Annotated in this window: 62 protein-coding genes and 5 tRNA genes (1 of these 67 cut by a window edge); 28 read left to right on the top strand and 39 right to left on the bottom strand. The window is 67.5% G+C overall.

What is annotated here, in order from left to right:
- The first annotated feature begins 143 nt into the window (after positions 1-143).
- On the top strand, positions 144-791 hold the full coding sequence (locus A5705_RS10240; RefSeq protein ID WP_067882299.1) for a TetR/AcrR family transcriptional regulator: 648 nt from the start codon (positions 144-146) through the stop codon (positions 789-791).
- Here the strand turns inward: A5705_RS10240 and A5705_RS10245 are convergent.
- From A5705_RS10245 to A5705_RS10265, 5 genes are all read right to left on the bottom strand, one after another.
- Positions 778-2,004: a lyase family protein gene (locus tag A5705_RS10245; protein ID WP_067882302.1), complete on the bottom strand. Its 1,227-nt coding sequence runs from the start codon at positions 2,002-2,004 to the stop codon at positions 778-780. The genes A5705_RS10240 and A5705_RS10245 overlap by 14 nt on opposite strands.
- A complete protein-coding gene (gene pcaG / locus A5705_RS10250) occupies positions 2,001-2,528 on the bottom strand; it encodes a protocatechuate 3,4-dioxygenase subunit alpha (protein ID WP_067882306.1) in 528 nt (175 codons plus the stop codon). Before pcaG ends, A5705_RS10245 begins: the two co-directional genes overlap by 4 nt.
- A complete protein-coding gene (gene pcaH, locus A5705_RS10255) occupies positions 2,521-3,276 on the bottom strand; it encodes a protocatechuate 3,4-dioxygenase subunit beta (RefSeq protein ID WP_067882309.1) in 756 nt (251 codons plus the stop codon). Before pcaH ends, pcaG begins: the two co-directional genes overlap by 8 nt.
- Positions 3,277-3,337: 61 nt before the next feature.
- Entirely contained in the window at positions 3,338-3,823 is a 486-nt protein-coding gene (locus A5705_RS10260) for a hemerythrin domain-containing protein (RefSeq protein ID WP_067882311.1), read from the bottom strand.
- Complete coding sequence (locus A5705_RS10265; protein WP_067882659.1) at positions 3,820-4,758, bottom strand: Rieske 2Fe-2S domain-containing protein; 939 nt, start codon at positions 4,756-4,758, stop codon at positions 3,820-3,822. Before A5705_RS10265 ends, A5705_RS10260 begins: the two co-directional genes overlap by 4 nt.
- Positions 4,759-5,060: 302 nt before the next feature.
- Between A5705_RS10265 and A5705_RS10270 the strand changes: the two genes are divergently transcribed.
- From A5705_RS10270 to A5705_RS10295, 6 genes are all read left to right on the top strand, one after another.
- Positions 5,061-6,341 (top strand): Rieske 2Fe-2S domain-containing protein, encoded by a 1,281-nt coding sequence (locus tag A5705_RS10270; protein ID WP_231964510.1) that lies wholly within the window; start codon positions 5,061-5,063, stop codon positions 6,339-6,341.
- Positions 6,338-6,865: a 3-phenylpropionate/cinnamic acid dioxygenase subunit beta gene (locus A5705_RS10275; RefSeq protein WP_067882317.1), complete on the top strand. Its 528-nt coding sequence runs from the start codon at positions 6,338-6,340 to the stop codon at positions 6,863-6,865. Before A5705_RS10270 ends, A5705_RS10275 begins: the two co-directional genes overlap by 4 nt.
- Positions 6,862-7,104 carry a dihydrodiol dehydrogenase gene (locus A5705_RS10280; RefSeq protein WP_067882320.1) on the top strand — a complete coding sequence of 81 codons (243 nt, stop codon included), beginning with the start codon at positions 6,862-6,864 and terminating at the stop codon, positions 7,102-7,104. The genes A5705_RS10275 and A5705_RS10280 overlap by 4 nt, the downstream gene beginning before the upstream one ends.
- On the top strand, positions 7,088-7,885 hold the full coding sequence (gene hcaB, locus A5705_RS10285; RefSeq protein WP_068277253.1) for a 3-(cis-5,6-dihydroxycyclohexa-1,3-dien-1-yl)propanoate dehydrogenase: 798 nt from the start codon (positions 7,088-7,090) through the stop codon (positions 7,883-7,885). The genes A5705_RS10280 and hcaB overlap by 17 nt, the downstream gene beginning before the upstream one ends.
- On the top strand, positions 7,869-8,591 hold the full coding sequence (locus A5705_RS10290) for a class II aldolase/adducin family protein (protein WP_067882326.1): 723 nt from the start codon (positions 7,869-7,871) through the stop codon (positions 8,589-8,591). The genes hcaB and A5705_RS10290 overlap by 17 nt, the downstream gene beginning before the upstream one ends.
- Before the next feature lie 84 nt (positions 8,592-8,675).
- Positions 8,676-9,506 carry a polysaccharide deacetylase family protein gene (locus A5705_RS10295; protein WP_068277392.1) on the top strand — a complete coding sequence of 277 codons (831 nt, stop codon included), beginning with the start codon at positions 8,676-8,678 and terminating at the stop codon, positions 9,504-9,506.
- Here the strand turns inward: A5705_RS10295 and A5705_RS10300 are convergent.
- The 3 genes from A5705_RS10300 to A5705_RS10310 form a co-directional block, all read right to left on the bottom strand.
- On the bottom strand, positions 9,494-10,285 hold the full coding sequence (locus A5705_RS10300; RefSeq protein ID WP_067882329.1) for an IclR family transcriptional regulator: 792 nt from the start codon (positions 10,283-10,285) through the stop codon (positions 9,494-9,496). The genes A5705_RS10295 and A5705_RS10300 overlap by 13 nt on opposite strands.
- Positions 10,286-10,306: 21 nt before the next feature.
- Positions 10,307-11,368: a permease gene (locus A5705_RS10305; RefSeq protein ID WP_082956410.1), complete on the bottom strand. Its 1,062-nt coding sequence runs from the start codon at positions 11,366-11,368 to the stop codon at positions 10,307-10,309.
- Positions 11,369-11,473: 105 nt separating this feature from the next.
- Positions 11,474-13,111: an acyl-CoA synthetase gene (locus A5705_RS10310; RefSeq protein WP_068277256.1), complete on the bottom strand. Its 1,638-nt coding sequence runs from the start codon at positions 13,109-13,111 to the stop codon at positions 11,474-11,476.
- Positions 13,112-13,182: 71 nt separating this feature from the next.
- Between A5705_RS10310 and A5705_RS10315 the strand changes: the two genes are divergently transcribed.
- Positions 13,183-14,022 (top strand): SGNH/GDSL hydrolase family protein, encoded by an 840-nt coding sequence (locus A5705_RS10315; protein ID WP_068277258.1) that lies wholly within the window; start codon positions 13,183-13,185, stop codon positions 14,020-14,022.
- Positions 14,019-14,684, top strand: a complete 666-nt coding sequence (locus A5705_RS10320) for a DedA family protein (RefSeq protein WP_067882342.1) — start codon at positions 14,019-14,021, stop codon at positions 14,682-14,684. Before A5705_RS10315 ends, A5705_RS10320 begins: the two co-directional genes overlap by 4 nt.
- 8 nt (positions 14,685-14,692) lie before the next feature.
- Here A5705_RS10320 and A5705_RS10325 read toward each other — a convergent pair whose 3' ends face one another.
- On the bottom strand, positions 14,693-15,313 hold the full coding sequence (locus tag A5705_RS10325; RefSeq protein ID WP_067882344.1) for a TetR/AcrR family transcriptional regulator: 621 nt from the start codon (positions 15,311-15,313) through the stop codon (positions 14,693-14,695).
- A gap of 152 nt (positions 15,314-15,465) precedes the next feature.
- On the opposite strand from A5705_RS10325, the gene A5705_RS10330 reads away from it, so the two are divergent.
- Together A5705_RS10330 and A5705_RS10335 are read left to right on the top strand one after the other, a co-directional pair.
- A complete protein-coding gene (locus A5705_RS10330) occupies positions 15,466-15,909 on the top strand; it encodes an anti-sigma factor antagonist (protein WP_067882346.1) in 444 nt (147 codons plus the stop codon).
- A 31-nt stretch (positions 15,910-15,940) separates the two neighbouring features.
- A complete protein-coding gene (locus A5705_RS10335; RefSeq protein WP_068277264.1) occupies positions 15,941-17,038 on the top strand; it encodes a glutamate--cysteine ligase in 1,098 nt (365 codons plus the stop codon).
- On the opposite strand, the gene A5705_RS10340 is transcribed toward A5705_RS10335, so the two are convergent.
- From A5705_RS10340 to A5705_RS10350, 3 genes are read right to left on the bottom strand one after another with little or no spacing between them, the layout of a single operon-like run.
- Complete coding sequence (locus tag A5705_RS10340; protein ID WP_068277267.1) at positions 17,025-17,795, bottom strand: sulfite exporter TauE/SafE family protein; 771 nt, start codon at positions 17,793-17,795, stop codon at positions 17,025-17,027. The two genes, A5705_RS10335 and A5705_RS10340, sit on opposite strands and share 14 nt — an antisense overlap.
- Before the next feature lie 58 nt (positions 17,796-17,853).
- A complete protein-coding gene (locus tag A5705_RS10345; protein ID WP_068277269.1) occupies positions 17,854-18,786 on the bottom strand; it encodes a catalase family peroxidase in 933 nt (310 codons plus the stop codon).
- Between the two features lie 17 nt (positions 18,787-18,803).
- The gene (locus A5705_RS10350) at positions 18,804-19,592 is read right to left on the bottom strand and encodes an SDR family NAD(P)-dependent oxidoreductase (RefSeq protein ID WP_068277270.1); all 789 of its coding nucleotides are present in this window, start codon (positions 19,590-19,592) and stop codon (positions 18,804-18,806) included.
- A 123-nt stretch (positions 19,593-19,715) separates the two neighbouring features.
- Here A5705_RS10350 and A5705_RS10355 point away from each other — a divergent pair, with 123 nt between their 5' ends.
- A complete protein-coding gene (locus tag A5705_RS10355) occupies positions 19,716-21,251 on the top strand; it encodes a long-chain-fatty-acid--CoA ligase (protein ID WP_067882361.1) in 1,536 nt (511 codons plus the stop codon).
- A complete protein-coding gene (locus A5705_RS10360) occupies positions 21,244-22,032 on the top strand; it encodes an MBL fold metallo-hydrolase (RefSeq protein ID WP_067882364.1) in 789 nt (262 codons plus the stop codon). The genes A5705_RS10355 and A5705_RS10360 overlap by 8 nt, the downstream gene beginning before the upstream one ends.
- On the opposite strand, the gene A5705_RS10365 is transcribed toward A5705_RS10360, so the two are convergent.
- Both A5705_RS10365 and A5705_RS10370 read right to left on the bottom strand, forming a co-directional pair.
- Positions 22,027-22,854 (bottom strand): enoyl-CoA hydratase/isomerase family protein, encoded by an 828-nt coding sequence (locus A5705_RS10365; protein ID WP_067882366.1) that lies wholly within the window; start codon positions 22,852-22,854, stop codon positions 22,027-22,029. The genes A5705_RS10360 and A5705_RS10365 overlap by 6 nt on opposite strands.
- Before the next feature lie 49 nt (positions 22,855-22,903).
- Positions 22,904-23,197: a hypothetical protein gene (locus A5705_RS10370; RefSeq protein WP_067882661.1), complete on the bottom strand. Its 294-nt coding sequence runs from the start codon at positions 23,195-23,197 to the stop codon at positions 22,904-22,906.
- Positions 23,198-23,685: 488 nt separating this feature from the next.
- On the opposite strand from A5705_RS10370, the gene A5705_RS10375 reads away from it, so the two are divergent.
- The gene (locus tag A5705_RS10375) at positions 23,686-23,991 is read left to right on the top strand and encodes a WhiB family transcriptional regulator (protein ID WP_255382361.1); all 306 of its coding nucleotides are present in this window, start codon (positions 23,686-23,688) and stop codon (positions 23,989-23,991) included.
- 180 nt (positions 23,992-24,171) lie between these two features.
- Here the strand turns inward: A5705_RS10375 and A5705_RS10380 are convergent, their stop codons facing one another.
- The 6 genes from A5705_RS10380 to A5705_RS27745 form a co-directional block, all read right to left on the bottom strand.
- Entirely contained in the window at positions 24,172-25,725 is a 1,554-nt protein-coding gene (locus A5705_RS10380) for a GMC family oxidoreductase (RefSeq protein ID WP_082956398.1), read from the bottom strand.
- 126 nt (positions 25,726-25,851) lie between these two features.
- Positions 25,852-26,172, bottom strand: coding sequence for an amidase family protein (locus A5705_RS10385; protein ID WP_067882375.1), 321 nt, complete (start codon positions 26,170-26,172; stop codon positions 25,852-25,854).
- A 4-nt stretch (positions 26,173-26,176) separates the two neighbouring features.
- Entirely contained in the window at positions 26,177-27,100 is a 924-nt protein-coding gene (locus A5705_RS28485; protein WP_067882378.1) for an alpha/beta hydrolase fold domain-containing protein, read from the bottom strand.
- 305 nt (positions 27,101-27,405) lie between these two features.
- Entirely contained in the window at positions 27,406-27,849 is a 444-nt protein-coding gene (locus tag A5705_RS10395) for a nuclear transport factor 2 family protein (RefSeq protein WP_067882381.1), read from the bottom strand.
- A 62-nt stretch (positions 27,850-27,911) separates the two neighbouring features.
- Positions 27,912-28,496: a TetR/AcrR family transcriptional regulator gene (locus A5705_RS10400; RefSeq protein WP_067882384.1), complete on the bottom strand. Its 585-nt coding sequence runs from the start codon at positions 28,494-28,496 to the stop codon at positions 27,912-27,914.
- Positions 28,497-28,720: 224 nt separating this feature from the next.
- Positions 28,721-28,810: transfer RNA gene (locus tag A5705_RS27745), tRNA-Val, on the bottom strand.
- A gap of 331 nt (positions 28,811-29,141) precedes the next feature.
- On the opposite strand from A5705_RS27745, the gene A5705_RS10405 reads away from it, so the two are divergent.
- Positions 29,142-29,594, top strand: coding sequence for a DUF1931 family protein (locus A5705_RS10405; protein WP_067882387.1), 453 nt, complete (start codon positions 29,142-29,144; stop codon positions 29,592-29,594).
- A gap of 311 nt (positions 29,595-29,905) precedes the next feature.
- On the opposite strand, the gene A5705_RS10410 is transcribed toward A5705_RS10405, so the two are convergent.
- On the bottom strand, positions 29,906-31,513 hold the full coding sequence (locus tag A5705_RS10410; protein ID WP_231964379.1) for a CdaR family transcriptional regulator: 1,608 nt from the start codon (positions 31,511-31,513) through the stop codon (positions 29,906-29,908).
- A 496-nt stretch (positions 31,514-32,009) separates the two neighbouring features.
- On the opposite strand from A5705_RS10410, the gene dnaK reads away from it, so the two are divergent.
- From dnaK to A5705_RS10450, 9 genes are all read left to right on the top strand, one after another.
- Positions 32,010-33,893 carry a molecular chaperone DnaK gene (gene dnaK, locus A5705_RS10415; RefSeq protein WP_067882393.1) on the top strand — a complete coding sequence of 628 codons (1,884 nt, stop codon included), beginning with the start codon at positions 32,010-32,012 and terminating at the stop codon, positions 33,891-33,893.
- A 6-nt stretch (positions 33,894-33,899) separates the two neighbouring features.
- Positions 33,900-34,424 (top strand): nucleotide exchange factor GrpE, encoded by a 525-nt coding sequence (locus tag A5705_RS10420; protein ID WP_067882396.1) that lies wholly within the window; start codon positions 33,900-33,902, stop codon positions 34,422-34,424.
- A gap of 6 nt (positions 34,425-34,430) precedes the next feature.
- Positions 34,431-35,345 carry a DnaJ C-terminal domain-containing protein gene (locus tag A5705_RS10425; protein WP_067882399.1) on the top strand — a complete coding sequence of 305 codons (915 nt, stop codon included), beginning with the start codon at positions 34,431-34,433 and terminating at the stop codon, positions 35,343-35,345.
- On the top strand, positions 35,342-35,659 hold the full coding sequence (locus tag A5705_RS10430; RefSeq protein WP_067882402.1) for a chaperone modulator CbpM: 318 nt from the start codon (positions 35,342-35,344) through the stop codon (positions 35,657-35,659). The genes A5705_RS10425 and A5705_RS10430 overlap by 4 nt, the downstream gene beginning before the upstream one ends.
- Positions 35,641-38,265, top strand: coding sequence for an ATP-dependent chaperone ClpB (gene clpB, locus A5705_RS10435; RefSeq protein ID WP_067882405.1), 2,625 nt, complete (start codon positions 35,641-35,643; stop codon positions 38,263-38,265). Before A5705_RS10430 ends, clpB begins: the two co-directional genes overlap by 19 nt.
- Positions 38,266-38,278: 13 nt before the next feature.
- Positions 38,279-38,728, top strand: a complete 450-nt coding sequence (trxA, locus tag A5705_RS10440; protein WP_067882408.1) for a thioredoxin — start codon at positions 38,279-38,281, stop codon at positions 38,726-38,728.
- Positions 38,725-38,991 (top strand): UBP-type zinc finger domain-containing protein, encoded by a 267-nt coding sequence (locus tag A5705_RS27095; RefSeq protein ID WP_082956400.1) that lies wholly within the window; start codon positions 38,725-38,727, stop codon positions 38,989-38,991. Before trxA ends, A5705_RS27095 begins: the two co-directional genes overlap by 4 nt.
- A gap of 26 nt (positions 38,992-39,017) precedes the next feature.
- On the top strand, positions 39,018-40,697 hold the full coding sequence (locus A5705_RS10445; protein ID WP_231982401.1) for a cyclic nucleotide-binding domain-containing thioredoxin-disulfide reductase: 1,680 nt from the start codon (positions 39,018-39,020) through the stop codon (positions 40,695-40,697).
- A 157-nt stretch (positions 40,698-40,854) separates the two neighbouring features.
- Positions 40,855-41,889: a hypothetical protein gene (locus A5705_RS10450; protein WP_067882415.1), complete on the top strand. Its 1,035-nt coding sequence runs from the start codon at positions 40,855-40,857 to the stop codon at positions 41,887-41,889.
- Between the two features lie 592 nt (positions 41,890-42,481).
- Here the strand turns inward: A5705_RS10450 and A5705_RS10455 are convergent.
- Positions 42,482-42,553: transfer RNA gene (locus A5705_RS10455), tRNA-Val, on the bottom strand.
- Between the two features lie 176 nt (positions 42,554-42,729).
- Between A5705_RS10455 and A5705_RS10460 the strand changes: the two genes are divergently transcribed.
- The 3 genes from A5705_RS10460 to A5705_RS10470 all read left to right on the top strand — a co-directional run bounded on the left by A5705_RS10460 (position 42,730) and on the right by A5705_RS10470 (position 42,993).
- Positions 42,730-42,802: transfer RNA gene (locus A5705_RS10460), tRNA-Gly, on the top strand.
- Between the two features lie 29 nt (positions 42,803-42,831).
- A tRNA-Cys gene (locus tag A5705_RS10465) sits at positions 42,832-42,905 on the top strand.
- A gap of 13 nt (positions 42,906-42,918) precedes the next feature.
- A tRNA-Val gene (locus A5705_RS10470) sits at positions 42,919-42,993 on the top strand.
- 111 nt (positions 42,994-43,104) lie between these two features.
- Here A5705_RS10470 and A5705_RS10475 read toward each other — a convergent pair.
- The 13 genes from A5705_RS10475 to A5705_RS10530 all read right to left on the bottom strand — a co-directional run bounded on the left by A5705_RS10475 (position 43,105) and on the right by A5705_RS10530 (position 51,575).
- A complete protein-coding gene (locus tag A5705_RS10475; RefSeq protein WP_068277283.1) occupies positions 43,105-43,719 on the bottom strand; it encodes a hypothetical protein in 615 nt (204 codons plus the stop codon).
- 142 nt (positions 43,720-43,861) lie between these two features.
- Complete coding sequence (locus A5705_RS27750; RefSeq protein ID WP_156763084.1) at positions 43,862-44,167, bottom strand: hypothetical protein; 306 nt, start codon at positions 44,165-44,167, stop codon at positions 43,862-43,864.
- Between the two features lie 869 nt (positions 44,168-45,036).
- Positions 45,037-45,633, bottom strand: coding sequence for a hypothetical protein (locus A5705_RS10485; protein ID WP_068277293.1), 597 nt, complete (start codon positions 45,631-45,633; stop codon positions 45,037-45,039).
- Positions 45,630-45,884, bottom strand: a complete 255-nt coding sequence (locus A5705_RS10490; protein WP_068277296.1) for a hypothetical protein — start codon at positions 45,882-45,884, stop codon at positions 45,630-45,632. The genes A5705_RS10485 and A5705_RS10490 overlap by 4 nt, the downstream gene beginning before the upstream one ends.
- On the bottom strand, positions 45,881-46,288 hold the full coding sequence (locus A5705_RS10495) for a hypothetical protein (RefSeq protein ID WP_068277299.1): 408 nt from the start codon (positions 46,286-46,288) through the stop codon (positions 45,881-45,883). Before A5705_RS10495 ends, A5705_RS10490 begins: the two co-directional genes overlap by 4 nt.
- 151 nt (positions 46,289-46,439) lie before the next feature.
- Entirely contained in the window at positions 46,440-47,687 is a 1,248-nt protein-coding gene (locus tag A5705_RS27105; RefSeq protein ID WP_156763085.1) for a phage major capsid protein, read from the bottom strand.
- Between the two features lie 395 nt (positions 47,688-48,082).
- Complete coding sequence (locus A5705_RS10505) at positions 48,083-48,418, bottom strand: hypothetical protein (RefSeq protein ID WP_068277305.1); 336 nt, start codon at positions 48,416-48,418, stop codon at positions 48,083-48,085.
- On the bottom strand, positions 48,415-48,819 hold the full coding sequence (locus tag A5705_RS10510; RefSeq protein ID WP_156763086.1) for a hypothetical protein: 405 nt from the start codon (positions 48,817-48,819) through the stop codon (positions 48,415-48,417). The genes A5705_RS10505 and A5705_RS10510 overlap by 4 nt, the downstream gene beginning before the upstream one ends.
- Positions 48,816-49,220 carry a hypothetical protein gene (locus A5705_RS10515; protein ID WP_068277309.1) on the bottom strand — a complete coding sequence of 135 codons (405 nt, stop codon included), beginning with the start codon at positions 49,218-49,220 and terminating at the stop codon, positions 48,816-48,818. The genes A5705_RS10510 and A5705_RS10515 overlap by 4 nt, the downstream gene beginning before the upstream one ends.
- Positions 49,217-49,417, bottom strand: a complete 201-nt coding sequence (locus A5705_RS10520; protein ID WP_068277315.1) for a hypothetical protein — start codon at positions 49,415-49,417, stop codon at positions 49,217-49,219. Before A5705_RS10520 ends, A5705_RS10515 begins: the two co-directional genes overlap by 4 nt.
- The gene (locus A5705_RS27110) at positions 49,414-49,965 is read right to left on the bottom strand and encodes a hypothetical protein (RefSeq protein ID WP_082956402.1); all 552 of its coding nucleotides are present in this window, start codon (positions 49,963-49,965) and stop codon (positions 49,414-49,416) included. Before A5705_RS27110 ends, A5705_RS10520 begins: the two co-directional genes overlap by 4 nt.
- Before the next feature lie 118 nt (positions 49,966-50,083).
- The gene (locus A5705_RS10525) at positions 50,084-50,305 is read right to left on the bottom strand and encodes an excisionase family DNA-binding protein (protein ID WP_068277318.1); all 222 of its coding nucleotides are present in this window, start codon (positions 50,303-50,305) and stop codon (positions 50,084-50,086) included.
- A 151-nt stretch (positions 50,306-50,456) separates the two neighbouring features.
- Positions 50,457-51,575, bottom strand: a complete 1,119-nt coding sequence (locus A5705_RS10530) for a site-specific integrase (RefSeq protein WP_068277320.1) — start codon at positions 51,573-51,575, stop codon at positions 50,457-50,459.
- A gap of 313 nt (positions 51,576-51,888) precedes the next feature.
- Between A5705_RS10530 and A5705_RS27755 the strand changes: the two genes are divergently transcribed.
- Positions 51,889-52,056 (top strand): hypothetical protein, encoded by a 168-nt coding sequence (locus A5705_RS27755; protein WP_156738480.1) that lies wholly within the window; start codon positions 51,889-51,891, stop codon positions 52,054-52,056.
- 26 nt (positions 52,057-52,082) lie between these two features.
- Here A5705_RS27755 and A5705_RS10535 read toward each other — a convergent pair whose 3' ends face one another.
- From A5705_RS10535 to A5705_RS10550, 4 genes are all read right to left on the bottom strand, one after another.
- On the bottom strand, positions 52,083-53,540 hold the full coding sequence (locus A5705_RS10535) for a PecA family PE domain-processing aspartic protease (RefSeq protein WP_067882662.1): 1,458 nt from the start codon (positions 53,538-53,540) through the stop codon (positions 52,083-52,085).
- A 223-nt stretch (positions 53,541-53,763) separates the two neighbouring features.
- On the bottom strand, positions 53,764-54,057 hold the full coding sequence (locus tag A5705_RS10540) for a hypothetical protein (protein WP_067882420.1): 294 nt from the start codon (positions 54,055-54,057) through the stop codon (positions 53,764-53,766).
- Positions 54,058-54,208: 151 nt separating this feature from the next.
- Positions 54,209-54,709: a hypothetical protein gene (locus A5705_RS10545; protein ID WP_067882423.1), complete on the bottom strand. Its 501-nt coding sequence runs from the start codon at positions 54,707-54,709 to the stop codon at positions 54,209-54,211.
- Positions 54,710-54,863: 154 nt separating this feature from the next.
- Positions 54,864-54,890 carry the 3' end of a glycosyltransferase gene (locus A5705_RS10550; RefSeq protein ID WP_068277398.1) on the bottom strand. It continues 1,149 nt past the right edge of the window, so only the last 27 of its 1,176 coding nucleotides appear in the window; the start codon falls outside the window, past its right edge — the gene reads right to left on this strand; it ends in the stop codon at positions 54,864-54,866.

A 54,890-nucleotide genomic window follows, 5' to 3' on the forward strand; every position in this document is an offset into this window, starting at 1 on the left:
TAAAGAAATCCCGAATTAGTCGACGATTAAAGAACCACCGATATTAATCGATAATATTGCTGGTTTTAATCAATAATTTCGTTGACATATATCGACGCGTCCATAAAGTAACTGACGTGTCCTACCCCAGGCAGGGCGAGTAGATGCACGCCTCTCGAGGCCGCCGTGCGTCGCACCATTCGGGTGACGATCGCGAACAAGCCATCCTGGCCACCGCCGAGCGCCTCCTGCAGGAACGACCGCTGGCCGACTTCTCCGTCGACGACCTGGCGAAAGGTGCGGGCATCTCCCGTCCCACCTTCTACTTCTACTTCCAATCCAAAAATGCGGTGTTGCTGTCGCTGCTGGACCAGATGAACGGCAAGGCGCACGCGGCGCTGACCGCGCTGGGCGGCAAGCTGTTCGGCGACCCCGCGACGCATTGGCGGGCGCGCATCGAGGCCTTCTTCGAGGTGTCGGGATCGCATCGGGCGGTCGCGGTGGCCGGGGCCGCGGCGAAGGCCACCAACCCCGAAGTCCGGCAGCTGTGGTCGACGCTCATGCAGAAGTGGATCTCCCACACCACGGCGGCGATCAAGGCCGAACGCCGGCGCGGCGCCGCCCCGGAGACCTACCCGGCCGAGGATCTGTCCGTCGCGCTGAACATGCTGAGCGAGCGGGTGATGGCCGCGACGTTCACCACCGAGGAGCCGGCGATCCCCGAAGACCGCGTGATCGACACGCTGGTGCACATCTGGCTGGCCAGCATCTACGAAGCCGACGGCACGGCGCTGGCCACTAGCGGCCCCTGAGTATCCGCCGCGCGCGGTCGATGCTCTCGTCGACCAAGCGGTCCGTTTCGCCGAGATAGCCGGCCGACGGGGCCCTGCCCGCCAGCTCGGCGATCGCCCGTTGCTCGCCGAGAACGTCGGCGCTGCTGAGGTTTTCGGCCATCCGCGCGGCGTCGACCCGCAGTCCGGCCAGCAGCTCTGCGCACTGGGAACCCGCAACGAGCGTGCGCCGGCCCAGGGTGCGCAGCGTGTCCCACTCGGCATGCCAGGGACCGTCGGGCCGTTCGTCGTTGGCCAGCGCCGCGGCGGTGTGCAGGGTGGCCGCCAGTTGCGGCGCCGCGAGCGCGGCCCGCCGGATCAGGATCGACAGGACCGGGTTGCGCTTGTGCGGCATCGACGACGATCCCCCGCGGTTCTCGCCTGCCGGCTCGGCGAGTTCGCCGATCTCGGGACGGGCCAGGGTCACCACGTCCGAGGCGACGCGGCCCCAGGCGTCGGTGCAGCCGACGAAGGCGTCCGCGGCCGCGGTGACCGGCGTGCGCGTCGTGTGCCACGGCGGGCGGACGGGCAGCGCCAAAGCGATTGCCGCGCTTGCCACCAGCCGATCGGAGAGTTCACCCGGATCGTTGGCCGCGCCCATCAGCGTCGCCAGCTCGGTGGCGGCGGCCCGGGTCCCGGCCGCACCGCCGACCTGAATCGGGGTGACCAGCCCCTGCAGCCGCTCGAACGCGTCGGCGACCCCGTTCAGCCAGACGGCCGCCTTGGCGCCGAAGGTGGTGGGCGCCGCGTGCTGGGTGAGGGTGCGGGCCACCATCGGGGTGCCCCGGTGGGCCGCGGCGAGGGCGGACAGCGCCGAAAGTTGTTGTGTCAGTTGCGCGGTGAGCTCGTCCGCGACGGCGCGCACGCCCAGCATGAGGGCGGTGTCGAGGACGTCCTGGCTGGTGAGTCCGCGGTGGATCCACGGCGCGACGGCCGGGGCGGCGCGACCGCGCAGCAGTTCGACCAGCCCGATGACCGGGTTGCCGCCGCCCTCCGCGGCGACGGCGAGCGACTCGCGGTCGTCGTCACCCACCAGGGTGGACAGGTCTGCGCCGGAGCCTGCGCCGGGCGCCAGGCCGGCGGCGGCCAGCGCGCCCAGCCACGCGGATTCCACCGCGACCATCGCGGTCAGCAGCGACCGGTCCGTCATGTGCTCGCCGGCCCGCTGGTCGCCGGGCCACAGGAGATTGGTCATCGGCGGTACTCCAGGAACACGGTCTCGTCTGGCCCCTGCAGGTGGATATCGAAACGGTATGCCGCGCCGCCGCTTTCGGGGATGCACACCAGAGGTGCGAGCGCCGGGTCGGCGTTCACGGCGTCGTGGGGCAGGTAGGCGCGGGTGAACAACCGGTCCAGCAACCCGCGCGCGAAGACGGCGATGGCGAAAAACGGGGCTCGCCCGCGGTCCGAGCCGGGCGCGACGGTGGTGAAGCCGTAGTACCCGGCCGCGTCTGTCGCGCACCGGCCCCAGCCGGTGAACGCCGTATCGTCGCGGCGCAGCGACCCGGGCTGCGCCGGGATGCGCCCGTCGCCGTCGCGCTGCCAGAGTTCGACCAGCGCGTCCGGGACCGGCTCCCCTGCGCCGTCGTACACCGTGCCGTGCAACCGGACGGCCCGCGGATGCTCGGCGCCGACCAGCTCGCCGTCACCGGGATATGGCAATCCGAGGCTCAAGAAGGGGCCCACCGTTTGCCCCGGGGTGCAAGGCAATTCAGCCATCTTCGTCAGTCCAGGTTCGACGGGCGCCGCACAGCACGATGTCCCAGCGGTAGCCTGTCGCGTACTCGGGCTGGGTGACGCCGTGGTCGTAGCGGGCGATCAGCCGTTGCCGGGCGGCCGGATCGGGGATCGATTGGAAAATGGGATCCAGGTCGAACAGCGGATCGCCCGGGAAGTACATCTGGGTGACCAGCCGCTGCGTGAAAGCCGTTCCGAAGACCGAGAAGTGGATATGGGCCGGGCGCCAGGCGTTGTGGTGATTGCGCCACGGATAGGGGCCGGGCTTGATCGTCAGGAAGCGGTAGGACCCGTCGGCTCCGGTGAGGCAGCGGCCGGCGCCGACGAAGTTCGGGTCCAGCGGGGCCGGGTGCTGGTCGCGCTGGTGACGATAACGGCCGCCCGCGTTGGCCTGCCAGATCTCGACCAGCTGCCCCGCCACCGCAGCGCCGGCGTCGTCGAGCACCCGCCCGGTCACGATGATCCGCTCCCCGAGCGGCTCACCCGGATGGCCGGCCGTCAGGTCGGCGTCGAGCGGGCCGACGTCTCCAGGGCCGAAGCACGGTGCCCCGCGTTCGAGCTCGTCGGGGTCGACGACGAGTGGGGGCCGGTTGGGGTGGCGCAGGACGGTGCTGCGATAGGGCGGGTAGTCGAGCCGCGGCAGCGTCGGATCCCCGGCGGCCTCACCGCGGCTCAGGGCGGCAATCTCCGCCGTGATGTCCTCCTGGGACGCGACAGCCTCGGCGCTCATCAGCCGTGAGGCTACTCCCGATCGCGCGGCTGACCCCCCGTCAGCCGCGTGATGTCGTCCGTTAGAGACCCCGGACCAACGCGGCCCGGCCCTTGGTGCGCATCCGGTGCAGCGCGGAGCTGCGGTACTGCTCCATCTTGGCGGCCATCTGGTTGCCCAGCTCCTCGAGCTCGGCGTCGGTGATCTTCACCTCGGGCGGAGCCGGAATCAGGTCGCGCTCCTCCTCGTCGGCGTGCGCCTCCAGCACGGTCTTGAAGGAGTTCCACTCGACCTCGTAGTCCGGCGCGCTCTGCGGCGTCTTGAGCAGCACGGAAAGCTGGTCCACCACCTGACGATGCTCGGCGTGCGCGACGGCGATCAACTTGCTGGCATCCTTGAGCGCCGGGTAGTACAGGTCGTCCTCGATGCGGAAGTGGATGTCGAGTTCGACGAGGAAGTCATCGAAAAGGGCATGCCTCTCTTCGCTGTTCACCGGCGCCTCGCTGATCTTGCGGCCGAGGCCCTTGATCACGATGTGGTGTTCCTTCAACACGTCATAGGCGTTCACTTCGCTACCTCCTCGGCACGCACCTCAACCATTCCGTCGACCAACCTGGCCTCGTAGCACGGCAGCGGGGCCGCCGCCGGGCCCCGCAGGACCTCTCCCGACTCGGCCGCGAACCACGAGCCGTGCCAGGGGCACACGACCCGGCCGCGGTCGACCCAGCCGTCGGCCATCGGGGCCGCCAGGTGTGGGCAGAACTCACCGAACGCCGACACCTCGCCCGGCTTCGTCTGGCAGACAACCACTCCCACGCCGTCGACCTCGACGCGCACCGGCTTGCCGTTCAGCGAGTTCGCCGGCAGCACCGGGGTCCACTCCGTGGTGCGCAGCCGCTCGCCCGACTGGTCGATCCCGATGCCGGACTCGAACACCAGGGCCCCGCCGAGGTAGCTGCCAGAGAGGGTGATGGCGTAGCCGAGCGTGGTCAGGGCGATGCCGCGGCCGTGTCGGCCGTGCCGGCGGTCCCACCAGGACTGCGCGTAGAGCCCGGTGGCGACCAGGTTCACCAGGCCGTGCACCAGGCCCACCCGGCGGTCCTCGGAGTGGGTGTGTTGCCAGTCGGTGGTGCCGGTGATCGCGGACCCGATGCTCGCCAGGATCCCCACCCCCAGCGCGCGGGTGGCAAACCGGGACGCGTCGCGCACCTCGCTGGGCCGCTGACCGGGCAGCAGGCTGAGCGCGTCCAGCGCCACCGTCGTGCCCAGCGCCCCGCTCGTCAGCGACGCCAGCGGCGGATGAACCGGGTGCCCGAGCCAGACGCCGTGCAGCGCGTTGGTGACGGTGTTGCGCGCGCCGCCCAGCGCGTTGTAGCCGAAGCTGAGCAGGTGCTCGAACCGATAGCTCGGCCGATCCAGCCACTCCTGCCGCCCGATTGCTGACAACACTCGCGGTCCGAGTCCCCGCAACCCACGGCCGGCCCCCCGGGACCGATCCACCATGACACCTTCCTTCCTCAGATGCAGCGCTATACGGCAGCAATCCACGCAAAATCGGCGATAACCCGTGTGTTAATTCGCGCTCACAGGCGCACCGGGTCCGACGTGACCACCGTAGCCGCGGACCGTGAATCCTCGGTTGTCAGGCACCTGTGAGTTAGCCAAAAGGATGCTCCGAAGTCGCTGGCCGTGGGCATTGACCAGGCGCGCCGGGTGCGCGATTCTACTTAGCGGAAGTAATTTCTGTACAGCAGAGGATGCGGGTGACGGATTTTCGCAACGTTTTCGACCAGGTCCGGCGGGGGATGATCCCCGCCCACATCTACAACGACCGCGAGTTGTTCGCGCGGGAGCGGGAGCGATTGTTCAGCCGCGCATGGACGTTCGTGGGCCACGAATCGGAGGTCCCGCACGACGGCGACTACGTGGTGCGCCGGGTGCTCGACGATTCCTTCATCATCAGCCGCGATGCCGACGGACGGGTGCGTGCCCTGTTCAACATGTGCCTGCATCGCGGCATGCAGCTGTGCCGAGCCGAGATGGGCAACGCCTCCAACTTCCGCTGCCCGTACCACGGCTGGACCTACCGCAACGACGGCCGGCTCACCGGGCTGCCGTTTCATCGCGAGGCCTACGGCGGCGACGAGGGGCTGCCCCGCGACGCCCAAAGCCTGCTTCCCGCACCGAGTTTCGCGAGTTACAACGGCCTGTTGTTCGTCAGCCTGGACCCGGCGGCCGAACCGCTGGAGGATTTCCTCGGCGACTTCAGGTTCTACCTGGATTTCTACACCAAGCAGAGCGCCGGCGGCCTGGAGGTGCGGGGGCCGCAGCGCTGGCGGATCAAGGCCAACTGGAAGATCGGCGCCGAGAACTTCGCCGGCGACATGTACCACACCCCGCACACGCACGCGTCGATCGTCGACATCGGCCTGTTCCGCGAGCCGAAAGCCCAGAAGCGCAAGGACGGAGCGACCTATTGGGCGGGTCGCGGCGGTGGCACCACCTACAAGCTTCCGCCGGGCGACTTCGACGAGCGGATGCGCTACGTCGGCTATCCCGACGAGATGATCGCCCGGATCAAACACACCTGGACACCCGAGCAACGGCGGGTGGTCGGCGAGGACGGGTTCATGATCTCGGCGGCCACCTGTTTTCCGAACCTGAGCTTCGTGCACAACTGGCCCAAGTTGCCCGGCGGCCAGCAGGTGCTGCCGTTCATCTCGATCCGGCTGTGGCAGCCCATCAGCGAGAACGAAACCGAGGTGTGCTCGTGGTTCGCGGTGGATTCCGCCGCTCCCCTGCAATACAAACGTGATTCGTACCAGGCATATTTGATGTGCTTCGGATCGACCGGAATGTTCGAACAAGACGACGTGGAGAACTGGGTGTCGCTGACCACCACCGCGGGCGGGTCGATGGCGCGCCGCCTGCTGCTCAACAGCCGGATGGGCCTGCTCTGCGACGATCGCCCCGTCATCGAGGCGCTGCCCGCCGAGTCCTTCCACGGTCCGGGGCGCGCCCAGGTCGGCTACAACGAGTACAACCAGCGCGCGCTGCTCGGCTTGTGGGCGGACTACCTGTCATGAGAAAAGCCCTCCCATTCAACGACTTTCGCCACCTTCAGGCCCATCAGTTCCTGGTCGACGAGGCCTACCTGCTCGATGCCCAGGACTACGAGGCGTGGCTGAACACCCTGACCGACGATATCCGCTACCTGATGCCGGTCCGGGTCACCACGGCGCGCGGTGCCGGGTTCGACGCCGAGCCGGAAAGGGGGCCGGGGATGGCGCATTTCGACGAGGACAAGTACTCGCTGCGCCAGCGGGTCGCCCGCTTTGCCACCGAGCACGCCTGGACCGAGGATCCGCCGTCGCGGCTGCGGCACTTCATCACCAACGTGCGCACGTTCGTCGAAGATGACGCGCACCTGGCCGTCGAATCGGCCGAGTTGCTCTTCCGCAGCCGCGGCGACGTCAACGACGCCGCGCTGGTGTCCTGCGGGCGCGAGGACCTGCTGCGGCGCTGCACGGATGGCTGGAAGCTGGCACGCCGCACCATCTTTGTCGACGAGTCGGTGCTGCGGATGCAGAACCTGGCGGTGTTCCTGTGAACGAACCCCTCACGGTGGCAAACGAATTCGCCGAGGTCGAGGTGCGGCGGGTGGACACCCGCAACGGGTCGCGGTTGCTGATCAGCGCCCCCAAGACCGGGCGGTCGATCAGCCTGGACGCGCTCGAGCTGGAGGCGCTGACCTGGCAGAACGCCCGCACGCTGGCCACCATGGTCGGCAAGGCCGGCGCGCCGCTGGTGCCCGACGAGCCGGAGGTCGGCGATGACCGGCTGGCTTGAGGGCAAGCGCGCCCTGATCGTCGGCGCCGGATCCGGCATCGGCCGCGCCGTGCTGGACGCGTTTTGTACCGAGGGAGCCAAAGTTGCTGCGCTGGAACGAGATTCGGCAAAGTGCGAACGGTTGCGTGTCGAGTTGGCCGGCGTCCCGGTGGTCGACGGCGACGCGGTCACCCGTGCGGCCAACGAGCGCGCCGTCGCCGCCGCAGTGGACGCCTTGGGCGGGCTGGACACCCTGGTCAACTGCGTCGGGGTCTTCGATTTCTACCGGGGCGTCGGCGACATCGACGCCGGTGACCTGTCGTCCGCCTTCGACGAGATGTTCCGCACCAATGTGCTGAGCCACCTGCAGTCGGTCAAGGCGGCCCTGCCCGCGCTGCAGGCCGGCACCGGGTCGTCGATCGTCTTGTGCGAGTCCACGTCGTCGTATCACCCCGGGCGCGGCGGCGCGCTGTACGTGTCGTCGAAGTTCGCCGTGCGCGGACTGGTGGCGACGCTGGCCCGCGAACTGGCGCCGCGGATCCGGGTCAACGGCGTGGCGCCGGGCGGCACGCTGGGCACCGATCTGCGCGGCCTCGCCAGCCTGGGCCTCGAGGGCGTCCGCCTGGACGACACCCCCGATCGGGCAAGCGATCTGGCGGCGCGCACCCCGCTGGGCGTCGCGCTCACCGGAGAGGACCACGCCTGGAGTTTCGTGTTCCTGGCGTCCGACCGGTCCCGCGGCATCACCGGCGAAACCGTCCACCCCGACGGCGGATTCGGGCTGGGTGGAACGCGTGTTTGATCAACAGCGCGCCTTGGTGGCGCAGGCCTGCCGGGTCGCGGCGGCGCGCGGTCTGGTCGACGGCATCCTCGGCCACCTGAGCCTGCGCGTCGATGACGACCGGCTGCTCGTCCGGTGCCGCAGCGACACCGACACCGGGGTGGCGTTCACCCAACCCGGCAACATAAGGCTCATCAAATTCGACGGAAGCGCCGGCGCCGCAGGCGAGCTCGACGGCTACCGGGTTCCCAACGAGCTGCCCATCCACGTCGAGACGATGCTCGCCGATCCGGCGCACCGGGCCGTCGCGCACCTGCACCCGCCCGCCGTCGTCGCCGCCGACCTCGCCGGGATCACGCTGAGGCCGATCTACGGCGCCTACGACATTCCCGGCGCGTGGCTCGCGCGCGGCGGCGTGCCGGTCTACGAACGCGCAGTGCTGATCCGAACCCCGGCGCTGGGCAAGGACATGGTGGCCGCGATGCACGGCCGGCCGGTGCTGATCCTGCGCGGGCACGGAATCACCAGCGCCGCCAACACCATTCAGCAGGCCGTGCTGCGGGCGATCGGCGTGAACGAGCTGGCGCGGATGTCGTTGCGGGTGCGCGCGGCCGGCGCCGCGCTGCGCGACATCGACGACGCCGACTGGGACGACCTGCCCGACCTGGGGCCGGGATTCAACACCGACGCGGCCTGGCGACACGAGGTCGCGCGGCTGGGTGACTGAAAGCCAATGTCACAGGTTCATATCCGGCGCGCGCCACTCGACCGGGACGGCGCGCGCCGGCATTAGCCTGCCCGGGTGAGCGAACTGGACCGGCGGCGATTCCTGGTCGCGGTGGCCGCGACGGTCGCGGTCACCGGGATCTCGTGGTCCTCCGCCGGGGGCTCCAGGGAGACGGTGGCGCGCGCCGAGGTGACTGCGCCGCGCCCGGCCGCCCCGGGGTTGCCGCCGATGCTGTCCCCGCCGGATCCCCGGTCGCGCGTCGCGTTGCCCGGTGGCGGGGTGCTGAGGAAGCTGCCCGGCAACGGCGACCTGCTGGCGTGGACGGTCGATGACGGCGCCGACACCGAGGTGGTGCGGCTCTACACACAGTTCGCCAAGGACACCGGGGTGCGGCTCACCTATTTCGTCACCGGCGCCTATCACTCGTGGACCGACAATGCCGCGTTGCTTCGGCCGCTGGTGGAATCGGGGCAGATTCAGCTGGCCAACCACACGTGGACGCATCCCGACCTGACGATGCTGTCGAAGGCCCAGATCGCCGATGAGCTCGGTCGCACCGACCAGTTCCTGCGGAACGCCTACGGAGTGGACGCCACCCCGTACTTCCGGCCGCCCTATGGCCATCACAACGCCGTGGTGGACTCGGTGGCCGCCGAGCTCGGCTACCACGCGACCACGCTGTGGTCCGGCGACCTACGCGATTCCGCGGTGCTGTCCGAAAACCAGATCGTCAGGACGGCGTACGAGGCCTTCGCCCCGCAGAACATCGTGATCGGCCACCTCAATCACCCGGCGGTCACCCGTGTTTACGGACAGTTGGTGGACATCATCCGGGAACGCAGGCTGCGCACCGTCACGCTCAACGACGTCTTCCTGCGACCCGAGATCCCGCGCCGGATATCTCAGCCGACCTGATCGCCAATCTCCTTGGCGGCCTTGACAAGAGCGGCGGCCACGGCCGGGCAGCGCGCGCCGTCGAGCCGATTCTGCGGTGCCGCGGCGTTGAGCGCGAGCCGCAGGCCCGGCGCCCGGGTCGGGATGGCCACCGCCACCGAGGCGACGCCCTCCTCGCTCTCCTCGCGATTGACCGCGTAGCCCCGCTCCCGGATGCGCGCCAGCTCGGCCTCCAGTTCGGTGCGGCTGCCAATCGAGTGAGCGGTGACGCGCTCCAAGTCCTCCGCCGGAAACAACTGGGACAGTTCGGCTTCCGCGAGCTGGGCGAGCATGACCTTGCCCGTCGAGGTGCAGTGCGCCGGCATGGTTCGGCCCAGCCGCGAGGCCACCCGCACGGCCGCGGGCCCCTCGACCGCGGCGACGAAACGGACGTTCGCGCCGTCGAGCATCCCGACGTGAATCGATTCCCGCAGTTGCTCGCTCAGGCTTCGCATGATCGGCGCGGCGCTGCGCTGAAGGTCGAGGCGGCCGAGGATCGCAAACGCCACGCCGGTCAACGAGGGACCCGGCAGGTACGCCTTGGACACCGGGTCTTGCCGGACGAACCCGCGATAGTTCAGCATCGCCAGCAGTCGGTGCGCCGTCGAGGCCGCGACACCCAGGTATCGGGTGGCCTCGGTCAACCGGATCTCCGGCCGCTCCCCCAGCAACAGCAGCAGCTTCAGCGCGTTGTCGACCGACTCGATCGGATACTGGGGCGCAAGCGAATCGGCGGCGTCCTGCTGCCTCTTGTTCGCCATGACAGTGACGGTACTCGCCACTCAGAGCGCGCTGAGGACCGTCGCTCCCAGTAGGCCCGCCGCGATCACCGCGACGGTGGTGGCCGCGGTGGCCTTCCAACCGAAGCTGCGCGCAACCATCGCGATTCCGGGTGCGCTGACCGCGGGGAGCGTGATCAGCAGCGCGCCGAGCGTCCCCGACGAGACGCCGAGCAGCGCCAGTCCGTGCAGGATCGGGATCTCTCCCGCCGTCGGGATGACGAGCAACGTGCCGACCACCGCCGCGAGCACCACCATCAGCAGACCCGTCAGCGGGCCCCGGTGCGGGAGGCCGGTCAGGGTCAGCAGCCAGCCCCGGAAAGCCCCGACCAGGAGCACCAGAATCGCGTACTCGGGCAACAGGAACAGGCCCAGCCGCAGCAGCGCGCGGGCGAATCCGACGGCCGGCGGTGCCGCCGCCGCGGCGGTCGGCGGCGCGCCCTCACGGGTCACCAGGCCGACCACCGCGGCGACGCCGAACACGGCGGCGGCGCCCACCACGGCCCGTGTCAGCGTCCACTGCCAGGGAGCGACGAAGAGCAAGAACACGAGCACCGCCGGATTCAGCAACGGGTTGCCGAGCCAGTAGGCGACGGCGGCGACGCGGCCGATCCCGTTGCGCCGCAACGTGACCGCGACCGGGGCGGCGCAGCAGGTGCACATCATCGACGGCATACCGGCCACCCCGCCGGCCAGCGCGCTCGTCAGCGGGCCGCGCCTATTCAACAGGCGCGGCAGCCACGCCCGCGGCAGCAACGCCTGCACCGAAGCGCTGAGGAGCAGCGCCACCACCAGCGCCTGCCAAATGGACAGGAAATAGGCATGGAAAAACGTCGTGGCGGCGTGCCAGGTGGGCGCGTCCCCGGCGCGCACCCCGCCGGCCGACAGGATGTTCGACGCCGGCCAGCGATGGGTCCGGTGGGCCTTGAGGGCCTTGGCCGCGTACGGCGTCCACTTGGCCCAGGTCAGCCCCGCCACGAAGACGGCCAGCGTGACGGCGACGCCGATGGCGGCGGCGGCCCGCCCCGGTGTGCGAATCGCGTTGACACTCAGCGGTGCGGCCACGGTCACCGACGCTAACGCAGGACGCCGCGGTTGTCGCTGCGAGGCGGGCAAAAGGTCACCTGCTCCCCAACCCAGGCCACTGCGACAGATGTGGCGTCACCGGATTCAATTAGCCTGCGCCACTTGCGCTTTCGCCCACCGGTAGTCGGCCTTGCCGGATGGCGAGCGCTGCAACCGGTCACAGAACACGATCGCCTTCGGCAGTTTGTAGCGCGCGATGTGGCGGGCCGCCTCGGCGATGATGCCGTCGGCGTCGACGGGCGCGCCGTCGGAAAGTTGAACCAGCGCGACGACTTCGTTGCCCCACCGGGCGCTGGGCCGGCTCGTCACCACGACGTCGTAGACGGCGGGGTGCTCGGCGATCGCGGCCTCCACCTCCTCGGCGAAGATCTTCTCGCCGCCGGAGTTGATCGTGACCGAATCGCGGCCGAGCAGCTCGATCTGGCCGTCGGCGTGCCAGCGTGCCCGGTCGCCGGGCACCGAGTGCCGGATGCCCCCGATCACCGGGAACGTGCGCGCCGTCTTCTCCGGATCGCCCAGGTAGCCCAGCGGGATCGGTCCCTGCTGGGCCAGCCACCCGATCTCGTCGTCGCCCGGCGACAGGATCCGGGTGAGGTCCTCGCTGACCACCACGGCGCCCGGATTGGGCACGAAGCGCCCGGTCGCGCCCTGCGCCCGGCTGGAGGCCTGGATCATCTGCGCGCCGGATTCCGACGCGCCGCCCGCGTCCAGGATCGTCACCTGGGGTAGCAGCTCGACGAAGCGCTGCTTGAGCGGGGCGCTGAGCGCGGCCCCGCCGGTGACCAGCGCCAGCAGCCCGGACAGGTCGTAATCGCCGGCTTCGAGCTCGTCGGCCAGCGGCCGCCCGAAGGCGTCGCCGACCATCGACAGCGACATCACCCTTTCTCGGCTGGCCAGCGCCAACGCCTCGGCCGGATCGAAATGCGTGGTCGTCGGCGCCATCACGAACGGCCGGCCCCCGCACAGGCTGATGAAGGCGGCCCACTGCGCGGCGCCGTGCATGAGCGGCGCCAGGGTCATCGAGCCCGGCCCCGCAAGCCGCGACCGCTCGACGATCTCGTCCAGGCTGGACACCGCCTCGTCGGTGCCCAACGCCCGCCCGCCCATGGCGTTCACGTAGATGTCGTGCTGCCGCCACAGCACCGCCTTGGGCATCCCGGTGGTGCCGCCGGTGTAGAGCACGTACAGGTCGTCGGGCGACGGCACAACGTCGAGCGGCTCGTCGGACACCGACGCCAGCAGCTCGTCGTAGCGCACCGCACCCGGCAGCGGGTCGTTGCCCGACCCGTCGTCGACGTGGATCAGCCGCACCGGACCGGGCACCCTGGCCAGCGCCTCGGCCAGCGTGGGCGCGAACCGCGCGTGATACATGACGGCCTCGGCGCCGGCGTTGCCGAGCAGGTACACCAGCTCGTCGGCCACGTAGCGGTAGTTCACGTTGAACGGGGCGACCCGCGCGCCGTACGCGCCGAGCATCGCCTCGAGGAATTCGTTGCAGTTCGCCAGGTACAGCCCGAGGTGGCTCTGGCCCGATTCGTAGGGCGCGAGCTCCGCGCGTTCGCGATGCGCGCCCAGCCCCCACCCGTGCAGCGCCCGGGCGAAGCGTCGGGCACGTTCGGCGGTTTGCGCGAAGGTGAAGCGCCGATCGCCGAACACGATGCAGTCCCGGTCCGGGTTGGCCGCCGCGACCGCCGCGAACACCTGGGCAAGGTTGAATTCCACAGAATCTCCTAACCTGAAGCCAGCGCCACGCTACAACGACGGAAGCGGCGATAGCGGTTAGTCTCTGCATCGTGTGCGGGGCTACCCAGACCGGATACAGCCGATACGTCGCCATCGGGGACAGCCAGACCGAGGGGTTGTGGGATGGCAACGACGCGATCGGCTGCCTCGGGTTTGCCGACCGGCTCGCGGCGATGATCGATTCGCACTACCCGGGCCTGCACTACGCCAACCTGGCGATCCGCGGCAAGCTGGTGGCCGACGTCCTGCGCGAGCAGGTCCCGCCGACGCTGGCGATGCGACCCGACCTGGTCACCGTGTGCATCGGCATGAACGACGTGATCCAGCCGGGAAACTCGTTCGGCCGTGCCCTCACCGACCTCGCGGAGCTGTATGCCGCGCTCGCCGGATCGGGTGCGACGGTGGTGACCACCACCTTCCCGAACGTCGCGCAATTCCTGCCACTCGGGCGGCTGGTGTCCGGGCGGCTCACCCGCATCAACGACGCCATCCGGGCGGCCGCCGGCCAATACGGCTTCCGGCTGGTGGACCTCTACGACGTGCCTTCGATGCGGGACCTGGACACCTGGGACATCGACCGCGTGCATGCGTCCACCAAGGGACACATCCTGTTCGCCGAGGCCGCCGCCGAGGCCCTCAATTTGCCTGGCAGCAACCATGATTGGGCCGAAGCGAGCGGCAGCCCGACGCGGCTGTCGTTCAAATCCCGCACCTATGGCCAGCTGCGCTGGACGCAGCAGAAGTTCATGCCGTGGGTGTGGCGCCGGCTGCGCGGCATGTCTTCGGCCGACGGGCGGGTGCCCAAGCGTCCGCGGCTCGAGCCGCTCAGCGCGCCCAGCGAGGACATAGCGGCGCGGTTCCTGCGCCGGTCAGGCATCCTTGACCCATGAGTGTGGAGGCTCTGCTGCAGTCCATCCCGCCACTGCTGGTCTACCTGGTGGTCGGCGGTGTGGTCGGCGTGGAAAGCCTGGGCGTTCCCCTTCCCGGCGAGATCGTGCTGGTCAGCGCCGCGCTGATGTCGTCGCACCATGACCTGGCCGTCAACCCCGTCGGCGTGGGCGTCGCCGCGGTGATCGGTGCCGTCATCGGCGACTCGATCGGCTACGCGATCGGTCGCCGGTTCGGCCTGCCGCTGTTCGACCGGCTCGGCCGGCGGTTCCCCAGGCACTTCGGGCCTGGACACGTCGCGCTCGCCGAGAAGCTGTTCAACCGCTGGGGGGTTCGGGCGGTGTTCTTCGGCCGCTTCATCGCGCTGCTGCGGATCTTCGCCGGGCCGCTGGCCGGCGCGCTGAAGATGCATTACCGACGGTTCCTGGCGGCCAACGTGTCGGGGGCGATCTGCTGGGCGGGCGGCACCACCGCCCTGGTCTATTTCGCCGGCGTGGCCGCCGAACGCTGGATGCAGCGGTTCTCCTGGGTCGCGCTGGTCGTCGCGATCGTGTGCGGCCTCATCGCCGCCTTCGCGTTGCGGGAGCGCACGTCGCGCATGATCGCCGAGCTCGAGGAAGAGCACTACCGAAAAACCGGCACCACGGCCGCCGACGCCGCCTGAGGCCGCGGCTAACCGACCGCCTCGCCGACGTCCTCCGGCGCCACCGGCCGATGCTCCTCGATCAGCGCGCAGGCCATCCTGCGGGCCCGCACGGCGGCGTCCAGGTCACCCACCGCGGCCAGCACGATGGCGCCCTTCATCAGGATGTGCCACGACGAGGCGAAGTCCTCCACGTCGATCAGCCCGGCCGCGACGGCGCGCTGCCGCACGATGTCGCGGACGTGTTCGATGTGGACGATGCAGGCCTGCCCGGCCGGGTGATCAACCCCCAACTCGAGCAGCACGTTGATGAACGAGCAGCCTTCGTATGCGTCGTGGTGCTGGAACCATTCGTGCAGGACGTCGAACATGGCGAGCAACTGCTGCTCGGGCGTCGCGCCCCGCTGCCGCGACTGCTCCTCGATCAGGCCGTGCGTCCAGACCTCCTCCCGCCGTTGCAGCACGGCCAGGACGAGGTCGTCCTTGGTCGCGAAATGACGGTAGAGGGTGGCCCTGGCCACGCCGGCCCGCTCGATGACCTCGTCGGTGCCGACAGCGCGGATCCCGCGCCGGCTGAACAACTCGTAAGCCGCGGTCAGGATCCGTTCACGGGCCGAGGCGACCTGCGTCGGGACATCGTGGCTGGTCATACGCGCCTTACCATACTCTTAGGCGCCCGCATGTAGACAGACCGCCCTGTCTCGTTATACAAATGAGATTCGCACGTCGCGAAGAATTCGTCTTAAGTCAGCAGGACGGGCACCATCCCGACGCCCCGCGTCGGTCGATTAGGGAGTCCACCATGAGCCCCGTTATTGTTGCCGAACAGATGTCCAGCCCACCACCTCTGACGCTCAGCACGCGGCTGGTTTACGAGCTGGGCGATCCCCACAGCACCCTGCGGGCGACCACCGACCGCAACGGCGCGGCCGTGCTGATCAACGCCGGCGGCGAGGTCGACGCCTGCAACGAGCACACCTGGCGCCGGCTGGTCAGCGAGGCGGCCGGCGTGGTCATTCCGCCCGGCCCCTTCGTGGTCGACGTGACGGGGCTGGATTTCATGGGCTGCTGCGCCTTCGCGGTGCTCGCCGACGAGGCGCAACGGTGTCGAGACCGCGGCATCGAGTTGCGCCTGGTGAGCCACGAGCCGATCGTCGCCCGGATCGTCGACGCGTGCGGGCTCAACGCCATCCTGCCCATCTACCCGACCGCGGACGCCGCGCTGGCGTCGGCCGCTCGCTGGTGAGCTGAGCGACTCCGGATTTTCAGGGCCTGACTTGGGGCCCACCGTCGGTGTGGAGGAGGAGTTCCTCCTCGTCGACCCGCGGACGGGCGAACCGGCCCCCCGCAACGCCGCCGTCGCCGCGGAGGCGAAGCGGCGGGGCGTCGAGCTGCAGCTGGAACTGAGCAGCTGCCAGGTGGAGACCGCCACCGGCGTGGCGGCGAGCAGCGCGGAACTCGCCGAGGAGCTCGACCGGCTGCGGCGCGCCGCGGCGCAGGCCGCCGAGGCCGCCGGCGTTCGGCTGCTGGCCGCGGGCCTGCCGCCCGCCACCCCGCACGAATTTCCCGTCACCGACACGCCGCGCTACCGCCGGATCGGCGCGCAGTTCGGGATGATCGCCCACGAGCAGGGCATCTGCGGATGCCATGTGCACGTGCAGGTGCCCGACCGCGCGTCCGCCATCCACGTCAGCAACTGGCTGCGGCCGTGGCTGCCGTCTTTGCTTGCGCTGTCGGCCAATTCGCCGGTGTACCGCAACGCCGACAGCGGTCACGCGAGTTGGCGCAGCGTGCTGTGGCGACGCTGGCCGGCCGCCGGGCCGCCGCCGTTCTTCCCCACGCCCGACGACTACGACCGCGCGGTAGCCATGCTGGTCGACACCGGGGTGATCCTGGATCGGGACATGATCTATTGGGACGTGCGGCCGTCGGCGGACTTCCCGACCGTCGAGGTGCGCGTCGCGGACGTGCCGGCGACGGTCGAGGAGACCGTGCTGCTCGCCACGCTGGTCCGGGCAGCGGTGATGACGGCGCTGAGCGCGCGCGACGAAGGCCCCCGAGAAGGTGACGTGCTGGGGCGCCTGCCACCCGGTGCGCTGCGGGCCGCCTACTGGAAGGCCGCCCACGACGGGCTGGCGGGGCGCTCGCTCGATCTGATCCACGGCCGCGGGGCGGTGCCGGCGCACGAGCTGCTGGGCGCGCTGGTGCAGCGGGTGCGCCCGGCGCTGGAGGCGCTGGGCGAATACGACCGCGCCGCAGCCGAACTGGACCGCATCGCCGCCCGGGGCAACGGCGCGATGCGGCAGCTGCGGGCGTGGCGGAGGCGCCACGACGTGCTGGACGTGGTCGCCGAGGCCACCGTCAGGCCACGCTGAGCAGGCGATACAGCCCGATCAGCCCGACCACCACGATGGTGGAGCGCAACGCGGTCGGCGACAGCCGGCGCCCGTAGCGCGCCCCGACCACTCCCCCGAGCAGCGAGCCCGCCGCGATCAGCCCGGCCACCGGCCAGCTGATCCGGTGGTATGCCACCAGCGAATAGCTCACCGCCGCAACGACATTCACCACCAACGTCAGCAGGTTCTTGGCCGCGTTCATGCGCTGCACCGACTCGGGCAGCAGCGCGCCCATGATGCCGACCAGCAGGATGCCCTGCGCGGCGGTGAAGTAGCCGCCGTAGACCCCGACCGCGAAGGTCCCCAGCACCAGCACCGCCATCCGGGCCGGCGTGATGTGTTCGGGCGAACGCCCGGCATCCTCCGCGCGCCGGGCGGCCCAGAACTGCAGCTTCGGTCCGATCACCACCAGCACCAGGGCCAGCACCAACAGCACCGGGACGATCTCGGTGAACACCTTCGCGGGGAGATGCAGCAGCAGGAACGCGCCCAGTACCGCGCCGGCCAGCGACGCGGGCAGCTGCCAGCGCAACCGGTTCCACTGCCCGGCCAGCTCGGCGCGATACCCCCAGGTGCCCGACACGTTGCCGGCCACCAGGCCGACCGCGTTGGACATGGTGGCGGTGACCGGCGGGTAGCCGAGCGCGACGAGCGTCGGGAACGTGACCAGGGTGCCCGAGCCGACGAGGGCGTTGATGGCGCCGGCGGCGAAACCGGCCAGGGCGATCAAAACCATATGGGAGAGCAGCACTTCCGCACAGCCTAGTCGGCCGGCGGGCCGATCGCCCTATCCGTCAGACGTGAGGTGCCTCTCGTCCACGGTCGACGCCGGTGCGCAGCTTGACCGACGCCGAGTACGCGAGGCTGCGAAAGCGCAGCACCGGGTCGTCGGAGGGTTCGATGCCGTCGGTCACCCGCATCGGGTCGAACACGACGATGTCGCCGCCGTGCTCGCGCTCGGTGTCCAGGCCGGTGATCTCCAGGGTGCCGACGAGGACGGTGTCGGAACTGCGCCAGGCCGCCGACGGGTCGACGGTCGAGTCCTCCGGCCCGGCGACCTGCACGCGGAAGTCGAACAGGACCGGGCCGCCCGCCAGCCGGTGGTTGAGCTCGCGGTGCAGAAAGTCGGGATCTTTGCCCTTGGCGGCCGACGCCGACAAAAACTGCTGACCCGCCGCCGGGACCAGGTGGTAGCGCACGAATCGCGAGCTGCCGTCGGCGGCGACCCAGCGGAACGCGTGCAGCCCGTGGTACTCGGTGGTGGCGTAGCTTGCCGGAATCCTGTTGGCGTCGCGCAGGATCGGCAGCGCGCCGATCAGCCGCGGGTGGGTGAGGAAGTATCCGGCCATCCGCAGCGGCATCGCCGGACCGGGCCGCATGGCCTTGAGCAGGTCGACGAACCCGTCAGGCGTGCTCGAGACGAACAGCCGCGCGGTCTGCGTCGACACGTCGGTGGTGGAGCCGTCGGGCAGCGTCAGCTTCACCGCCATCCCCCGCACCCCGGGCAGGCCGTCCGGCTGCTTCGGGTTGCCCGACCCGTTGGAGAACCGGAACAGCGCCGGCACCGGCGAACCGTCGAGGTGCCTGGCGCGGGAGAGCGTGGCCGCGTCGGGGGTGGCGGTGAACCTGCCGCGGTACAGCGTGCCTTTGGCGTGCAACGCGCGAGCGCCGGGCTGCGCGCCGCCGGTGCCGCGGATCGCGTCGATCGCCTCGTCGGGAGTGACCATGCGCGAATCTTAAGGCGCTAGTCGGGGAAGCCGAAGAGTTTGACGACGCCGTGATCGCGACCCGCGGTGTAGCCGCCGTCGACGGCGATGGCCTGGCCGCTGACGAACGAGGCGTCGGGCGACAGCAGGAACGCCGCCGTCGCCGCCACCTCCTCGGGTTGGCCCAGCCGCTGCAGCGCGTGCTCCTCGGTGATCGAGGCCAGCGGGCCTTCCATCCCCGGCAGCCCGAAAACGTTTCGGGCCATAGGGGTTTCGATGAAGCCGGGGCAGATGGAGTTGGCGCGGATGCCGCTCGGCCCGTAGTCCAGGGCGATGTTCTTGGTCAGCAGGACGACGCCGCCCTTGGCCGCGTTGTACGAGCTCCCGCCCGCCGTGCCCTCCAGGCCCTCGATGCTGGCCACGGTGACGATCGAGCCGCGTTCGCCGTCGAGGCGGGGTTGCTCGATCATCTTGGCCAGCGCCGCCTTGGCCATCAGGAAGGTCCCGGTGAGGTTGATCCCGATCACCCGATCCCATTCCTTGCGGTCGAGCAGGTGCACCGGGCCGCCGCCGGCCACCCCGGCCGCGTGGAAGAGGCCGTCGAGGCGGTCGGGCACGGCGGCCAGCACCGCGGCGATGGCGTCCTCGTCGGTGACGTCGGCGGTGACGAACCGGAACTGCGGGCCGAGGTCGGGCGGGTCGGCGAGGTCGGCGCCGACGACGGTGCCGCCCTCGGCCAGCAGGCGCCGCGCGGTGGCCAGCCCGATGCCCGACGCCGCGCCCGTCACGACGAAGGTGCGGGACCGCGCTCGATCGGCGTTGATCATGGCAGTGATAGTGGCACAGACGCCGCAGGGTGTGCGTCAGCGGCGTCGCGTGTGGCCCCAGGGCGGGAAAGCCGAATTTCCGCCGTGTGCGCACACTCAAAGCCCTCAGGGCACACTCATTGTGTGGAACACACACGCACCGCGACCGAAACGCTCGCCGGGTTCGTCGAGCGACACGCCCACCGACGACCCGACGACGTCGCGATGCGCTTCGGCGATCGGCAGTGGTCCTGGGCGCAGTGGGCGTCACGCATTCGGCGCGCGGCGGGGGCGCTCCTCGAGGCCGGCGTACGCCGCGGCGACTGCGTGGCGTTCCTCGACAAGAATCACCCGGCCTGCCTGGAGATCCTGTTCGGTGCGGCGTCGATCGGCGCGGTCACCACCGTCGTCAACTGGCGCCTGACCGGCGACGAGCTCGCCCACGTGCTCGAGGACAGCCGTCCCCGTTTGCTTTTCGTCGGCGCCGAGCTGCGTCCGGTGATCGAGGCGACCGCTTCCGCGGAACGGATCGTGGTGGTCGACGACGAGTACGAATCCCTGCTCGCCGCGGCAACTCCGGTGGCGCCCGAGGCCGTCGACGAGGACGACATCGCGCTGATCATCTACAGCTCCGGCACCACCGGGCGGCCAAAGGGTGTGCTGCTGAGCCAGCGGGCCCTGGCCAACCACGCGGCCAACCTCGCACCGGCGTTCCCCTTCGACGACGGCGACGCAAACCTGGTGTGCATGCCCCTGTTCCACGTCGGTGGCATCGGCTATGCCCTGTTCGGCATCCGGGCGGGCGCCCCGACGATCATGACCCGCGAGCCCGACGCCGCCGCGTTGATCGGTGCCGTGCGGGCCGGCGCGACGCACGCGTTCTTCGTGCCGCCGGTGATCGCGCGATTCCTTCAGGCCGGCGACACGGCGACCGCGGCCGTCGCCGGCCTGCGCTACATCGTGTACGGGGCCGCGCCCATGCCGCTGCCGTTGCTGCACCGCGCGCTCGAGACCTGGCCGGAGACGAACTTCGTGCAGGTGTACGGGCAGACCGAAGTGTGCGGGGCGGTCACCGCGCTCGGCGACGCCGACCACCGCGACCCCGACCGGCCGCATCTGCAACTGGCGGCCGGAAAGGCCGTGCTGGGCTGCGAGATTCGGGTGGTCCATCCCGAGACCGGTGACGTGCTGCCGCCCGGGGAGCCGGGCGAGATCTGGGTGCGCAGCAACCAGAACATGACCGGCTACCTGAATCGGCCCGACGCGACCGCCGAGACGATCACCGCCGACGACTGGGTGCGCACCGGCGACATCGGGCGCCTGGACGCCGACGGCTACGTCTACATCGAGGACCGGCTCAAGGACATGATCATCACCGGCGGCGAGAACGTGTACGGGCCGGAAGTGGAGAGCGTGTTGATCGAGCACCCCGCCGTCGCCGACGCGGCGATCATCGGCGTTCCCGACGACTACTGGGGTGAATCGGTCAAGGCGATCGTCGTTCCCAGCGCGGAGGTCGATGCCGATGACATCATCGCGTTCTGCCGCCGGCACCTGGCCGGTTACAAATGCCCGCGGACGGTGGACTTCGTGCCGTCGCTGCCGCGTAACCCCAGCGGTAAGATCCTCAAAGCAGCGCTGCGGGAACCATTTTGGCGAGGGAGGGCGCGCAATGTTTGACGCGGGGCGGCGCGATTGCGCGATCAGCGTGCTGGGCGGTCCCACGACCGTCGTCGACATCGCGGGCCGCCGGCTGGTGATGGACCCGACGTTCGATCCGCCGGGCGAACACGCCTACCTGACCAAGCTGACCGGGCCCGCGGTGGGCGCCGAGGAGCTGGGCCCGGTGGACGCCGTCCTGATCAGCCACGATCAGCATCCCGACAACCTCGACGACGACGGCCGCCGGATGGCGCTGGCGGCGCCGCTGGTGCTGACCCATCCCGGCGCCGCCGGGCGGTTGGGGCCACCGGCGGTCGGTGTGCCGGCGTGGGAGTCCTACGACCTGCCCGGTGGATCGGGACGCCTTGCGGCGCAGGCGGTTCCGGCGGTGCACGGCCCGGCCGACGGGCAGCGCGACGCCGGCGGCCACGTCAACTGCGAGGTGACGGGGTTCGTGCTGTCCGGGCCGGGTCTGCCGACCGTGTACCTCAGCGGCGACAACGCCTCGTTGAGCGCGGTCAAGGACGTCGCCGACCGGGTCGGCGCGATCGACGTCGCCGTGCTGTTCGCCGGGGCGGCGACCGTGCCGGCCAAGGAGCGGGGCCGGCCGTTGACGCTGACCTCGGCGCGCGCGGCCGCGGCCGCCGAGGTGCTCGGCGCGAAGGTGGTGATCCCGGCCCACGTCGACGGCTGGGCCCATTTCAGCGAGGGCGTCGACGACTTCGCCGCGGCATTCGACGCAGCCGGGATCGGTAACCTGCTGCGGGTGGCCGCCCACGGCGAGTGGATCGACCTATAGCCGCCCCTCGGCGCGCAGCTCCGGATGCACCCAGTCCGGCGAGCGCCGCTCCTTGAAGGCGCGGAAGCCCTCCCGGGCCTCGGCATCGCTGAGGCTGGCGGTCATGCCGATGCGGTCGTACAGGCCGAGGTAGTTGTCGATGCTGGACTTGATCACGCCGCGGGCGCGCGGCGCGGTCCGGCAGGCTTGGGCCAGTAGATCTTTCGCCGCGGTGAGCAGGGTCTCGTGCGGGACCACCCGGGTGACCAGGCCCCAGTCGAGGGCTTCGACCGCGGTGAGCACCCGGCCGGTGAACATCAGGTCACGGGTGCGGACCGGCCCGATCAGCCGGGCGAGCATCTGGCTGTAGTAGGTGTCGGCGTAGCCGCGGAACAACTCGGGCACCCGGAAGGTGGCCCGCTCGCTGACCACGGACAGGTCGCTGCACAGCGCGATCTGCATGCCGCCGCCCTGGCACAGCCCGTTGACCGCCGAGACGACGGGCTTGGCCGAGGTCCGCACCGCGTCGAACGGCGTGACGTCCATGCCCAGGGCGGAGCCGAAGGTCATCCAGTCGTCGGTTCCTCCCCCGCCGCCCATGTCGCCGCCGGGCGCGAAGATCTCGCCCGTTCCGGTGATCAGCAGCCCGGCCAGGTCAGGGTCCTCGTTGACCCGACCTACGGCGCAACGAATCCCGAAGTACATCGCGGGCGTGAAGGCGTTCTTGGCTTCCGGGCGGTCGATCGTGCACAGCGCGATCGGCCCCTGCCGCTCGAATCTCAGGTACGGGGTGCCCAGCCAGTCGCCCTCGGGAGGGCGGGGGCTACTGTCCTGGGTGGCCACGGGGCTCCTCTCGTCGGCGTGACATCGCGCCCCAAGACTGTAACGCCCGCTATGCGTACTGCAGCGTCGCGGTTCGGATGGTCTGCGCGGCGTCGGCGACCAGGGTGGCCAGCTGGTTCTGCAGGGCGGACGTGGCCTCGGCCACCGATTTGTCGCAGAAACGACAGTGGATCTTGAACTGCGGCTGGTCGTCTTCGTCCGGCCAGAAGCGGCGCGCGCCGACTTGGGCACCGGGGTCGAATTGAACCGCCTGATGCGGGGCTTCCTTCACGATCCTGCCCACGGGGTGGCGCTGCGGGCATTCGAGCTTCAGCACGCCGATCCCCTCTTGGTTGGCTGCCATGTTCGCCATCCTTTGCGTCTTGGTCCGGTACTGCCGATTGCACATTAAAGCGTTGCAGCGGCGGGAACAGTCGATCACGTTTGGACACGGCGTCGCACCGCTCGGGTCGCACTTTGCGCGGGGCGGGAACCGCCGGCGCAGAAACGCGACCTCCTCGTCGGTGGATCCGCAGGAGCTCCGGCTGCGGGGGCGAACGTCCAGGGGGCCGTTTCTTAACGGCGTGCCAACGCTGGCTGACGGGCGCACGACGTCACGGGCGCGTCCTAGCCGGTTCACCGGAAAAAGGTACATGCGTGCCACAAAAACGTTGCGCAATCGATACCGAATCGCTTAACTTGAGCACGGGGGGATTCACGTCACACGCGCGGGCACGATGTGGCGCATATCCCGGCATGGCCAGGGAGGCGGTCGCAACATGATGCGGCCGGCCTGAAGGAAGGGATAGCTCGTTGTCAGGACCAGAACCGGCCGCGCGGCCGGTCAGCCTTGTGCCCGTACACCGCACGTCGCGCACCGTCGACGACGATCGCGGTTGGGTCTCGAAGGCGCTGTGCCGAAAAATGGATCCCGACGAGATGTTCGTCCGGGGGGCTGCACAACGTAGGGCCGCGGTGTTGTGCCGCCACTGCCCTGTGCTGCAAGAGTGCGGGGCGGATGCGCTCGACAACAAGGTCGAGTTCGGGATCTGGGGAGGCATGACCGAGCGCCAGCGCAGGGCATTGCTCAAGCGGCACCCGGAGGTCGTCTCGTGGACTGACTTCTTCGACAAGCGCAACTCCCGCTCCGTCGGGTAGGCGGCCCCGGCCGCCGCAAGCCTGGCGGCGTTTGAATTCCTCGTTACGAAATTATTACAGCTGGCGGCGGTGCTCATTTACGATGCGCCACGGCACATGAAGGTCATCGAGGGCCGTTTGGGGCTGCCTGCCTGATTGGACGAGTCGCCGCCCCGCCGGCTGATGCGTGGCGACCCCGGGTCAGATTCGGTGCGCGGCTTGGATGAATTGTGCGGCGCGTTCGCCGATGACGACGCAGGGCGCCATGGTGTTGGCGGTGCTGATGCGGGGCATGATCGATGCGTCGGCGACGCGCAGGCCCTCGATGCCGTACACCTTGAGGTGTCCGTCGACCACCGACATCGGGTCGCGGCCCATCTTCGCCGTACCGCACTCGTGCCAGTAGGTGGTGACGGCGTCACGCAAATAGGTCTCCAACTCGGCGCCGCGCAGGTCGCCCGGCATGACCTCGCGCACGACGAACGGCCGCAGCTCCGGGGAGTTTCCGATCTCGCGCAGGGTTTCGACGCAGGCGATGGCGGTCTTGAGGTCTTCGGGGTCCGCGAGCGCGTTGGCTTCGATTCGAATGGGATCGGTCGGGTCGGGACCTGACAGCCTTAGCCGACCGCGGCTGTACGGGTGCGCGGGCGAGCCGAACAGGACCCAGCTGTTTTGCGGGAGGCCGTATTTCGCGGCGTTTTCCGCGGTGGCTTTCGGGAATGGGCCTGAACATGCGAACAGGTCCGGCCCCTGGGCGTCGGCCGCCCCGGAGTCCCAGAACATCGTCGCCCCGACCTGAGTGCTGCCCTGGATGTTCTCGGGAAACTCCCACACGCAGTCGAACCCGAAGTGGTCCTGAAGGTTGCGCCCGACGCCGGGCAGGTGCTGGCGCACGGTGAGGCCTACTCGGCGCAATTCGTCTTGGTCTCCGATGCCGGACTGCATCAGCACCTTTGGTGTGTGAATGGCGCCGAGCGACAGGACGACCTCGGCGTCGGCGGCTACCCGGTGCACGGTGCCGCCATGGACGACCTCGACACCGGCGGCCCGGTTGCCTTCCAGGATCACGCGGGTGACCAGTGCGTGCGGGACCACGGCCAGGTTCGGCTGCTGCCGGCGTGGGGCGGTGTAGGTGCGAAACACCGACAGGCGTTCCTGGTCGCGCCAGCGCAGGTCGGCGATGGCGGCGCCGCGGGTCTCCTCCATCAGGGGCCCGTTGGGGCTTTGGTAACTGGGGATCCCCAGTGCCCGCGCCGCTTCCAACGTCGCCGCCGCGAGCGGATGCGCGCCGGGTGCCGGTTGTACGAACACCGGGCCGCCCCTGCCCCGATGGTTTGGCTCGCCGGTGCCGCGCCAATCCTCGATCCGCCGGTACAGATCGAGGGTCGCCTCGTATCCCCAGACCGGTTCACCGGATTCGGCAGCGTAGTGGTCCCAGTCGCTGCGGTGTCCGCGCGCCCAGATCATCAGGTTGATGCTGGATCCGCCGCCGAGCACTTTACCCATCGAAAACGCGATCGCGCGGCCATGAAGCCGCGGGTCCGGCTCGGAGATGAATCCCCAATCGCGTTCGCTGCCAAGGTTGGACGGCCATTGGTTTGCGTCGGTCACGCTGGGGACGTCGTCGCTGCCGCCGGCCTCCAAAAGTAAGACCTTGATGTCGGGGTTCTCGGCCAGCCGGCCGGCGATCACCGATCCTGACGACCCAGCACCACACACGACGATGTCGTAACGCGGCTCCAACACAGTATCCACAAAGACCTCCTGACTCACCAGCTGGGTATATGGGCAGATACCTAGATTCACGCACGGAAAAGACGCGCGGTTCAATCACACTCGAAAAATGTGCCGCGGCCACTGAACGCGTACGCCCGCAACGCTTTACGCGGGTACCGCCCGCGGGTCGAACCGCGGCGGCCACGATGGCCAATCGGCCGCGGATTGGTAGGCGTGGCCGACGCGCAGCACGGTGGCCTCGTCGAAGGGCCCGCCCACCACCTGCAGACCGATCGGTAGCCCGGCGGCGGTGAAACCGCAGGGCACCGACAACGCCGGCAGGCCGGCAAGGTTCGCGGGGGCGGAGTATCGGATGTACGCCTGCACCGGGTCCTCGGTGACCCCGTCCGGCCACGTCACCTCCGGCTTGCCGGCGTCCATCGCCGCGACCGGCACCGTCGGCAGCGTCAGTTCGAACGGTTGCATGTGCTCAGGCCGCCGCCGTCTGGAGCCCGAGCGTGGCGCGCAGCCAGCGGCCCATCTCGGCGATCGCGCGGTCGACCTCCTCGACGCGGCCCGCCCCCATGATGAAGGAGTGCTGCCCCTCGTCGACCCGCCGGACGAGGACGTCATTGCCCGCGTCCTTCGCGCGCCGGGAGAAGGCGACGGCGTCGGAGGCGAGCAGTTCGTATTCGCCGTAGTACACCGCCGTCGGGGGCAGCCCGGACAGGTCGGCCCCGAGCAGATGCACTCGCGGATCGGTGAATTCCAGGCCGGTTCCATCAAGCCAGCACGACCGGAACAGTTCCAGTAGTCCGCGCGTGAGCAGCTTGTCCCGCTCGGCGTTGGTCTCGATGGATTCGCCCGACAGCGTGACGTCGGTCCACGGCGAGATGGACAGCACGGCGCCGGGCAGCGCCTCACCCCGATCACGCAGCCGCAGCGCGAGTTCGACCGCGAGATAGCCGCCGATCGAGTGGCCGACACTGCCGATCTTGTCGGGCCGGTAGCCCTGGTCGAGCAGCCAGCGGTAGGCGGTGTCCACGTCGTCGACCTGCGCCGGGTACTTGTGCTCCGGGGACCGCCGGAAGTTCAGCACCAGCGACCGCACGCCGGCCGCTTTCGCGATGTGCGCGGCAGCTTTTCGGTCCGAATGCATGGACATCAGCACGCTGCCGCCCATGTGCGTGTGCAGCAGCACCGATTCGGGGTCGCTGTCGAGCGGTATGCACCACAGGGCCTCGACTCCGCCGGCGTCCACCTCGGCGTAGGTCACGCCTTCGGGCTCCTTGGTCGCCAGGTGGATGTTCTCGGTGACGTCACGGATCGTCTCCAGCTCGAAGTTGGGATTCGAGGATCGCCGGCCGATCTCGGCGTAGAAGTCGGCGAACTCGACCGCCTGCTGGCTTGCCATGCTTTTTCCTTCCGTCGGACTATAGAATAACGATCACTATATAACGATCGCTATCCCATGGCTAGTCCCTGAGCGATCCCGGAAAGTGTCTGCCGCGCTTCCGATTCGGTTCCCGCCGCGGACGCACTAGGTGGTCACTTGCCTGCCTGGCCCCGCCGTTGCTGATGGTCAGCCGCAAAGAAGGGTCCCCGGCGGGAACCGCGTAGCCGCGGCGTACCGGACGGCCGAATTTAAGGTGGATCGCCTTCGCCCCCGGCAGTCACTTCGCGGCCCACTCCGCCGCCGGGTTCGCGACGCTACCTCGATTAGGAGAAGTACGCGTCGAACGCGCCGACGTCGGTCAAATGCGCTGTGACCTCTGAGATCTTGTCGCCACGGATGGTGAGCACGTTGACCACGTCCTGGTCGAGCCGCTTGCCATTGTGCTCACCGGTGTCGTGCAACGTGACCGCGACGGTGTCCAGGCCGAAAGCGAATCCCTTCGGGGAGATATGCAGCCCGTACTGGGCGAAGGTGTCGGCCAGCCTCGTGACGTCGTCGATTCCGGTCGCCCGGCCAGACACCACGCTGGAACCCGGGATCGTCCAGGCAACGTCGGGCGTGGCGTGTTCGGCGATCCCCGCATGGTCGTCGTGCACGATGGCCGTCGCGAACGCGCCGACGATGGCACGCTGGCGCTGCGTGGCCGCAGCGTCATCGTCCGGCGTGGCGCTCGAATTGCCGCCCGGGACAACGCAAATCAAGGCCATGGCGACAGCGGGGCCTGCCAGGACAGGTTTCCAAGCACTCGGAGCCCGCATGCCGTCCCTCGTTATTTGCGCTTGCCGGGTGAAATGAGCCTGCCCGCGGTCTCACTCGCGGCGTCAAGCACCTCTGCCTGCGTGGCGGGGTCGGACATCGCGCGCGAGATCGACACCGCCCCCACCATCAGCGCGACGACGCTCCACGCCCGGCGCTCCCGGTCGGCACCGTCGAGCACCTCGGCCACCCGCCCCGCCAGCGCCGCGATCTTGTGTTCGTAGGCTTTGCGAGTGGACAGCCCCGCCCGTGCCACATCAGCACTCAGCGTCGGCATCACACAGCCGTCGCCCGGGTTTTCCACGTGGTAGGCGCTGAGGTACTCCGCGAGAAAGTCCTTCAGCTTCGACAGGCGCTCGGCCTTAGTTCCGGACTCCGTCTCGGAAACGAACGGCTCACCGACGGCGGCATCGATGATCGCCTCGAGCATCGCTTCCTTGTTGGCGAAGTTCGAATAGAACGCCCCGGAGGTCACGTCCGCCGCGGCGGCGAGCCCGTCCACCCCGATCCCGTTGAAGCCGGCGACCTTCATCGACCGCGTGCCGGCCCGCAGCAGCGCGGCGCGCGCCTTTATCTTCTGGTCTGCCGGATATCTCATAGCAAGACCTTTATAGCATAACTATCGCTATCATATGATCGAATGGCCGGACGCCAGGATTCGTCAACGGTCTTTGCGGTCCGACCATCGCCTCGCGCCGGCGTGAGCTTCCGCCGACGGCCGGCACGAAGCGGCAGGTCAAGACACATGGATTTTGCCCGTTCAGATGCGATCTGGAACCCGCCAAGATCGCAGAACGCGTGCCTGACCTGTACTGATGCGTGTGGTCCCGGCTGGGATCGAACCAGCGACCTTCCGCGTGTGAAGCTGAAGCGATGTCGGAAGCGAGACGTTCATGCTGGACGAACTGGACCAATCTTTGGGGTTCAGAACACGCGATACGAGCGGCGCGGCGGATGCGCAGCGGATGAATTCTTGCCTTCCGGCCTAACCCGCGCCACACCGGCCCAGCGGATCGATAACACCGTAGAGGCACCGTAGAGGGTGGGCACCCCGGAACAACGTGCCCGCCGCAGTGGCTGCCCGCCACTCGTCCGACGTGCATTGCCTGGTGCGCCTTGACCTGTTAGGCCGAACCGGCCCGGCGAGATTGCGCCTGCGGGTCCGGTTCGGTGTCACCGACGACCTGCCAACGTTGAGTTTGGCCCGCCCGGGCGGTCTTGATCGTTGGAACGGAGGTATCGAGTGACTCATCCGTCGGGTATTCCGGTGTTCGAAAGGTTCTTTCGCTCGGTCGCAGGCATCAAGATCGACAAAAACGACGTCCGTCGCTTCCGGGAGTTCGTCGATGAGCAGATCGATGACATTGCTGTCGCCGGGCGCAACTCGGCCAAGTGGAACAGGCGTGACATGGTTATGGTGCAGGACCTTCCGATCACCAAGGGCGTCCAGGAGCGAATGCGCGAATTCGATAAGCTCCAGGAGGCCGAGGAGATCCGTGAGCTGCTGCGCCAGGTGACGCGGCAACCACCGGGGGACGTCGCGTTCGCTGAGGACACAGAGCGGCTGCTGCCAGAGTTGTTCGGCGGGTTGAGTATCGCGCTGGCCCGTTCCTTTCGCGTGGTCGACGCGACGGTGTCCAACCCGTCGACTGAGCACTGGAATCGGGTGTTCACGCTATTTCGGCTGGTGTTCTGACGTCCGGCGGTCTCTCGCTTGTCGTGACTGACCCAGGGGAGGGAAGTCGCGGGCCCGCAATCGTCTCGACAGTGCAGACGTTCGGCCGCGCGGTTGAGGCATTCTTGCTCCGCCGCCGTACAGAACAGTGGGTAAGTTCAAGTTTCGTGTCACGTTGCCGGGCTACCTGCGTGCGGGCGGCATTGAGGCGTCTCGGCGTATGGCGTGCTGAAAGTTCATGTGCTGCAAGCGGAAGGCGCCAAGTCAAGCAGGATCATCGTGAGTGAGTCGGCCAACGGACCACCTCAGACACCGTTGCGCCGGGCTGCCGGTCAGCCATCGGGGTTGAGGAATCGCCACGCCCTTGTCGCGGCATGGAGGTTGAACCGGGTATCGACGTTGCGGAGGTCGTGGCCGGTGAGTTCGGCGATGCGCGCCAGCCGGTAGCGCAGCGTGCTGCGATGGATGTGCAGTGCTGCTGCGGATTCGTCATAGTTTCCGCCGCATTCCAGATAATCGCTGAGGGTCGGGACCAATTCGGAGTTCTTGCTCTCGTCGTAGTCCAGGAGTGTGCCCAGCCATTCGCGCACGAAGGCTTCGACCGTGCCGCCGCCGTGGGCAGCGTCGATGAGGCGGTAGAAACCAAGCTCGTCGAACGCCGCTGCGCCTTCCGGATTGGCCGAGCGCAGCCGGATGTTCAGGGCGCGAAGCGCCTCGGTGAAGGACCGCGGCAAGTCATCGGGCACTTCGCAACGAGTGCCGATGCCGATCACGGTGGGCGTCCCGTCGAGACGCTCATTGATAGCGTTGTGCAACGCGCGCGGGTCCGGGCGTCCGTCAGTGAGCAGGACAATCAGAGTCCCGTGGCGCCCTTGCAGGTAGTTCAGATGCAACGCGGTCACAGCGCGCCCGGCGGCGGTTGCCAGTCCGTTCTCTGCGCGACCGCCACCTTGGACCACCACCACATAGTGCGGGCGCCGCAGGTCATGGCCCAGGGCATCGGCGCGAGCGTAGGCCCCATCCCGGTCGGTGCCGGCCAACAGATCGTCGACCAACTCGCGTCGCAGATTGAGCTCGATCTCGGCGAGACTTCGCTTGTGGGAAAGCTCCGACGCTAACACCGTAGTGCCGTAGCGCAGGGCGAACAGGCTGTCCTCGGCCACCGTGTTGTCCGGGTCGTGGAACGCCAGGACCCCAAGAATCTCAGCTCGGGGCTGGACGAGCATGAGCACCCGGCCCCCAATCCGCGCCGGACCGTTCTGTGCCGATAGCTCGTGTAGCAATAGCTCGCGCTCGTCGGTGGTCTGTTTGGGGTACGGGTGGAGTTGTTTAGGGCCGCCCCAGCAGCGTAGGTTGCCAAACCTGTCCTCGAGCCCCACCGGCAATGCCGCCAGGTCATAGAGCGCATTCACGATGCCCTGCTCGCCCATTCCCGCCGCCGCGCTCAGAACCTCGTATATGTTCGTTCGCACTTGCAACTCCGAAACCGTTGTGGCGAGTTCGCGATTGGTTTCCTCCAGATCGCTGTTGGCCTGTCGCAGCTGCCCCGCGTGACCGACTTCGCGCTCGTGCATTGCAACGTATGCCAAGGCGGCACCGGCTTGTTGGGCAAGGATTCTCAGCAACAGGATCTGATTTTCCGGCGGTGCACTGACGGCACTAAGCACCAGGCAACCGTAGACGGTGCTGAGGTGGCTCAGCGAAAGCGCCCACCCCCACCCTCCGCCTTGTACATCGACCGGTCCATCGCAGCCGGACACGCGAAGGTGCCGTTCGATTTCGGGATGTTCGGGTTGGGAGGCTGGAATGCGAACGAACCCATCATCCGCGGACCGGTAGCTGGCGGCGACCTGACAGGACGCCAGGTCGCCAACGGCCGCGGCGGCCGCCTGGAAGATCTCGCCGACGTCGCAATCACTAAAGGCGACGCGCGAGAGCACAGCCAGACTCGCTGGCGAAACCTGTCCGGCTTGCCAGCTGCGTCCTCGTGGTCTCGGTGATCCGCCGTTCATGTTGAATTGGCCGTGCCGAGCTACTCCAGCTCTCGGGCAAAGGCGGAGTGTCCGCTGATGCGCTACTGGCGATGGCGTACCCACCGTAAGCGATCCGAACTGGTGTTCCCAGTCCAGAAGTGTCCACCCCGCAGCTGGTACCGACAGCCTACGCCCATTGTGGTGCCGCCAGGACGAATCACAGCCGAAAATTTCGGCTGTCCAGGCGCACGCGACAGTCGCTGCAGATTGCCACACTCCTTATTTGGGAGCGAAGTACGACACGGGTCTCGGCTCGTGATCACGGCCGGCCGATGTCAGCGCCGCGGTGAAACACGTTCCGGCCTAGGCGAATAGGTGGTTTTGATGTGTCGTGGTCACCGACTTTGAGATAGCCGATCGCGCGCTGCAAATCCTCACCAGCGACAACCGAAGGGGATAGACGATGGCAACAGCGGTAGGCATCGATCTTGGGACAACAAACTCTGTAATCGCCGCCTGGCAGGGCGGGGAACCGATCGTGATACCCAATGCCGAAGGGGCGCGCACCACTCCCTCGGTGGTGGCGTTCACCGAAAGCGGCGAGCGCCTGGTCGGGCAACTGGCTCGGCGCCAGTCGATTATGAACCCAAAGGGCACCATCTATTCGGCGAAGCGATTCATCGGCCGCCGCTTCGATGAGATATCGGAGGAAGCCAAGGCGGTCAGCTTCGATGTCGTCGAGGGTGAGGGTGGCGCCGCTCGATTCGACGTGCGCGGCAAGCAGTATGCGCCTGAGGAGATCAGCGCACAGGTGCTGCGCAAACTCGTTGACGATGCCAGCAAGTTCCTCGGTGAGCGGGTCAAGGAGGCGGTGATTACCGTTCCGGCGTATTTCAACGACGCCCAGCGCAACGCCACCAAGGATGCCGGCCGGATCGCCGGCCTCGACGTGCTGCGCATCATCAACGAGCCCACGGCCGCGGCACTGGCCTACGGGCTGGACAAGAAGGGGCACGAGACTGTGCTCGTTTTCGACCTCGGCGGCGGCACGTTCGACGTCAGCCTGCTCGACGTGGGTGATGGGGTGGTCGAGGTCCGCGCCACGGCCGGTGATTCGCATCTGGGTGGCGACGACTTCGACCGTCGGCTCGTCGACTACCTCGCCGAGGAGTTCCAGCGTGAGAACAACATCGATCTGCGGAAAGATCCGCAGGCGCTGCAGCGGCTGTTCGAGGCGGCCGAGAAGGCCAAGGTCGAATTGTCGTCGGTGGCGCAGACCCAGGTCAATCTGCCGTTCATCACCGCCGACGCCAGCGGACCGAAGCATTTGACCACCGCGATCATGCGATCGAAGTTCGAGGACCTGACCGCGGACCTGGTTGAGCGAACGATGGGCCCGGTCAAGCAGGCGATGAGTGACGCCAAGGTGAGCGCGAACGACATCGACGAGGTGATCCTGGTGGGCGGTTCCACTCGTATCCCCGCAGTCCAGGCTTTAGTCCGCCGGCTCACCGGCGGCAAGGACCCCAACATGAGCGTGAACCCCGACGAGGTCGTTGCGCTCGGCGCCGCGATCCAGGCCGGTGTGCTCAAGGGCGAGGTCTCCGACGTCCTGCTGCTCGACGTCACGCCGTTGTCGCTGGGCGTGGAGACCGCTGGCGGGCTGATGACCAAGATCATCGAGCGCAACACCACCATTCCGGCACGCCGCAGCGAGGTGTTCACTACCGCCGCGGATAACCAGCCGGCCGTGGATGTGGTTGTCCTACAGGGTGAACGGGAGCTGGCCGGGGACAACCGGGTACTCGGTCGATTCAAGTTGGAGCACATCCGCCCGGCCCCCAGGGGTGAGCCGCAGATCGAGGTCATCTTCGATATCGACGCCAACGGCATCCTGCACGTCACGGCACGCGATAAGGACACCGGTGCCGAGCAGGGCATCACCATCAGCGAGCAGTCGAACCTCGATAAGAGCGAGGTGGAGCGGATGCTCGCCGAGGCCGAGGCCAACCGCCGTGAGGACGAGCAACTGCGCAAGGCCGTCGAGGCGCGCAACGCGCTCGACTCGGCGGCTTACCAGGTGGAGCGCCGGCTTGCCGAACTGGGCGATTCGGCGGCGCCGCACGATCGCGCACGGGCCGAGATGCTGGTCGCCGACGCGCGCCAAGCCGTCAAGGAAAATGCACCGATGGACCGGGTGCAGTCGCTGACCTCGGAACTGCAGCAAGTGCTTTATGGGCTGCAACCCACGCCGTCCGGTGGCGGCAACGGGCAACCGACAGGCGACGGCCAGGGCTCGCCGGTGCGCGATGACGACGTGGTCGACGCCGAGTTCGATCGGGGATGAGCCGTGATGGTCAGCCCCGTAGAGCGTTCCAAGACCGAAGAGGACGGTGGCCGGGTCGACGAAAGCCCGCCCGAAGCGGTTGCTTCTCAGTCTGATTCAGACAAGGAGCGCGCCCAACTCGAGGACCGCTGGCGGCGCGCTGTCGCCGATCTGGACAATGTGCGCAAGCGGTATGCCCGCGAACTGGACCGCGAACGAGCAGCGGAAAGATCCAGGGTGGCCGGCGCGTGGCTGCCCGTCGTGGACAACCTGGAGTTGGCGATCAGTCATGCTGGCGACCGGTCCGACGCGGTCCTCGACGGCGTGCGGAGCATTCTCGAGCATGCGCTACAGATCCTGGAGCAGCTCGGCTATCCGCGCGATGCGGAGGCAGGGGTGCCCTTCGACCCCGAGCGTCATGAGGTGGTCAGTGTGGTGGACCAGCCGGACAGCGCGCCGGGGACGGTTCTCGAAGTGCTTCGACCGGGCTACGGCGAAGGTTCGAGGCAACTGCGGCCGGCGGCCGTGGTGGTCAGCCGACGCGGGGAGTGACGCTCCGTGGCCCGCGACTACTACGAAGTGCTCGGGGTGTCGCGGGACGCGACCGCCGATCAGATCCAACGGGCGTTCCGCACATTGGCCCGCAAGCATCATCCCGACGTCAATAAGGACCCTTCGGCCGAAGAACGGTTCAAGGAGGTCAACGAGGCTTATCACGTGCTGTCGGACCCTGAAACCCGCAAGCGCTACGACCGATTCGGCGAAGACTTCCGGAAGGTGCCCGAGGACTGGGAGGAGCGGGTGGGCGCCGGTGCCGGTGGCGTCCGCGGCGCAGGGCCCTCCGGCGCGCGGGTGCGCTACGGCCAGGGCTTCGGCGGCGCCGGCGGCATCAACATCGAAGACCTTTTCGGCGACATGTTCGGCGGCAGTGGCGGATTCGGACCGATTCCGGGCGCCGACCAGGAAGCGGTGCTGGAGCTGACCGTTGAGGAGGCCTATCGGGGCGGCAAACGGCAGATCTCACTGGATGGCCGCAACTACGGGGTCAACATTCCCGCCGGTGTCATCGACGATCAGCGGATACGGCTGGCGGGAGAGGGCGGCCGAGGTAGCGGCGATGGACCGGCCGGAGATCTGTACCTGCGGGTGCGCATCAAGTCGCATCCCCGATTCCGGCTCGACGGACGCGACGTCACCGTCGATCTGCCGCTGTCACCGTGGGAGGCGGTGCTGGGAACCACTGTCGCTATTCGAACTCCCGGCGGGGAAGCGAAAGTCAAGGTGCCGCAGGGGTCGTCGACCGGTCGGCGGTTGCGGCTGCGCGGCGAAGGCATGCCCAACCCGCGCGGTACCGCCGGCGACCTGTACACGGAAATCAAGGTGATGGTGCCGCCCAAACCCACGGCGCGGGAACGCGAGCTGTTCGAGCAACTAGCGGCGGAGTCCACCTTCGACCCGAGGAGGCGACGATGACCACCTCTCGCTACGTCCTAGCGCGGCGGCCCCGAATTCAACTCGACGTCTTCGCAACACGCTGCGCGTTGCATCCCGACATGGTGCGTCGACTGGTGGCGCTCGGCCTCATCGCCTGCCAGCAGGATGCCCGCGGCGATCTCTGGTTCGAACCGTCTGCGTTGGCGACGGTCGCCCGCATCCAGCGGTTGAGGACCGGTCTGGGACTGAACTACGCGGCGATCGGGCTCGTGCTCGATCTGCTGGACCACATCGAAGAGCTGGAATCCGCTTCTCGCCGAGGGAGGACCCCGCCGTGGACGTCAACAAGCTGACGCAGAAGTCACAGGAGGCGTTGGCCGAAGCGCAGAGCATTGCGACCCGAATGGGTCATACCGAGGTCGACGGCGAACACCTGTTGATGGCGCTGATCGACCAGCCCGAGGGGCTCGTACCGCGGCTGCTGGATCAAACGGGCGCCGACACTGCGGCCCTGCGCGCGGACCTGGAACGCGAGCTGAATCGCCGGCCGAAGGTAAGCGGCCCGGGCGCCGCGCCGGGTCAGGTGTCTGTCACCCGGCGCCTGGCGACGTTGTTGGAGGCCGCCGAGCGAGAAGCCAAGCGGCTCAAGGATGAATACGTGTCGGTGGAGCACCTTGTCATCGCCCTCGCCGAGGAGGGCTCGGCGAGTGCCGCCGGACGGATTCTGGCCTCCCATGGTGTTACGCGGGAATCGTTCCTCGGCGCGCTGACCAAAGTCCGCGGCAACCAGCGGGTCACGTCAGCGTCGCCCGAGGGGGCCTACGAGGCGCTGGAGAAGTACGGCCGCGACCTGGTCGCCGAGGGCCGCGCCGGCAAGCTGGACCCGGTGATCGGCCGAGACTCCGAGATCCGCAGGGTGATTCAGATCCTCAGCCGTAAGACAAAGAACAATCCGGTGCTCATCGGCGACCCGGGAGTCGGCAAGACCGCGATCGTGGAGGGCCTGGCCCAGCGGATCGTTCGCGCCGATGTCCCGGAAGGCCTGCGGGACAAAACCATTTTCTCCCTCGACATGGGTTCGCTGGTGGCAGGTGCGAAGTACCGGGGTGAATTCGAGGAACGGCTGCAGGCGGTGCTGTCAGAGGTGAAGGCGGGCGAGGGTCGAATTCTACTGTTCGTCGACGAGTTGCATACCGTGGTCGGCGCCGGGGCAACGGAGGGGTCGCTGGACGCCGGCAACATGCTCAAGCCGATGCTGGCCCGCGGCGAGCTGCACATGATCGGTGCCACCACCCTCGACGAATACCGCAAGCACATTGAAAAGGACGCCGCCCTGGAGCGCCGGTTCCAGACCGTGCTGGTCGACGAACCTGACGTCGAGGACACCGTTTCGATCCTGCGCGGGCTTCGCGAACGCCTCGAAATCTTCCACGGGGTGAAGATTCAGGATGCCGCGCTGGTCGCGGCGGCCACCCTGTCGCACCGCTACATCACCGACCGCTTCCTGCCCGACAAGGCGATCGACCTCGTGGACGAGGCGTGTGCGCGACTGCGCACCGAAATCGACTCGATGCCAGCCGAGTTGGATGAGATCACCCGTCGGGTCACCCGCCTCGAGATCGAGGAGGCGGCGCTGGCCAAGGAGACCGACGCGGCCAGCAAGTCCCGGCTGGAGGAACTTCGCAAAGAATTGGCCGATCTGCGCGCAGAGGCCGACGCCCGGCACGCCCAATGGGACGCCGAACGGCAGGCGATCCGGCGGGTACAGGAACTGCGCGGGCAACTCGAGCAGCTCCGGCACGAGGCCGAAGAAGCCGAGCGCAACTATGACCTCAACCGGGCGGCTGAGTTGCGCTACGGCCAGATCACCGAACTGGAACGCAAATTGCAAGCGGCCGAAGAACAGCTGACGTCCAAGCAGGGCGAAAAGCGGTTGCTGCGCGAGGCCGTCACCGAGGACGAGATCGCCGAAATCGTGGCCGCGTGGACCGGCATCCCGATCGCGCGATTGCAGGAAGGCGAACGTGAAAAGCTGCTGCGGCTCGACGAAATACTGCACGAGCGGGTGATCGGCCAGGATGAGGCGGTCCAGCTCGTCGCCGATGCCGTGATTCGGGCCCGCTCTGGAATCCGGGATCCGCGCCGCCCGATCGGGTCGTTCATCTTCCTGGGACCCACCGGGGTCGGTAAGACCGAACTCGCGAAGACGCTGGCCGCGGCACTGTTCGACAGCGAGGACAACATGGTCCGGCTTGACATGAGCGAGTACCAGGAGCGGCACACGGTGAGCCGGTTGGTCGGTGCGCCACCGGGATACGTCGGCTACGAGGAGGGCGGCCAGCTCACCGAAGCGGTGCGTCGCAAGCCCTACTCGGTGGTGCTGCTCGACGAGATCGAAAAGGCGCACGCCGATGTGTTCAACACCCTGCTGCAGGTGCTCGACGACGGCCGGCTCACCGATGCACAGGGCCGTCAGGTCGACTTCCGCAACACGGTGGTCATCATGACCTCCAACATCGGATCGCACTACCTGCTTGACGGCGTCACCGCGGACGGCGAGATCAAGCCCGACGCGCGCGACCGGGTGATGGCCGAGCTGCGCGGACACTTCCGGCCCGAGTTCCTCAACCGCGTCGACGACATAGTGTTGTTTACTCCGCTGTCGATGCCGCAGCTCGAACGGATCGTCGAGCTGCAGCTGGCCGAGCTGCGGGATCGATTGGCGGAAAGGCAAATCGAGCTTGACATCAGCCCGGACGCTCGCCGGATGATCGCCGAACACGGCTACGATCCGGTGTACGGGGCGCGGCCGCTGCGCCGCTACATCGCCCACGAGGTGGAGACCAAGATCGGCCGGGCGTTGCTACGCGGCGGTATCGCGGGCGGTGGCAAGATCCGCGTCACCGTGGACAATGGCGAACTCGCCGTGGCCTATTCGGAACCGGCCCTGGCGGCCTGAGGGAGGAGGCGCCATGGAAACAGACATCGTGACATGCCCGCACTGCGGAAAACGCAACCGCGTACCCGCGGCGGCCGCTGGGAAGCCCCGGTGCGCCAACTGTCGCCAGTGGCTGCCGTGGATCGCCGCGGCCGGTGACCCGGACTTCGCCGAGGTTGCCGAAAAGTCCTCGGTTCCAGTACTTGTCGACCTGTGGGCGACCTGGTGTGGACCGTGCCGCATGGTGAGTCCGGCGCTGGAGCAGCTCGCCAGCGAACGCGCCGGACAACTCAAACTGGTCAAGGTCGATGTGGACAAGGCACCGGCGATTTCGCAGCGGTTCACGGTGCGGGCGGTACCGACACTGCTGCTCCTTGACCACGGGCAAGTACTGGGGCGGCAATCGGGTGCCGCTCCCGTTGCGGCGCTGCGCAATTGGCTTGACCAGGCACTGTCAACGACAACCAAGGAGGCGCGATCATGACGTCGACATTCATCGACCCCGACTTGGCGGCTATTCGCCGGGTCACTCCGAGAACTCCCGATGGCTGCGAGGAATGTTTGCGTCTGCATACCCCGTGGCTCCATCTTCGGTTGTGTCTGAGTTGCGGGCACGTCGGGTGTTGCGATTCGTCTCCGATGCGCCACGCCCGTAAACACGCCCGCACGGTTGGCCATCCCATTGTGCAATCGTTCGAGCCCGGTGAGTCGTGGCGTTGGTGTTATGTTCACGAAATCTACGTCTGAGGTGGCTGATGTCTGACGTAACGTCCGTGGAATCGTCGGTCCCGGCATCCCAGGAGTGGGAGGAGACCCCGGACCTGTTCGGTGCATACCCACGGTTGACCGAGGACCAGATCGCGACACTGCTTCCCGGCGGCAGCAGGCGGCGGGTCGGGGTTGACGAGGTCCTGGTTCGCGAGGGGATGCGATCCGACGAGTTGTTTGTGGTGTTGTCGGGCAAAGTCGCAATCGTGACCGACGACGATTCGGGTGAGCGGCGGCTGCTGCGCGTGCACGGAGCCGGTCGATTCCTGGGGGAGCTCGGTGATCTGGAAGGCCAGCCAGCGTTCTACACCGCGATCGTTGTGGTCGATGGCGAGGTGTTGGCGGTTCCCACCAGTCGCGTGCGTGCCCTGGTCGCCCACGACCAAGTTCTGAGCGACCTGATTTTGCGTGCATATCTCGTGCGTCGTTCCCTGTTGATAGGGCAGCGCGTCGGGTTCCGGATTATCGGGTCGTGTTTCTCGCCCGACACCGCCCGTTTACGAGAGTTTGCCGCCCGCAACCGATTACCGCACCGATGGCTGGATCTGGAACGTGACCCCAACGCTGAACGGCTGCTGCACCGTTTCGGCATTCCGCCCGAGGACACGCCGGTGGTGATCTGGGGCACCAGGGTGCTGCGCAATCCCAGCAATGTCGAGCTGGCCCGGGTGGTGGGCCTCACCGTGCCCGACGTCATCACCGACGAACGCGACGTGATAGTAATCGGCGCCGGTCCGGCCGGTCTCGGTGCCGCCGTGTACGGCGCTTCAGACGGGTTGCGGACTTCGGCGATAGAGCGGATCGCCGTCGGCGGCCAGGCCGGGACGTCGTCGCGCATTGAGAACTATCTGGGCTTCCCGGCCGGAATATCCGGGTCTGACCTCGCTGAACGTGCATTTTTGCAGGCCGATAAGTTCGGCGCGCGAATTTCGGTGTCCGCAGAGGCCACCGGTCTGGAATCTGACGGCGGACAGCTCCAGATCAGGTTCGCCGACGAGACCGTGGCCGTCGGCCGCTCCGCGGTGCTGGCGACCGGAGCACGTTACCGCCGCCTGGCCGCCTCGGGGATCGATGCATTCCATGGCAACGGCGTGTATTACGCCGCAACCTATCAGGAAGCGCTGCTGTGCGGTGACGGCCCAGTCGTCATCGTCGGGGCCGGTAACTCCGCCGGGCAGGCGACCGTGTTCCTGGCGACTCAGGTGTCGCGGGTATATCTGCTGGTGCGGGGAGACTCCCTCGACAAAAGCATGTCGCGCTACCTCGTCGACCAGATCGTTCAGCAGCCGCGGGTGACGGTCCGTCTCAACACCGAAGTCGGCGAAGTCCACGGCGACGAAGCATTGAATTGCGTTGTGGCCGAGAATAATCAGACCGGTGAGCGCGAGTCTATCAGGGCGCGCGCACTTTTCGTGTTCATCGGGGCGGACCCGAACACCGAGTGGTTGGCCGGCACGGTCGCGCTCGACCGCCACGGTTTCATCGAGACCGGGCAGGCCGCAGCGAATCACATGGCCGGCGCAGACGGGCTCGCGACGGCCCGCCGCCCGGTCTTCTTGGAAACCAGCGTGCCGGGTGTCTTCGCCGCCGGAGACGTACGCAGCGGGTCGGTGAAGCGAGTGGCATCCGCGGTCGGCGAGGGAGCTATGGCAATCCGCCAAATCCACGAGTACTTCGGGATCTGATCGGCTGTCGCCCCGGGGTGACCGGCCACCAGCCAACCGGGATGACGGGCCGAGGGCAGCCAATCGGGTCAGACGCGCAGACTCTCAATGTCGTGCCGGACTCAGTACGGTCACCAGGGACGTTTGGCCGTGTGGGGTACGGGTATGCCGGGGACCAATGCCAGGCGCCCCGTCATCGATCTTGCTAGTCGCCGATCCCGGTGTTCCGGAGGCGATCGCCGAACGCCTTTCGGATTCGCTCCCGAGTGCGCTGACGGGCTGTGCTGCCGCAGATGGCAAGTGGGACGTGTCCGTGCGACGCGACTTCTATCCGGTCGACGAGCATACCGAGGTCTTAGAGGTGATACGCATCATTGACCCGGCTGGCGCGCCCGAGGACATCGTTATCTACCTGACCGATCTACCGCGACGCGTCGGGACGACGCCGGTGATTGTTGATATCAGCTTGAACGACCGGTTCGGACTGATTTCTATCCCTGCAGTGGGCGGTGTGTTCATCGATCGCCGGGTGAGGAACCTGGCACAAACAGTCGTGACCGAGCTGACGTGCCAGTCGGGGAGGCAACACGGATCCATGAAGCGGCTGACGCGGACCCAGGTCGACGGTGTTGTCCGATACGTCGCGCCGACCGCCCTGTCACGTCTGCACCTTCTGATGGGAATGGTTTACGCCAACCGTCCGTGGCGATTGGCTGCTGGTTTGTCCAAGGTGCTGATGGCGGCGTTCGCCACCGGGGCTGTGAGCCTGGCATATCCGACAATGTGGCAGTTGTCCGACACGATGGGCCCGTGGCGGTTGAGCGTGGCGACAATCCTGGCGAGCGCAGCGATGATCGGGTGGCTCATCCTCCACCACAAATTATGGGAACGGCCGCCGTCGGCCGGCGGACGTGAACGCGCGGTGTTGTACAACACAGCGACTGTCATCACCCTGACCATCGGCGTCGCCATTCTCCACATCGGGCTGTTCATCCTGCTGCTGGTGACCGCCTGGTGGACGCTTCCGCCACATATGGTCGCCCGCGAGATCGGACACCCCGTCGGTCTCTCATCCTTATTGCTGATGGCCTGGCTGGTGGCAGCGGTAGCAACATTGGGCGGTGCCCTGGGATCGGGGATGGAGGACGATGAGGCCGTCAAGGCCGCGGCATATGGGGTTCGGCAACGTCAGCGATTCGACAAATCGAACTGATGCACGTCCCAGGGCAGTGCGGGGTCTCCGCCCGCCACCCCCACCGCCCTGGTCGCCGACGCCGACCACGCCAACCGTGGTGTCATGGGCCTCGAGTGGCTGGACCCCTTACCAACCGGGCTGGCGCGATTCCGGTTGCAAGACATGCGCTACCGGTGGCGCAAACGCACATTCTTGCCGGCGAACTGGAAGACCGTCATCGACGCTTTCATCGAGGGGCTACCACGCGCCCGGCACCCATCCGCAGACCATGCGATCGGCGGAAGGTCCACGGCCGTCCGCCGAGCCCGCACCGCCACAGGAGTACGTCTACGCTCCCTACACCCCAACCATCACGTACGAGAACCACTCCCGGTTCGTCTACACGCAGCGTCCCGAGTACGCCGGCCGCGCAAGGGCCGCGGCCCGATCGTCGCCTTGCGCCCAAGTGAGCTTCCGCTAACGCCCTTCACGAAACGGCGGGACCAGACCCATCGTCCGCCGGTCATCCGCCGCGAGCTACCAACAAATTGCGGGGATTTTCGCCCGTTCGGACGCCATCTCGAGCCCACCAAGATCACAGAAACGCGTACCTGACCTGCACCGTCTCAAGTGGTCCCGGCTGGGATCGAACCAGCGACCTTCCGCGTGTGAAGCGGACGCTCTTCCACTGAGCCACGGGACCGGGCGCCGGAAGGCAACGACGTCGAAGGGTAGCACGACGCGGACATCGCCGATCGCGCCACGTGCGTCGTCGGGCGCGCTAGCCTAGAGCGGCAACGTAACCAAGAGATTTGTGCAGGCCCGCTCGGGTGGACTATCGTCGTCCTTCGCAACGGGCGACGATCTCGCCCGTTGCGCGCGGACGTAGCGCAGTTGGTAGCGCATCACCTTGCCAAGGTGAGGGTCGCGGGTTCGAATCCCGTCGTCCGCTCGAGGGTGCAAGTGGCATCAATCCCCAGCGGTGGAGTGGCCGAGTGGTGAGGCAACGGCCTGCAAAGCCGTGCACACGGGTTCGATTCCCGTCTCCACCTCCAGATTTGACCCCCGGCGCGATTAGCTCAGCGGGAGAGCGCTTCCCTGACACGGAAGAGGTCACTGGTTCAATCCCAGTATCGCGCACCAGAGTTTATGCAGCTCAGAGAACGTTTTCACACCGATTGATTTGGGCTCTGCCAAAAACGTGCCAAACCGTCATCGGACGGCGTTTGCTGAGTCCCGGACTTGCGTTCACCACTAGTCCAGCGCCCTTTCCGGCTCCCCGTTGCCGCGCTTCCTCCACCTGGCTTGGCGAGGGTCCGTGAACATGAACTCGACGTGCTCCGTGCTCGGCGTGTGCGGGTCGCCGCCGAGGATGCCTAAAGGCTCCGTGGATTGGTCGGCCGCCAGTACGGCCATGTCGCTTGGCGCGATCCGGCCCGAGGCAGAGTTTTGAAACACCCGTACATCACTGCCGGTCGCATACTCCTCGATGTGCAGCGCGAACACGGGCTCGGTGCTGCGGTTGTGAATCACGACATTCCGCCGTCCCGGCTCGGGCGGGTCCATTCCGCTATATGAGCGGTTAATGAATGGTTCATGCTCAGCGACGATCAAGCGGGCCTGGCCCGCTTCCCTGTCCCGGCGCTCACGCTCTCCACGTCTCCACTCTCGTGCGGCGAACCACAGCACGCCGAAGGTCGCGAAACTGCCTAGCGCGGCCAGATACTCCGGGAGACTGCCGAACGCCGGTCGCCAGTTCTCGCTGTACAGCATCACGGCCTGGACCCCGACCACTACGAGGAGCACCAGGGCGAGGGCCGCGAACGCTAGGGCGAGCCAGCAGATATGGCGCTTAATCCATTCCTTCACGCCGCGAAGCGTAGTGCCGGCGGAGCATCAAGAGATACTTAGGTGATGTCACGCTCCCGTCACGGTTACCGTCACCGCAGTCGGTCGTTTCGTGGGCGTTCAGCACCCGCGGTGACGGTTAACGTGACGGGTCGGTGACGGTTTATGACGCGCCGTGCCACGGTTTCTTGAGCTGTTGGGCGGCCAGCTCGGCCACTTCGCGGCGCAACGCGGCCACATACTCGCCGCCCAGCGGTTGATACCGGCGCCGCATCGACGCCAGCTCGGTCGCCAGCTCCCGCGTCAACCGCTTGCGCGCCGCGTCGTCCAAAATCAGCGGCACGTCGAAGTCGTGGGCGGCGTCCCGCTCGTCCTGGCGGCACCGCTCCCGGTAGGCGCGCTGGCGGCACCGCGCCGAGCAATACAGGGTGCCGCGGCGCCGCCCAGGACCGACCCAACGACGACACACCACGCAATGAAAGCGGGGAGCGGCCCCGGTCACTTGCGCTCGAATCGTCCGAATCGACTCCCCCCGCTCATGCCGCCGGATCACCTCACGCCGCATCCGATGCATGTCTTCACGGCTCAACCGGCGCCGCGCCGTCGGATCACCACTATCCTTACCGAAACTCATTGCAATACAGTATCTTTCAGCCATAGCAAACACGATCCCGCCGTTTTGGGACACCACCGGGACACCAAACCCGCAGGTCAGCGGCCCCAAGTTTTGCCAGCGGTCCACAAACGGGGAGTTCGGTGTCCACAGGGCCGGCGCGCACGTCCTCCGCACGCGCCACCCCCACGCGCTCATAGACTTTTGGGACCGTCCATTTCCGGCCGAATCGCCTTTCCCCATACATAACGGCAATGCAGAGCATAAATGCCCTAGCCGAGCATCCCCGCGGCGCGCGAGGGTGAATCGAAACGCGCAAAAAGGACCTGGACATCCAGCAGCAGCGCGGACAGGGCTGTGACGGAGGTGAGAGATGAGAAAACTGCTAGGTACGGTGGCCGCGATGCTGCCGCTTCTGGTGTTGGGCGGTGTCTTGGGCGGCCTGGGAGTGGCTGGCGCTGATGATGACCAATGCTTCACGCACTACATACCGATCAACGTGACTGAGCGGATCTGCTACCACCCCGACGGGAGCTATCAGCAATGCCGTTGGGGCGGCGCGATGATCGGTGGAGGACGGTGCTGGGACTACCCGCCGCCGCCGACGCCACCACCGAACCTTCCATCCGGCCCAGGGTATGTGCCACCACAGCCTTAAAACCCCTTGACGCGATCAGACTCAAGGGCGCGGACCAGGCGCGGGTTCAGCCCCATGATCTCAACCATCACAGTGCCGCGGCGCCGGCGCCGCCTTCGGCCAATCCTGCCGCGTCACCGCCCAGCTCCGCGCCGCCTAGTTCGGCGCCATCGGTTTCGACTTCGGCGGATGGGCCCCAACCGGGCTCGACCGGTGTATCCGGTGGCGCGGCTTGGCTGGTCGGGATCGGATCGCTGGGATAGGCCATCGTTGCCTTGAGCAACGTCGAATTTTTCGCGGTGTCCAAGAGCGCCTGATAATTCGCGGGGTAGACGCGGGCGCGGGCGCGGGTGGAGTCGGAGCGGTTTTGGATCAGCGCGTCGTATCGAGGCGCCTCACGGCCGGGCCGGCCGATGTGCTCGGCCAAGCTGTTGGCTTCGTCGCAAATGTTTTGTGCGCGTTGGGTTATAGCCGCGACGACGGCGGGATGATGCAGTAACGCTCGCATGGTGTCGGTGTTGAAAGTCATGCTGTGGCCGTGCCCTAGGTCGATGTCACGCGGGATGGTTTCGTCGCCGATGTTGGTGGGGCCTTCGGCTAAGCCCCACCCGGCGACCTGCTCGCCGAATGTGCCTTCGCCGCCCGTCCCGACGCCTAATGCTTCGCCGAATGTTGCTTCGCTCACGGGTTTTCGTCCGCGTCGGGGTCGTCGGGGTCCCAGTCATCGTCGGGTTCTTCTTCGGGCCGCGGCCCGTATTCGGACGGCGGGTATTCGTCGGCGGGCCAATCCCCGTCACCGTCGTCGTCGCCGCGGTAATCCGGGCCGTCATACGGACATTCACCGGGCGGGCAATCCCGGCACGCCTCGACGACGTCGACGTCGTCGTCGTCGACCGGCTCGCCGCGGATGAGCCGCAGGCCGTCGCTGATTTTCACGGCCCGCTCCCGTCGTCGGGGGTGTCGCCGGCGTGGTCGGGGTCATCGGGCTCCCAACCCGTCTCGGGCTCGCGATCACCACTCGGATACGGACGGGTGTACGGGTGGTCATCACTCGGATGGGGGGGCGTATCCGGGTGTTCTACCGCGGTCACGTCGGGGCCGTTCGGGCCGTAATCCCACCCGAAATCCGGGCGGCGATCCCAATCGGCGTACGGATCATAAATCGGTTCGTCGGGGTCGAACGACGGCAACGGCCACAAGATCTCCCCGTACGCGTCGCTGTTGGGTGAGTCCCACGGCTCACCCGTGGCGTACGGGTCACCCAGCACGCCCTGCGGCCCGGCCGGGCGGCCCGGCGGCTGTAGCTGGCGGCCGGTCAGCGGGTCAAACCATCCGGTCATCGCGGTTTTCTCAATCCTTTGACCGGCTCCGCGGAGCCCCACGCGCAAAACTCGACGCCGGTCAGTATCGGCAAGGTGACAGTTTCACCCGGCCCATACACGGTGCCCCGGTAATGGATGCGCCATTTCGGTAGAACACGCACCGTCACGTTCATGAGGTCGGCAAATTCGAGATAACCAGGCAGGCGGGCGGACGAGTTACAGCCAAAACCAGCCTTTCTTCAGCGACCGTTCTCAGAATGTTGCGGCTGAAATCGTCATTCGTGTAGCCAATTCTCATGCTCAATGGTTCGCGAATTGCCACATAGCCGAGTTTCGACGTGTCGAGTAGCAGGCCTTGGCCGATAACCATTTGCGTGGTCTGCAGAACGGGAATGTTGAACACTTCGTTGGCTTGGTCGGCGGTCGGGTCGGGTTGGGCCATGAACCTGCCGTAGCTGTCTTTAACCCGGCGAATACTACTCCACGTAGTAGGGTGGAGTACCAGCAAATCTGGTGTCGCCAATGCGGGGCCAACACGCAATTCAGCAATGCTTTTCTCGATGGCATCGAATGCTGTGAGCAGGCTGGACCCGCTCCCACCCGTATCCACCGACGCGTCATACCGCAAAACGCCGGGCGTCGCTAAAAAGCCGACCATGCCTGGAAACGGTTCGCTCGGCGGTGACCCCGCAAACGTCAAACCACTCTGAAGTAATTGGTAATTTTCAATATCAATAACTCGGCGATACAATTCAGCGCCGCAATAGGACCGAAAAGCGGGCCAATCGTTTATTACTTCCCAACTCAGACCATTGTTCGCGGCGAGTTTGACCGCGGTCGCGGTCAGCGCGTCCGTCTCGAATATCAATTCGGGTTTCAGGTCCCCTTCGGCGACCGCCGCCGCTTCACCCGACGTACTAATATGCCTAATAAATGTAATCGCCGGCGTTTCAATTGCATAACCGGGCAACCGATTCAACAAACGGCTCTCGTGAATGGCCTCGACCGGGAACGGAAATCGCGTGGCTGGCAATAATGGGTCGGCGGTGCTAAAGCCGGGTGAGCGTGTTTCGATGCGGCAGTGTTCGCCGCGCATCGCGGCGGCCTGCAATCGCCGCAGTTCTTGGTCGCTGAATGCCAGCGGCGCGAGCTGTCCGGCGGTGTTGATCGCGGTACCGCGGCCGCGCGTGGCGCCGCCGACGTGCGGGTCACCCGCGCGGGCCAGCTCGGACTCCGCCCGCTTCACCCGGCCTTGCAGTTGGCGGAACTCGCTCAACATGCTGCGTTCGCGCGGGTCCAGGTCGTCACGACCCGACCGCTGAGCACGCGACAACGACTCATCCAACATCCTCTGCAATCGGTCGCGGCGCTCACGCAAAAGCGCCAGCTCGCCGGTCAAGGCGGATGAAACAGACACCGGGGCAGTCCTTTTCGGGGGGTAAAACGCACACGGGGACTTCGCCCGGTCTCTCACCTGGGCGAACGGTGCGTAGCCTTTGCGGCCCGGTGCCGTACTGACCCTGCGATTCCCGGTGACCCCGCAATGGGTCTTATCTGGCTCCGATGCGCCGGGGCTTAGGCGCCCCTTATCGCCGCAGGTGTCACGGACAGCCTAAACCCCCATTGCCGTTACCTAGCAACATGATTCGGCTCGCGTGTCTGCATTGCCGTTACACGGCACCGTGTTTCGGGCCGGGCGTGCGCCATCGGCGCCAGCACCGAAACGGGGCCCTGAGAGCCCCGGAGAGCCACGAACACGCCCGGGGCGGTGTTCGGGGTTGGTGGGCGTCTTGGGGATATGCGGCGGCCCGCTCAGCCCGCGTCGCGGCGGTGCCGGGCGGCCAAGTCCATCTGCCGCTGTGCTTTGAGCGCCAGCACCTGCCCGGCGTGATCGCCGTACACCTCGCGGGCCAGCAGCACGGCTTCGACGGCGGCGGCCAGCGCCACTCCCACCGCGTCGCCCTCGGCGATGTCGAGCAGGAGCCGGCCCAGCGAATCGCCGTGGTCGTCGTCCTCGGCGCTCGTGGCGATGGTGCTGATGAGCCGGCGGGCGGTGGCGAAGGTGTCGGACAGCCCCACTAGGCTCGCCAGTTGCTCGGGCCGGAACTGGCCCCAGTCGGCGCGGTCGTCGTCAATCGGGTCGGTCATATCGGTTCTCCTGGTGGTTGGCCGCGGGTGGCGCGGATGTAGGCGTCAACCTCGCGGCTGTCGATGTGCCGGCGCTTCGCCTGCACCGTCGTGTCGACGACCGACCAGGGCATGTCGGCGGGGGCGGCGGCTTCGGCTTCGCCGCGGGTCTCGAAAAACAGCCAGCGCGCGAGGAGGTCGCCGCGGCGCCGCGGCGGCCACACAATCAACGCGTATCGCCCGCCGGCAATGGGCGGCGGGATAGGCACGACGGCCGGCGCGACGGTCGCGGCCAGACTCCCCGCCCCCAGCAGGTGCGCGACAGTCGCCGGCCGGCCGGCCCGGCCGGCGCGGTGTTCGCGGGCAAGCCACCGCCGCACCCGTTTACGGCGACGGCGCCGCTTACCGCGGCGGCCCGTCATATCCGACCGTCCTCGATCGCGCCCATGAGCGCCGCGTCGGCCAGCCGACGCAACTTGCTGACGTTCAAAGAGCCGTTAGGCCGGGTGGCGGCGGCAAGCGCCGCGGCGAAAGCGTCGTGATCGGCGAATGCCCCCAGCATCGCCATCGCGGCGACATAGGTTTGCATCGTTCGCTCGCAACCGAAATCGGAGTACTGAAGCCCGCGAACCTGCGCGCGGTACGGGTCTGGCGCCGGGCCGGGCTTGCGGACTTGGTTCGGGTCGCCGGTGCGCCGCATCCGCCGATAATGCTTCTCGCACAAGCCCTTGGCCTTCACCTGCCGTTGGCAGGAGTCGACCGAGCATGGCGTGACCGAATTGCCGCAATTTTGCGGTGGATTCATCCTTTCGTCGGCGGTCATGTCGGGGCCTCCGCGCCGGCCACCAACGCGTCGATCACCGCCGACGCGTCGGCCTTGGTCAGCGCCGCGGACGTGGTGATGTCGCGGCCCACGATGGCGCTGGTCAGCGCCATCCGCGCGGCCCGGTCGGTCACGCCGGCCTGACGCCACAAGGCGAACATCAGGCGGTGCTGGGCCGGCGTGGCCGGTTCGGTCATCGGTGCTCCTGAAACGGGTCGGGGCCGACTCCGCGCCACGCCGGCCACGGGTCATCCGGCCCGCGGACAAACTCCGGTTCGCTTTGCCATGCGCCGTTTTGGCGCGGGTTGCTCCTGTCCTGTCCTTGCCTGTCCTGTCCTGTCCTTAGAGAGTCCGCGTCCCCGTCCGCGTCTCTGTCCGCGTCTCTGTCCCGCGGGACATTGCCTTGGGCAGCGGTTTTCGCGCGGTGACGCGCTTTGCGCGCGCGCTCTTTGACAGCGCTACGCTCGCGTTGCTCCCACTGCGCGCGCGTGGTCTGCGTGGACAAAAAATCAACGATGAGCCAACCATCATGGAGGCGTGCGCACAGTCCAGCGGCGACGAACGCGGGCATGTCGTCGGCGGTGAGCCATCGAATCTCTGGCAGGTCATCGGGCGCGATTACCCCATCGGTGCGATTGGATGCCGACCACGTCAGCGCCGCGATGAACGCCCGAAACTGATTGCCCGATAGGCGACTAAAGCGGCGGTCGAGCAACCATCTGTCGGGGATGCGTGCATCGGTCATGGCGCCGCCTGACGTGAAACTGCGTGGCGCGCTTTGGCGTTACTGGCGGGGGTGGCAGGATCGCGGGTGAACGCCAGTTCACCGCGAACGCCGCCCCGCCCACGGGCGGCGTTCGTTTTCATGCCGCCCCGCCACCGTAGGGCGTCATTGCGGCGTCGACTTCGTTCAGGTCGATACGGACCAGGCGGGGGCCGTTGCGGTAGGCGCGGATGCGGCCTTGGGCGACCATCAAGCGGACGGTGCGCCGGGTGATGCCCAGATATTCGGCGGTGTCGGTGATGCTGGCCCAGCGGCGCGCCGGACTGTCTTGGGTGCTCGGATGGGATGCGGCTAATGGCATGACGAAACAGCCCTTTCGGGTGTTTCGGCTTGCCTGAGACCGATGTTCGCGGGTAGGCGGCTCGGCGTGCGATTAGCCGGGCATCACGGCTCGTCCGTGTGACCCGCTCGCCTGAGACGGTACTAGCGTTCCGCGAAACCGCCGCGATGTTCTACGGCGTGTCGGCCAGCTTGCTTAACAGCGTGGCGATTTCGCGGTCGCGGCCCGCGGCGGCGTGTTGGTAGCGCATGGCGGCGGTCGGGGTCGAATGGCCTAACCGGGCCATCAGTTCGGCCAGCGTGGCGCCGGTCGCCGCGGCCAGCACCGCCCCGGAGTGCCGCAGATCGTGAAAGCGCAAATCCGGCCGACCGGCCTTCTCGCGTGCCTGGTACCAGTGCCGGTACAGCGTGGACGGCTGCAGATGGCCGCCGTTCTCCGCGGCGAACACCAGCGCATCACGGTCGGCGGCCACGTATTTCGCTAGGTGGGCTTCAATGGCGGGGATGATGTGCGGCGGGATGGCCACGTCGCGCATCCCGGCGTCAGTTTTGGGCGTCGTGGTGACGTAGCCGTCTTTTTTGGTGCGGACCGCGGCGCGGCGGATGCGGATGACTTCGCCGGACAAGTCGATATCGCCGCGACGCAATTCGACAATCTCGCCGAACCGCATCGCGGTCCAGGACGCCAGCGTGACCATCAGCGCCAGTTTCTCGGGCATCGCCGCGGTCAGCTCGCCCAGCTCGGCCACGCTGGCGGGCCGAATGGTGATCGCGCGCTTGGACCGGCCCGCCCCGACGATGCGGGCCGGGTTGGCGTCGATCAGCTCATCGTTGACCGCGCTGGCGAAGATGGTGCGCAATAGGCTGTAGGCGTGCGAGCGCATCGTCGGGCGGTCGGTTAACGTGGCGGCGTGCCAATCGCGGACATCGCCGGGCGTGATCGCGGCGAGCGGCTTCGCGCCGAACGTCGGCAACAGATGATGTTCAAGGATCGCGGCGTAGTGGTCGCGGGTGCGGGCCTTGATCGGCCGGCCGGCGACGTGCCGACCCGCCAGCCACGTCGCGGCGTACTCGCCGAACGTGACCCGCGGACGCTTGACCACCGCGGCCGGGTTATACAGCCCGTTGTCGATGTCGCGGCGCCGGTCGGCCAGCCACGCTTGGGCGTCGATCTCTTGCCCGAATGTTTTCGGCGCGGTGATGTAGCGCCCATCCGGGTCGGTGAACCGGACTTGATAGCGCCCGGATTTCAGACGGCGGATATTGCCGAACGGACGTTTCTCGCGTGCCACTGGTTTTGCTCCTCGTGCCAAATACGTGCCAAATCAAGGATACGCCGGTTCACCATGGTTCACCATGGTTCACCATATGGGCAGATGAAAGCATATTTTGCGCTGGTGAGAACGTTGCTAAATCTACTTCAATCCCAGTATCGCGCACCACGGTTCAGCACTGGCGAGCCCCGGGTGTGCCGGGGTTGCGTCGGCCCGGCGAAGCGGCGAATCATCACAACCATGACAGCGCGCCCCAAAGGGAGCCAGGCCACAGCATCAGCTGTTGCACTGGCGTTGATGGGTGAGCGTGCCCCTTAGACGTGTTGACGAATTGAAGCCCGGAGACCGGATCCGCATGAAGATCGGGCACGCCACCGTCGTAGCGACTGAACCCCTGGACGGGGACCGCACTCTGCTCACCTTCCTCTACGGGACGCAAAGGCCTGCCGACAACTCCGTCACCGTCGACGTCCTGGACGACGACGAATGGGGTTGGTGAGACGAGCGGCCCGCCCGAGGCCGCGCTCAGGTGTCGAAGTAGATCGTGCCGACGCCGCTGGGGCTGTACGAGAGGTATGTCGGTATCACCGAGAAGGGCAGATTGCCGGTATTGAAGGCGCCACCGTTGAACGTGCTCGACGTGACGTAGGGGGCGGTGGGTGATGAACCGACCGTCTCGGTGTACAGCGGGACCCCGCCGGCGGTGTCGACCTGAATGGTGTCGCCCATAGGTACGTACGAGCCGATCGGCGGGCTTCCCGGGAGCAGGTTTTGCGGGACCACCCCGTAATTGCCGCCAGAATCGACATACGCGCTGACGGTGTGGAAAGACCCGCCATTGATCGATATCGCGAGTTTGGTGACCGGCGCTCCGGAAACCGATGCGCCGACGGGCAGCGGGTTGGCGCCGAACTGCAGTACCCCGGCGGGCTCGTTGAGGAGCACGCCCTGACCGAGGACACCCGGCAACGCCTGCACGGGACTGGTCGGGAGCGGGCCCCCGGTGTTCAACCCGATGCCCATGATGGCGGGCACGTCGGAAAGCGGAATGGCGGTGGTGACGCCGAAATCCGTCTCCGTTGCGGAGGTGACGACGTCGACGGTGGTGGGCGCGGTGACGATTCCGTTTCCGAAATTCACCGGCGCCGTGTACGAGGCGAAGTATTCGGTGCTGAAAACCGGGCTTTGTCCGTACGTGACGCTACCCGACCCGATGCGGGCGCCGAGGCTCGCGACATTGACGTCCGTGGCCGGGACAACAAGACCGGTGGATCCGGTGTCAACCAACACGGACATACTTTGTCCGCCTACGGTCACGTCGATGAAAGGTTGCTGGTCCACCACCTGCAGCGCGATGGTGGAGGGCGCCATCGCGGGTCCGGCCGCGCCGGTGGCGCCGTTGATGCCCCACAGTAAGCCGCCCCTGCCACCGGCGCCGCCGGCCGCGCCGGGCCCACCGGTTCCGCCGAACCCGCCGTTGCCGATCAGGCCGGCGGACCCGCCCGCACCACCGGGCGCCCAGTTGGCGGTGCTGTCGCCTCCTCTGCCGCCGTCGCCGAACAAGAGTCCACCGGCGCCGCCGGGTGTCCCTATCCCTTGAGCGTTGGTCGTCCCGTTGGCGCCGTTGCCGATCAGTGGACGGCCCAGCAGCCCTTGGGCGGGCGCATTGACCGCCGCCAGCGCGGCCTGCAGCGGCGAGGCGTTGGCCGCCTCGGCAGCCGCATACGCGGTTCCCGCTTCCTTCAACGCCTCGACGAACCCGGTGTGAAACGCCGCCGCCTCCGCACTCAGCATCTGAAAGCCTTTGGCGTGGCCAGAAAGTAGCGATGCGATCGCCGTCGACACTTCGTCAGCGCCCGCGGCCACCACCGCCGAAGTCGGGCCCGCCGCCGCTGAGTTGGCCATGCCGATCATCGACCCGATTGTCGCCAGATCGGAAGCCGCCGACGCCACCATCTCGGGTATTGCGACCACGAACGACATCCGCACCTCCCTGAGTCCCAGGTCGGACAGCCCCACAGGCACCGGCGCAGCTCGTCATCGCGGTCGCCCAGGGGCCACGCGGCTGGTGGCTCAATACCTGCACGGTGTCGCCAGGATCCCGCTCACATCCGGCAACCGCCAGGGCACTTGTACCTTTTATTTGCGGGGCGTAGTGCCCGACGGCCGGACGGCACCGACCCGGCCGCACCACGTATCGCCGGGCCTACGGGTTCTCCTCGATGACGCACTGCACGATCGCCTGGGCGGCGCGCTGGTCGAATCCCATCCCCGCGACTTTCTGCGCTTCCGCCGCCGGGGAAACACCCGACTTGAGATCCTGCTGGATAAGCCCGACACGGTTCATGTTCTGCGGGTCGGGTTCGGTGATCGGGAGTTCCGTAATGTTCGCCACGCAGCGCCGATAGCCGCTGAGGTCGGCGTGGGCGGATGGCGCCCCCACCAGCAAGAGCGGGGCGGTAGCCATGCCGACAGCAGCGGCGACATAAGTGAAACGCATGATCGGATAATATCGCCGAACAGGCCGCAAGCAAAGTGCCATTCAACACGGCCACTCCTTGAAATGCCTTGCTGCGCAGAGCAATCCGTTAGATGAAATGCGTTGCGCCGCAACGCTTCGCCGGTTTGCTGCGGGCCGGGGCCCAGGCGCCTCACACCCGGTCGGCCGTCATGTACTCCTCGATCCAGCCCTGGCACGCGCCGCTCGAGATGTCGGCGTGCATGACGCCGGACAGCGACCCGTTGGCCTGCGGCGTGTAGCGCACCACGGCGTGGGCGGGATTCCACTGGATGCTGGTGTCGGGCATCATGCAGTCCCACTGGAAGTCGCTCTCCTGCTTCCAGGACGACCCATCCCAGGTGAATTGCACAGGTTGCGGAACGGTCGGGTTGGTCGGCGGAGGCCCGCTGACGATCGTGGCGACGCACTTTCCGCCCGAACAGCTTGAGCTGAACCCATAGGTCACAGTGTGCTGCACCTCGGGATCACCGACGGCCATGCTGGTCCCGGCCTTGGGGGCGACCATGAAGGTGACCGCGTACTGGCCGTTCCAGGACGGGTTGTCGGCCCAGGTGGGTGAGGCGAACGACAAGGCGACGACGAGCGGCGCGGCGCCTAAACCGACGAGTCCGCTCAGACGGGTCAGGGCCATCGGTTTCTCCTCTGGGTCCGCAGCAACATTGGGACGGAAGCGCCAGCCTCGTGGAGGTATACCCAATCGGCGATTTTATGCCGCGCCATCATGCCGCCGGGCAAAGACAAGGAACTCGCGAACGGCGAGCGCCTCCGGGTTTCCGTGAGCCGACTCAGCCGGCGCGCCCAGCGCGGGCTGC

This window comes from Mycobacterium sp. E787 (assembly GCF_001668725.1).
Classification (GTDB): Bacteria; Actinomycetota; Actinomycetes; order Mycobacteriales; family Mycobacteriaceae; genus Mycobacterium.

What these genes read in the sequence shown, in the direction of transcription:
- A5705_RS10270 (WP_231964510.1), top strand. Translation starts at nt 5,061, where the DNA reads ATGATCCCCGCCCACATCTACAACGACCGCGAGTTGTTCGCGCGGGAG.
- A5705_RS10275 (WP_067882317.1), top strand. Translation starts at nt 6,338, where the DNA reads ATGAGAAAAGCCCTCCCATTCAACGACTTTCGCCACCTTCAGGCCCAT.
- A5705_RS28485 (WP_067882378.1), bottom strand. Translation starts at nt 27,100, where the DNA reads ATGGCAAGCCAGCAGGCGGTCGAGTTCGCCGACTTCTACGCCGAGATC.
- A5705_RS10240 (WP_067882299.1), top strand. Translation starts at nt 144, where the DNA reads ATGCACGCCTCTCGAGGCCGCCGTGCGTCGCACCATTCGGGTGACGAT.
- A5705_RS10520 (WP_068277315.1), bottom strand. Translation starts at nt 49,417, where the DNA reads ATGACCGAACCGGCCACGCCGGCCCAGCACCGCCTGATGTTCGCCTTG.
- A5705_RS10330 (WP_067882346.1), top strand. Translation starts at nt 15,466, where the DNA reads ATGAGCCCCGTTATTGTTGCCGAACAGATGTCCAGCCCACCACCTCTG.
- A5705_RS10320 (WP_067882342.1), top strand. Translation starts at nt 14,019, where the DNA reads ATGAGTGTGGAGGCTCTGCTGCAGTCCATCCCGCCACTGCTGGTCTAC.
- A5705_RS10430 (WP_067882402.1), top strand. Translation starts at nt 35,342, where the DNA reads ATGACCACCTCTCGCTACGTCCTAGCGCGGCGGCCCCGAATTCAACTC.
- A5705_RS10400 (WP_067882384.1), bottom strand. Translation starts at nt 28,496, where the DNA reads ATGAGATATCCGGCAGACCAGAAGATAAAGGCGCGCGCCGCGCTGCTG.
- A5705_RS10535 (WP_067882662.1), bottom strand. Translation starts at nt 53,540, where the DNA reads ATGTCGTTCGTGGTCGCAATACCCGAGATGGTGGCGTCGGCGGCTTCC.
- A5705_RS10505 (WP_068277305.1), bottom strand. Translation starts at nt 48,418, where the DNA reads ATGACCGACCCGATTGACGACGACCGCGCCGACTGGGGCCAGTTCCGG.
- A5705_RS10300 (WP_067882329.1), bottom strand. Translation starts at nt 10,285, where the DNA reads ATGGCGAACAAGAGGCAGCAGGACGCCGCCGATTCGCTTGCGCCCCAG.
- pcaG (WP_067882306.1), bottom strand. Translation starts at nt 2,528, where the DNA reads ATGGCTGAATTGCCTTGCACCCCGGGGCAAACGGTGGGCCCCTTCTTG.
- A5705_RS27095 (WP_082956400.1), top strand. Translation starts at nt 38,725, where the DNA reads ATGACGTCGACATTCATCGACCCCGACTTGGCGGCTATTCGCCGGGTC.
- A5705_RS10450 (WP_067882415.1), top strand. Translation starts at nt 40,855, where the DNA reads ATGCCAGGCGCCCCGTCATCGATCTTGCTAGTCGCCGATCCCGGTGTT.
- A5705_RS10420 (WP_067882396.1), top strand. Translation starts at nt 33,900, where the DNA reads ATGGTCAGCCCCGTAGAGCGTTCCAAGACCGAAGAGGACGGTGGCCGG.
- A5705_RS10340 (WP_068277267.1), bottom strand. Translation starts at nt 17,795, where the DNA reads ATGGTTTTGATCGCCCTGGCCGGTTTCGCCGCCGGCGCCATCAACGCC.
- A5705_RS10385 (WP_067882375.1), bottom strand. Translation starts at nt 26,172, where the DNA reads ATGCAACCGTTCGAACTGACGCTGCCGACGGTGCCGGTCGCGGCGATG.
- A5705_RS10245 (WP_067882302.1), bottom strand. Translation starts at nt 2,004, where the DNA reads ATGACCAATCTCCTGTGGCCCGGCGACCAGCGGGCCGGCGAGCACATG.
- A5705_RS10350 (WP_068277270.1), bottom strand. Translation starts at nt 19,592, where the DNA reads ATGATCAACGCCGATCGAGCGCGGTCCCGCACCTTCGTCGTGACGGGC.
- A5705_RS10495 (WP_068277299.1), bottom strand. Translation starts at nt 46,288, where the DNA reads ATGACCGGATGGTTTGACCCGCTGACCGGCCGCCAGCTACAGCCGCCG.
- A5705_RS10395 (WP_067882381.1), bottom strand. Translation starts at nt 27,849, where the DNA reads ATGGCCTTGATTTGCGTTGTCCCGGGCGGCAATTCGAGCGCCACGCCG.
- A5705_RS10545 (WP_067882423.1), bottom strand. Translation starts at nt 54,709, where the DNA reads ATGGCCCTGACCCGTCTGAGCGGACTCGTCGGTTTAGGCGCCGCGCCG.
- A5705_RS10510 (WP_156763086.1), bottom strand. Translation starts at nt 48,819, where the DNA reads ATGACGGGCCGCCGCGGTAAGCGGCGCCGTCGCCGTAAACGGGTGCGG.
- pcaH (WP_067882309.1), bottom strand. Translation starts at nt 3,276, where the DNA reads ATGAGCGCCGAGGCTGTCGCGTCCCAGGAGGACATCACGGCGGAGATT.
- A5705_RS10345 (WP_068277269.1), bottom strand. Translation starts at nt 18,786, where the DNA reads ATGGTCACTCCCGACGAGGCGATCGACGCGATCCGCGGCACCGGCGGC.
- dnaK (WP_067882393.1), top strand. Translation starts at nt 32,010, where the DNA reads ATGGCAACAGCGGTAGGCATCGATCTTGGGACAACAAACTCTGTAATC.
- A5705_RS10325 (WP_067882344.1), bottom strand. Translation starts at nt 15,313, where the DNA reads ATGACCAGCCACGATGTCCCGACGCAGGTCGCCTCGGCCCGTGAACGG.
- A5705_RS10540 (WP_067882420.1), bottom strand. Translation starts at nt 54,057, where the DNA reads ATGCGTTTCACTTATGTCGCCGCTGCTGTCGGCATGGCTACCGCCCCG.
- A5705_RS10525 (WP_068277318.1), bottom strand. Translation starts at nt 50,305, where the DNA reads ATGCCATTAGCCGCATCCCATCCGAGCACCCAAGACAGTCCGGCGCGC.
- A5705_RS10515 (WP_068277309.1), bottom strand. Translation starts at nt 49,220, where the DNA reads ATGACCGCCGACGAAAGGATGAATCCACCGCAAAATTGCGGCAATTCG.
- hcaB (WP_068277253.1), top strand. Translation starts at nt 7,088, where the DNA reads ATGACCGGCTGGCTTGAGGGCAAGCGCGCCCTGATCGTCGGCGCCGGA.
- trxA (WP_067882408.1), top strand. Translation starts at nt 38,279, where the DNA reads ATGGAAACAGACATCGTGACATGCCCGCACTGCGGAAAACGCAACCGC.
- A5705_RS10265 (WP_067882659.1), bottom strand. Translation starts at nt 4,758, where the DNA reads ATGGTGGATCGGTCCCGGGGGGCCGGCCGTGGGTTGCGGGGACTCGGA.
- A5705_RS27110 (WP_082956402.1), bottom strand. Translation starts at nt 49,965, where the DNA reads ATGACCGATGCACGCATCCCCGACAGATGGTTGCTCGACCGCCGCTTT.
- A5705_RS10370 (WP_067882661.1), bottom strand. Translation starts at nt 23,197, where the DNA reads ATGGCAGCCAACCAAGAGGGGATCGGCGTGCTGAAGCTCGAATGCCCG.
- A5705_RS10360 (WP_067882364.1), top strand. Translation starts at nt 21,244, where the DNA reads ATGTTTGACGCGGGGCGGCGCGATTGCGCGATCAGCGTGCTGGGCGGT.